Annotated in this window: 53 protein-coding genes and 1 tRNA gene (1 of these 54 running past the window's edge); 46 read left to right on the top strand and 8 right to left on the bottom strand. The window is 71.6% G+C overall.

The window, feature by feature from the left end; translation table 11 throughout:
* Both ACFVQ3_RS01635 and ACFVQ3_RS01630 read left to right on the top strand, forming a co-directional pair.
* Positions 1–127: the 3' end of a hemolysin family protein gene (locus ACFVQ3_RS01635; RefSeq protein ID WP_387634240.1), read on the top strand. It extends 989 nt beyond the left edge of the window; 127 of the gene's 1,116 nt are visible here — the last part of the coding sequence; the start codon falls outside the window, past its left edge; the stop codon is at positions 125–127.
* A 249-nt stretch (positions 128–376) separates the two neighbouring features.
* Entirely contained in the window at positions 377–1,168 is a 792-nt protein-coding gene (locus tag ACFVQ3_RS01630; protein WP_387634237.1) for a M15 family metallopeptidase, read from the top strand.
* Positions 1,169–1,177: 9 nt separating this feature from the next.
* On the opposite strand, the gene ACFVQ3_RS01625 is transcribed toward ACFVQ3_RS01630, so the two are convergent.
* Positions 1,178–2,878, bottom strand: a complete 1,701-nt coding sequence (locus ACFVQ3_RS01625) for a cation:proton antiporter (protein ID WP_387634234.1) — start codon at positions 2,876–2,878, stop codon at positions 1,178–1,180.
* 223 nt (positions 2,879–3,101) lie between these two features.
* On the opposite strand from ACFVQ3_RS01625, the gene ACFVQ3_RS01620 reads away from it, so the two are divergent.
* The gene (locus tag ACFVQ3_RS01620; protein ID WP_387634231.1) at positions 3,102–3,761 is read left to right on the top strand and encodes a hypothetical protein; all 660 of its coding nucleotides are present in this window, start codon (positions 3,102–3,104) and stop codon (positions 3,759–3,761) included.
* A 6-nt stretch (positions 3,762–3,767) separates the two neighbouring features.
* Here ACFVQ3_RS01620 and ACFVQ3_RS01615 read toward each other — a convergent pair whose 3' ends face one another.
* The 3 genes from ACFVQ3_RS01615 to ACFVQ3_RS01605 form a co-directional block, all read right to left on the bottom strand.
* The gene (locus ACFVQ3_RS01615) at positions 3,768–4,394 is read right to left on the bottom strand and encodes a CYTH domain-containing protein (RefSeq protein WP_387634228.1); all 627 of its coding nucleotides are present in this window, start codon (positions 4,392–4,394) and stop codon (positions 3,768–3,770) included.
* 22 nt (positions 4,395–4,416) lie between these two features.
* Positions 4,417–5,580, bottom strand: coding sequence for a N(5)-(carboxyethyl)ornithine synthase (locus ACFVQ3_RS01610; RefSeq protein WP_387634226.1), 1,164 nt, complete (start codon positions 5,578–5,580; stop codon positions 4,417–4,419).
* 136 nt (positions 5,581–5,716) lie between these two features.
* Positions 5,717–5,789 (bottom strand) — tRNA-Arg (locus tag ACFVQ3_RS01605).
* 199 nt (positions 5,790–5,988) lie between these two features.
* On the opposite strand from ACFVQ3_RS01605, the gene ACFVQ3_RS01600 reads away from it, so the two are divergent.
* The 37 genes from ACFVQ3_RS01600 (at position 5,989) to nrdF (ending at position 47,917) form a co-directional block, all read left to right on the top strand.
* Entirely contained in the window at positions 5,989–7,323 is a 1,335-nt protein-coding gene (locus tag ACFVQ3_RS01600) for a CynX/NimT family MFS transporter (RefSeq protein ID WP_387634224.1), read from the top strand.
* Between the two features lie 22 nt (positions 7,324–7,345).
* Complete coding sequence (gene argS, locus ACFVQ3_RS01595) at positions 7,346–9,040, top strand: arginine--tRNA ligase (RefSeq protein ID WP_387634221.1); 1,695 nt, start codon at positions 7,346–7,348, stop codon at positions 9,038–9,040.
* Positions 9,037–10,476, top strand: a complete 1,440-nt coding sequence (lysA, locus tag ACFVQ3_RS01590; RefSeq protein WP_387634218.1) for a diaminopimelate decarboxylase — start codon at positions 9,037–9,039, stop codon at positions 10,474–10,476. The genes argS and lysA overlap by 4 nt, the downstream gene beginning before the upstream one ends.
* Positions 10,477–10,723: 247 nt before the next feature.
* On the top strand, positions 10,724–12,088 hold the full coding sequence (locus ACFVQ3_RS01585) for a homoserine dehydrogenase (protein WP_387634215.1): 1,365 nt from the start codon (positions 10,724–10,726) through the stop codon (positions 12,086–12,088).
* Positions 12,088–13,191: a threonine synthase gene (gene thrC / locus ACFVQ3_RS01580; RefSeq protein WP_387634212.1), complete on the top strand. Its 1,104-nt coding sequence runs from the start codon at positions 12,088–12,090 to the stop codon at positions 13,189–13,191. The genes ACFVQ3_RS01585 and thrC overlap by 1 nt, the downstream gene beginning before the upstream one ends.
* A 159-nt stretch (positions 13,192–13,350) precedes the next feature.
* A complete protein-coding gene (thrB, locus tag ACFVQ3_RS01575; protein WP_387634209.1) occupies positions 13,351–14,328 on the top strand; it encodes a homoserine kinase in 978 nt (325 codons plus the stop codon).
* A 326-nt stretch (positions 14,329–14,654) separates the two neighbouring features.
* On the top strand, positions 14,655–16,712 hold the full coding sequence (gene rho / locus ACFVQ3_RS01570; RefSeq protein ID WP_387634207.1) for a transcription termination factor Rho: 2,058 nt from the start codon (positions 14,655–14,657) through the stop codon (positions 16,710–16,712).
* 149 nt (positions 16,713–16,861) lie between these two features.
* Positions 16,862–17,080, top strand: coding sequence for a 50S ribosomal protein L31 (gene rpmE, locus ACFVQ3_RS01565; RefSeq protein ID WP_138823520.1), 219 nt, complete (start codon positions 16,862–16,864; stop codon positions 17,078–17,080).
* Positions 17,081–17,272: 192 nt separating this feature from the next.
* Entirely contained in the window at positions 17,273–18,358 is a 1,086-nt protein-coding gene (gene prfA / locus ACFVQ3_RS01560; RefSeq protein WP_387634204.1) for a peptide chain release factor 1, read from the top strand.
* 41 nt (positions 18,359–18,399) lie between these two features.
* Positions 18,400–19,446 carry a peptide chain release factor N(5)-glutamine methyltransferase gene (prmC, locus tag ACFVQ3_RS01555; protein ID WP_387634647.1) on the top strand — a complete coding sequence of 349 codons (1,047 nt, stop codon included), beginning with the start codon at positions 18,400–18,402 and terminating at the stop codon, positions 19,444–19,446.
* A 5-nt stretch (positions 19,447–19,451) separates the two neighbouring features.
* Positions 19,452–20,264, top strand: a complete 813-nt coding sequence (locus ACFVQ3_RS01550; RefSeq protein WP_387634201.1) for an L-threonylcarbamoyladenylate synthase — start codon at positions 19,452–19,454, stop codon at positions 20,262–20,264.
* Positions 20,261–21,520, top strand: a complete 1,260-nt coding sequence (locus tag ACFVQ3_RS01545; RefSeq protein WP_387634198.1) for an MraY family glycosyltransferase — start codon at positions 20,261–20,263, stop codon at positions 21,518–21,520. The genes ACFVQ3_RS01550 and ACFVQ3_RS01545 overlap by 4 nt, the downstream gene beginning before the upstream one ends.
* The gene (locus ACFVQ3_RS01540; RefSeq protein ID WP_387634195.1) at positions 21,517–22,032 is read left to right on the top strand and encodes a hypothetical protein; all 516 of its coding nucleotides are present in this window, start codon (positions 21,517–21,519) and stop codon (positions 22,030–22,032) included. Before ACFVQ3_RS01545 ends, ACFVQ3_RS01540 begins: the two co-directional genes overlap by 4 nt.
* Before the next feature lie 357 nt (positions 22,033–22,389).
* Entirely contained in the window at positions 22,390–23,208 is an 819-nt protein-coding gene (atpB, locus tag ACFVQ3_RS01535; protein ID WP_138823526.1) for a F0F1 ATP synthase subunit A, read from the top strand.
* 116 nt (positions 23,209–23,324) lie between these two features.
* Positions 23,325–23,552 (top strand): ATP synthase F0 subunit C, encoded by a 228-nt coding sequence (gene atpE / locus ACFVQ3_RS01530; protein ID WP_030149959.1) that lies wholly within the window; start codon positions 23,325–23,327, stop codon positions 23,550–23,552.
* Positions 23,552–24,145 (top strand): F0F1 ATP synthase subunit B, encoded by a 594-nt coding sequence (locus ACFVQ3_RS01525; RefSeq protein ID WP_387634193.1) that lies wholly within the window; start codon positions 23,552–23,554, stop codon positions 24,143–24,145. The genes atpE and ACFVQ3_RS01525 overlap by 1 nt, the downstream gene beginning before the upstream one ends.
* Positions 24,145–24,960 (top strand): F0F1 ATP synthase subunit delta, encoded by an 816-nt coding sequence (locus tag ACFVQ3_RS01520; RefSeq protein ID WP_387634191.1) that lies wholly within the window; start codon positions 24,145–24,147, stop codon positions 24,958–24,960. Before ACFVQ3_RS01525 ends, ACFVQ3_RS01520 begins: the two co-directional genes overlap by 1 nt.
* A 134-nt stretch (positions 24,961–25,094) precedes the next feature.
* The gene (atpA, locus tag ACFVQ3_RS01515) at positions 25,095–26,726 is read left to right on the top strand and encodes a F0F1 ATP synthase subunit alpha (RefSeq protein ID WP_138823532.1); all 1,632 of its coding nucleotides are present in this window, start codon (positions 25,095–25,097) and stop codon (positions 26,724–26,726) included.
* Position 26,727: 1 nt separating this feature from the next.
* The gene (locus ACFVQ3_RS01510) at positions 26,728–27,624 is read left to right on the top strand and encodes a F0F1 ATP synthase subunit gamma (protein ID WP_030149955.1); all 897 of its coding nucleotides are present in this window, start codon (positions 26,728–26,730) and stop codon (positions 27,622–27,624) included.
* 85 nt (positions 27,625–27,709) lie between these two features.
* On the top strand, positions 27,710–29,191 hold the full coding sequence (gene atpD / locus ACFVQ3_RS01505; protein WP_138823534.1) for a F0F1 ATP synthase subunit beta: 1,482 nt from the start codon (positions 27,710–27,712) through the stop codon (positions 29,189–29,191).
* Positions 29,192–29,279: 88 nt separating this feature from the next.
* Positions 29,280–29,564 carry a F0F1 ATP synthase subunit epsilon gene (locus ACFVQ3_RS01500; protein WP_030149953.1) on the top strand — a complete coding sequence of 95 codons (285 nt, stop codon included), beginning with the start codon at positions 29,280–29,282 and terminating at the stop codon, positions 29,562–29,564.
* 18 nt (positions 29,565–29,582) lie between these two features.
* Positions 29,583–29,996: a DUF2550 domain-containing protein gene (locus ACFVQ3_RS01495; RefSeq protein ID WP_387634187.1), complete on the top strand. Its 414-nt coding sequence runs from the start codon at positions 29,583–29,585 to the stop codon at positions 29,994–29,996.
* A 129-nt stretch (positions 29,997–30,125) separates the two neighbouring features.
* Entirely contained in the window at positions 30,126–30,821 is a 696-nt protein-coding gene (nucS, locus tag ACFVQ3_RS01490; protein ID WP_030149951.1) for an endonuclease NucS, read from the top strand.
* A 214-nt stretch (positions 30,822–31,035) separates the two neighbouring features.
* Positions 31,036–31,728 (top strand): TetR family transcriptional regulator, encoded by a 693-nt coding sequence (locus tag ACFVQ3_RS01485; protein ID WP_387634185.1) that lies wholly within the window; start codon positions 31,036–31,038, stop codon positions 31,726–31,728.
* Between the two features lies 1 nt (position 31,729).
* Positions 31,730–32,671, top strand: a complete 942-nt coding sequence (locus tag ACFVQ3_RS01480) for a YndJ family transporter (RefSeq protein WP_387634183.1) — start codon at positions 31,730–31,732, stop codon at positions 32,669–32,671.
* Complete coding sequence (locus ACFVQ3_RS01475; protein ID WP_387634181.1) at positions 32,668–33,192, top strand: DUF1990 family protein; 525 nt, start codon at positions 32,668–32,670, stop codon at positions 33,190–33,192. Before ACFVQ3_RS01480 ends, ACFVQ3_RS01475 begins: the two co-directional genes overlap by 4 nt.
* Positions 33,193–33,278: 86 nt before the next feature.
* Positions 33,279–34,601 carry an N-acetylglucosamine-6-phosphate deacetylase gene (locus ACFVQ3_RS01470; RefSeq protein ID WP_387634179.1) on the top strand — a complete coding sequence of 441 codons (1,323 nt, stop codon included), beginning with the start codon at positions 33,279–33,281 and terminating at the stop codon, positions 34,599–34,601.
* A gap of 218 nt (positions 34,602–34,819) precedes the next feature.
* Positions 34,820–35,845, top strand: coding sequence for a LacI family DNA-binding transcriptional regulator (locus ACFVQ3_RS01465; protein ID WP_387634177.1), 1,026 nt, complete (start codon positions 34,820–34,822; stop codon positions 35,843–35,845).
* A gap of 170 nt (positions 35,846–36,015) precedes the next feature.
* Positions 36,016–37,317 (top strand): ABC transporter substrate-binding protein, encoded by a 1,302-nt coding sequence (locus tag ACFVQ3_RS01460; RefSeq protein WP_387634175.1) that lies wholly within the window; start codon positions 36,016–36,018, stop codon positions 37,315–37,317.
* 77 nt (positions 37,318–37,394) lie between these two features.
* Positions 37,395–38,360 (top strand): carbohydrate ABC transporter permease, encoded by a 966-nt coding sequence (locus tag ACFVQ3_RS01455; protein WP_387634173.1) that lies wholly within the window; start codon positions 37,395–37,397, stop codon positions 38,358–38,360.
* A complete protein-coding gene (locus ACFVQ3_RS01450) occupies positions 38,360–39,265 on the top strand; it encodes a carbohydrate ABC transporter permease (protein ID WP_387634171.1) in 906 nt (301 codons plus the stop codon). Before ACFVQ3_RS01455 ends, ACFVQ3_RS01450 begins: the two co-directional genes overlap by 1 nt.
* A gap of 31 nt (positions 39,266–39,296) precedes the next feature.
* Complete coding sequence (yicI, locus tag ACFVQ3_RS01445; protein ID WP_387634169.1) at positions 39,297–41,576, top strand: alpha-xylosidase; 2,280 nt, start codon at positions 39,297–39,299, stop codon at positions 41,574–41,576.
* 200 nt (positions 41,577–41,776) lie between these two features.
* Positions 41,777–43,246 carry a GH1 family beta-glucosidase gene (locus tag ACFVQ3_RS01440; protein ID WP_387634167.1) on the top strand — a complete coding sequence of 490 codons (1,470 nt, stop codon included), beginning with the start codon at positions 41,777–41,779 and terminating at the stop codon, positions 43,244–43,246.
* 676 nt (positions 43,247–43,922) lie between these two features.
* Positions 43,923–44,165, top strand: a complete 243-nt coding sequence (nrdH, locus tag ACFVQ3_RS01435; protein WP_030149940.1) for a glutaredoxin-like protein NrdH — start codon at positions 43,923–43,925, stop codon at positions 44,163–44,165.
* 37 nt (positions 44,166–44,202) lie between these two features.
* Positions 44,203–44,634, top strand: coding sequence for a class Ib ribonucleoside-diphosphate reductase assembly flavoprotein NrdI (gene nrdI, locus ACFVQ3_RS01430; RefSeq protein WP_387634165.1), 432 nt, complete (start codon positions 44,203–44,205; stop codon positions 44,632–44,634).
* Positions 44,604–46,763, top strand: coding sequence for a class 1b ribonucleoside-diphosphate reductase subunit alpha (gene nrdE / locus ACFVQ3_RS01425; RefSeq protein ID WP_275588982.1), 2,160 nt, complete (start codon positions 44,604–44,606; stop codon positions 46,761–46,763). The genes nrdI and nrdE overlap by 31 nt, the downstream gene beginning before the upstream one ends.
* Positions 46,764–46,936: 173 nt before the next feature.
* Positions 46,937–47,917, top strand: coding sequence for a class 1b ribonucleoside-diphosphate reductase subunit beta (gene nrdF / locus ACFVQ3_RS01420; RefSeq protein WP_030149937.1), 981 nt, complete (start codon positions 46,937–46,939; stop codon positions 47,915–47,917).
* A gap of 135 nt (positions 47,918–48,052) precedes the next feature.
* Here the strand turns inward: nrdF and ACFVQ3_RS01415 are convergent, their stop codons facing one another.
* Together ACFVQ3_RS01415 and ACFVQ3_RS01410 are read right to left on the bottom strand one after the other, a co-directional pair.
* Positions 48,053–48,547, bottom strand: coding sequence for a phosphoribosyltransferase (locus tag ACFVQ3_RS01415; protein WP_387634162.1), 495 nt, complete (start codon positions 48,545–48,547; stop codon positions 48,053–48,055).
* Positions 48,548–48,676: 129 nt separating this feature from the next.
* Positions 48,677–49,639: an FKBP-type peptidyl-prolyl cis-trans isomerase gene (locus tag ACFVQ3_RS01410; RefSeq protein ID WP_387634160.1), complete on the bottom strand. Its 963-nt coding sequence runs from the start codon at positions 49,637–49,639 to the stop codon at positions 48,677–48,679.
* A 147-nt stretch (positions 49,640–49,786) separates the two neighbouring features.
* Here ACFVQ3_RS01410 and ACFVQ3_RS01405 point away from each other — a divergent pair, with 147 nt between their 5' ends.
* From ACFVQ3_RS01405 to ACFVQ3_RS01395, 3 genes are all read left to right on the top strand, one after another.
* On the top strand, positions 49,787–50,086 hold the full coding sequence (locus ACFVQ3_RS01405; protein WP_387634158.1) for a hypothetical protein: 300 nt from the start codon (positions 49,787–49,789) through the stop codon (positions 50,084–50,086).
* Positions 50,087–50,409: 323 nt separating this feature from the next.
* Positions 50,410–51,213: an alpha/beta hydrolase gene (locus tag ACFVQ3_RS01400; protein WP_307822697.1), complete on the top strand. Its 804-nt coding sequence runs from the start codon at positions 50,410–50,412 to the stop codon at positions 51,211–51,213.
* Positions 51,210–52,004 (top strand): alpha/beta fold hydrolase, encoded by a 795-nt coding sequence (locus ACFVQ3_RS01395; protein WP_387634156.1) that lies wholly within the window; start codon positions 51,210–51,212, stop codon positions 52,002–52,004. The genes ACFVQ3_RS01400 and ACFVQ3_RS01395 overlap by 4 nt, the downstream gene beginning before the upstream one ends.
* A 46-nt stretch (positions 52,005–52,050) precedes the next feature.
* Here the strand turns inward: ACFVQ3_RS01395 and ACFVQ3_RS01390 are convergent, their stop codons facing one another.
* Positions 52,051–52,590, bottom strand: a complete 540-nt coding sequence (locus ACFVQ3_RS01390) for a hypothetical protein (RefSeq protein WP_387634154.1) — start codon at positions 52,588–52,590, stop codon at positions 52,051–52,053.
* A gap of 4 nt (positions 52,591–52,594) precedes the next feature.
* Complete coding sequence (locus ACFVQ3_RS01385) at positions 52,595–53,992, bottom strand: hypothetical protein (protein ID WP_387634152.1); 1,398 nt, start codon at positions 53,990–53,992, stop codon at positions 52,595–52,597.
* A gap of 261 nt (positions 53,993–54,253) precedes the next feature.
* Here ACFVQ3_RS01385 and ACFVQ3_RS01380 point away from each other — a divergent pair, with 261 nt between their 5' ends.
* The 3 genes from ACFVQ3_RS01380 to ACFVQ3_RS01370 all read left to right on the top strand — a co-directional run bounded on the left by ACFVQ3_RS01380 (position 54,254) and on the right by ACFVQ3_RS01370 (position 57,541).
* On the top strand, positions 54,254–55,465 hold the full coding sequence (locus tag ACFVQ3_RS01380) for a hypothetical protein (RefSeq protein ID WP_387634150.1): 1,212 nt from the start codon (positions 54,254–54,256) through the stop codon (positions 55,463–55,465).
* Positions 55,462–56,481 carry a hypothetical protein gene (locus tag ACFVQ3_RS01375; RefSeq protein WP_387634148.1) on the top strand — a complete coding sequence of 340 codons (1,020 nt, stop codon included), beginning with the start codon at positions 55,462–55,464 and terminating at the stop codon, positions 56,479–56,481. Before ACFVQ3_RS01380 ends, ACFVQ3_RS01375 begins: the two co-directional genes overlap by 4 nt.
* Positions 56,482–56,590: 109 nt before the next feature.
* On the top strand, positions 56,591–57,541 hold the full coding sequence (locus tag ACFVQ3_RS01370; RefSeq protein ID WP_387634146.1) for a co-chaperone YbbN: 951 nt from the start codon (positions 56,591–56,593) through the stop codon (positions 57,539–57,541).
* Positions 57,542–57,671: the final 130 nt, after the last annotated feature.

Raw genomic sequence — 57,671 nt, 5'->3', positions numbered from 1 at the left:
CGCCGCGCTGCCCGACGGCGTCGCACCGGTCGGCGCGCAGGGCGCCCTGGGCGTCGTCTTCCTCGAGGACATCCTGGAGGAGCTCGTGGGCGAGGTGCGGGACGCGATGCAGCGCCGGGTGCGCTGATCCTGGCCGGACCGGGGTGCCCCGTCGGTGCGCCCCGGTGCGCCGCGGGTGGCCCCGCAGCCCGTTGAACAGGGGACTTGGCTTCCCCGGCGCCCCCGGATATCGTGTCCGGTGCTTCGACTCGCACGGTTCCTCCCCTACAGGAGGGTCGTCCTTTCTGCGAGGTGGAGCGCGTTTCTTGTCGTCTGTGCCGCTCCGGCCACCGCCAGGTGTCCGGACGGTTCTTCGAGCGGAGGTCCGGTGGAGTCGGTGTCGACGTCCCAGTCCTCCGACTCCCGTCGCGCCCGACGTGAGGCGGAGACCGGGCACAAGGGGCGCCGTCGGGCGGAGATCCCCTCGCACCAGCGCTGGGCCCCTCGCATGGCGGTCCTCGGGACGCTCGCCGTCGCGACGATCGCGATGCCGCTGTCAGCCGGTGCGCAGGACGGTCCGGCTGCCCCCTTCGGGCCGGACGGACGCCCGACCGGGCCGAGCGCGCTCGACCTCGTCAACAACCCGACCGCGGCCGAGCCCACGTCCGAGTACGTGGCAGCAGCCCCGAAGATCGACGGTCGGGCGCAGGCCGCGAGCCGGTCCGTCGAGCGCGCCCCGCTGCCGGACTGCGACCCGACGGTCAAGCCGACGAGCGCCAACGGCAGGCTCACGGGCCACGAGCTGTGCGACCTGTGGCAGCCGGGGGAGTCGTTGCGTCCTGACGCGGCGGTCGCCTTGTCTGCCATGAACGAGGCCTTCCGGTCGACGTTCGGGCGGGACATGTGCCTGGTCTCGAGCTACCGCACGATCGCGTCGCAGGTCTCCCTCAAGGGGTCGCGCGGCGCGTTCGCGGCCAAGCCGGGGACGTCGTTCCACGGCTGGGGCCTGGCGATCGACCTGTGCTCGAGCGAGACGGGCAACCGCGAGGTCTACTCGTGGATCAACAAGAACGGCGGCGTCTACGGCTGGGCCAACCCGTCGTGGGCCAAGCGCGGCGGTGGCGGCGCCTACGAGCCGTGGCACTTCGAGTTCACCGAGGGCGTTGTGGAGCTCGGCGGTCCCACCTGACGGACCCCGTCAGATCCGGTTGACCCAGGACTCGGCCAGCGCCTCGGCCTCGATGTCCAGCTCGCGCAGGATCCTGCGCATCACGGCCTCGTTGAGGCGTCCGGCGTCGCGCTCGTCGACCAGCACCTGGCGCTGGGCCCTGTTCATGTCGGTGCGCAGCGCGTTGAGCCTGCGCAGGTCCTCGGACCGGTCGCCGGGCCTGGCCACGGGAAAGGCCCGACCGCCCGTGGGCCGCGCACGGACGGGAGCCTGCTCGACGGGTTCCTCGGCCGCCGACTCGGGCGAGAGCAGGCGCGCCGCGGCCTGGGCGCGTCCGACGATCGCGGCGGACATGGCGGCGCGCGTCGCCTCGGCCTTCTCCTCGCCGATCACGGGTGCCCACTGCCGGGTGGCGTGCGCGATGGCCTCGGCCTGGGCGTCGGCCATGAGCCGTCGCACGCGGGCTTCCTCGGCGGCGTCGCTCGCGGCCTCGTCCTCGCCCCCGACCTCGAGGCGCCGGATGACCCACGGCAGCGTCACGCCCTGCAGCAGGAGCGTCCCGATCGCGACCGTGAAGGCCGCGAGCTGGATGGTCGCGCGGCCGGGGAACTCGGCCCCGCCGAGCGTCGCGGGGATGGCCGCGGCGGCGGCGAGCGTCACGACGCCTCGCATGCCGGCCGAGGAGACCACGAGGGACTCGCGCCAGTCGAGCCGGTCGGCTCGCGAGCGTTTCGAGCCGGGCAGGTGGACGCGGTCGAGCCACGACGTGGCGAAGATGTACAGCGGACGGACGGCCATGGTCACGACGAGGGCGGCGAGGGACACCCAGATCGCGGTCCGCAGCCCTTCGTCGGACTCCACGACGGTCTCCACGACGAACTTGAGCTGGAGGCCGATCAGCGCGAACGTGATGGCCTCGAGGAGCAGGTCGAGGCTGTCCCACAGGGGTTCCTCGACGAGGCGCGTCTCGTAGCCGGCGGTCGGGGCGGTGTGGCCCAGGTAGAGGCCTGCGGCGACGACGGCCAGCACGCCCGAGCCGCTGAGCTCCTCCGCGATCCAGTAGGCCGCGAACGGCAGGATGATCCCGGCGACGCTCGTCAGGAGCGGGTCGGCGAGCCGCAGGCGCGCGGCGTGCATCCCGATGCCCATGACGAGGCCGACGCCCACGCCGACGACGACGGCGAGCGTGAAGACGCTGATGCCCTCGGTCCACACCCACGCGCCCGTGGCGACGCCGGCGAGGGCGACCTTGTAGAGGGTGAGCGACGTCGCGTCGTTGATGAGGCTCTCGCCGCCCAGGAGCGTCATGACCCGTCGCGGCAGCCCGAGGCGGCGTCCGACCGCGGCGGCGGAGACGGCGTCGGGCGGTGCGACGACGGCGCCCAGGACGAGGGCGGCGGCGAAGGGCAGGTCGGGCAGCAGGAGGGTCACGACCCACGCCACGGCGAGCGCCGTGACGATCACGAGCCCGACCCCGAGGCGAACGATCGCGTGCAGCGACGACCGGAAGTCCTGGTAGGAGCTGCCGTTGGCGGCCGAGAAGAGCAGGGGCGGCAGGATGACGCCGAGGAGCACCTCGGGTGCGAGCTCGATGTGGGGGACCACGGGGATCAGCGAGACGCCGAGGCCCACGGTCACGAGCACGAGGGGAGCGGGCAGGTCCCAGTGCCGGGCGGCGGCCGTGACGGCCAGCGCGCCGGTGATGACCAGGAGTACGACGGCCTCGTCCATGTCCTGCATTCTCCGTCGGGTCGGCCGGGAAGTCGCGGGAGAGATGCCCGACGGCGCGTCGCGCCCTGTCGTCCCGGGTGGCGCAGCGACTTGGGCCGACCTGTGTCAACCGCCTCTTGACAGGAGATTGGCTGTCAAGCGACAGTTGACACATGGTGACCAGGTGGAGAGACGACCGCCCGACCGACGCTCCGGCGTCGGGCATCGACGAGGGGTACGAACCGTGAGCGACGCACCCGCCTGGGGGAGCCTCGAACCCCGCGGCGGCGCCCGGACGCTCGACGACCTGCTCGCCGAGGCGGTGACCGCTGCCGACCCCGGCATCGGCGACCGCATCACGACCGATCCCGGCGCGCACCTCGAGCTCGTCGCGCTCACGGCACGGGCCCACCGCGCGACGGAGGAGCTGCTCGCGACGGCCGTGTCGTCGGCGCGCTCGGCAGGGCACAGCTGGGAGGCGATCGGGACGACCCTCGGCATCTCGCGGCAGGCCGCGCAGCAGCGTTTCGGCCGGCCGGCCGGGCCGGGGATGCCGGGTACGGTCCAGGACCTCGTCGGGGGCGCGGAGGTCGGCGACACCCGGATCCTGGCGCCCGTCACGGCCGTGACCGAGATGGCCGCGCTCGAGGCCTACGGGCGCAAGGGGTGGCGTTCGACCGGGTTCGGGGCGGGCTTCCACCGGCTCGTGAGGACCACCACGCAGTGGGAGCACCGGCGCGTGTACGTCCTGGGGGCGAGCCGGTTCGGGCTCGAGGCCGACGGGTGGGAACGGATCGGGACGTGGTTCCCGTGGGTCTACTACGCGCGCAGCCTGCGGATCGCCCCTGTCGGGGAGGACGGTGCGCCCGCGGCCGGCCGGGCGATCACGGACGACGTGCCCTGAACCGGGCTACTCGCCGGGCAGGTGCGCGTTGTGCCCGAAGTCCTGGCGGAACCGCGGCCCGGAGACCGCGAGCTCCGCGGCGAACGACCCGGCCCACGCCGAGTACGGGGTGTGCGAGAGAGAGTCGTTGGAGAAGCGACGGTCGTCGGTGATCTCGGTGACGCAGAACGCCGGGATCTGGAGGTCCACGACCGGGCCCGACCGCTCGCACTCCGCGATGACGAGCGGGTGGTTCGCGCCACCGAACTCGTCGATGACCCAGCCGTCCGCCCCGAGCCACGCCGAGTAGCGGGTCTTGACGATGCGGCCGCCCCCGCGGCGGATCATCTCGACCCCGACGTTGACGTCGATCTCGCGCTCGGCCTCGTAGCGGGTGCCGCCCACCTGCGGGCCCTTGACCGTGAGCGCGCAGAAGTCGAACGCGTACCGGTCCAGGACGCTCAGGGGAGAGGTGGCGGCGGTGAGGTCGCCGGCGGTCGCGCTCGCCTGGGCCCGCAGGCGCAGCGCGTAGCCGTCCTCGGCCAGGAAGTAGCTCTGCACGATGAGCGCGGGCGCGTCGAGCAGGTCGACCGGGACGTCCTCCACGAGGAAGCGACGCTCGAACTCGAAGTCTCCGTTACCACCGTCCGTCATAGGACATACCGTACGCGGTCGCTCAGGGCAGGGCCGGGAGGGGCCGGTGCGGGTACGCGGCCTCGCGGCGCTGGAACTCGAGCACCGCGGGGTTGAGGACCACCCCGTCGCGGACCTCGATCGCACGGCGGACCGTCTCGTTCGCGTCCCACCCTGCCGGGCCGGCCATGACGGCCGGGAGGAACGGCAGGACCGCCGAGCTGATCTCCCACGTCGCCGAGTTCCACAGGTACGAGGGGCTGTGGTCCACGGCGTAGTAGTTGATGTTCTCGCCGACCGTGACCAGGGGCTCGGCGAACGTGGTCGAGCGCGCCCAGTCGAACGCCATGCCCTCGTCGCACGACACGTCGACGATGAGGCTGCCCGGCCGGAACGCCCCCAGGTCCGAGGTGCGCAGGTACAGCAGGGGCGCGTTGGGGTCCTGGAGCGTGCAGTTGACGACGATGTCGCTCTCGGCGAGGAACGGGGCGAGCGGGAGGCGGCCCTCGTCGGTGATGACCTCGCTGAGGTAGGGCTCGTCGTCGTGGTCGAACTGGACGATCTGCGCCGAGTGGATGGGCGCGGCGACCGCGGCGACGCGGCGGTTGGTGAGCACGCGCACGTCGTGGACACCGTGCGCGTTCAGGGCCGTGACGGCTCCGCGCGCGGTGGCACCGAAGCCGATGACGACGGCGGTCAGACGCCGACCGTAGTCGCCCGTCGAGCCGCACAGCTCGAGCGCGTGCAGCACCGAGCAGTAGCCGGCCATCTCGTTGTTCTTGTGGAAGACGTGCAGGCCGAACCCGCCGTCGGACGCCCAGTGGTGCATGGCCTCGAACGCGACGAGCGTGAGCCGCTTGTCGATCGCGACCTGGGTCAGCTCGCCGTCCTGGACGCAGTGCGGCCAGCCCCACAGGGTCTGGCCGGGGCGCAGGTCGTGCAGGTCCGCGACCTGGGGCTTGGGCAGCAGGACCACGTCGGCCGCCTCGACCACCTCGGCCCGGGTGCCCAGGGAACGCACCCAGGGGGCGATCTGCTCGTCGCTCACCCCGAAGCGCTCGCCGTAGCCCTGCTCGACGACGATCCGCGCCCGGAGCTCGGGGGCGATGCGTTCGAGGTGGTCGGGGTGGAGGGGGAGTCGGCGCTCGTCGGGCTTCCCCGACCTCCCGAGGAGTCCGAGGATGGTGTCGTTCGATGCTGTTGTCACGCTTGTCCCGTCAACGAGACCACGGTGGCCCAGTAGTGCGGACGCTACACGGGTGCGGGGGAGGCCCGGACCACCTCGAGGGGTCCCGGGCACGACGAAGCCCCCGGACCCGAGGGTCCAGGGGCTTGGTCTGCGGTGCCCTCGATAGGACTCGAACCTACGACCTTCTGCTCCGGAGGCAGACGCTCTATCCACTGAGCTACGAGGGCAGCATGCGTTCGCTCTGACGAGCATCCGGCACGGTGCACGAGACTACCAGTCTCCAGCGGGTTCGTGCTCCCACCTGGACGGATCGGCGCGGATCAGCGCGGGTGGGCCCCGGGTCGGCCGGCAGGGGTGACCGGACTCACCAGCCCGGAACCCGCTCCAGGACGGGTGCCCCGGGAAACGGATGCGTACCCTCCTGGAGTGGATCGCCAGGACTCGAGCTCGACCCCCGACAGCACCCCCGACAGCACCCTCCGCCCGTGGCGCGGGCGGTTCGTCGTCCTTGCCGGGATCGTCCTCGCGGCGTTCAACCTGCGGATCGCCGTCGCCTCGGTCTCCCCGATCCTGGACGTGGTCCGGACCGACATCGACCTGAGCGACCAGGTCGCGGGCCTGCTGGGTACCGTCCCCGTCATCGCGTTCGCGGTCTTCGGCTCCCTCGTCCCGGTCCTGTCGCGACGCTTCGGGCTCGAGCCGACGCTCGTCGCCGCGCTGGTCGTGAGCTCGGTCGGGGAGATCCTGCGGTCGCTGTCGAGCACGGCCCCGTCCTTCCTGCTGTGGACCGCGGTGGCGCTCGCGGGCATGGGCATGGGCAACGTGCTGCTCCCGCCCCTGGTCAAGCGGTACTTCCCCGACAGGATCGGGGCCGTGACCGCGGCCTACACCGTGACGCTCTCCCTGAGCACCGCGATCCCGCCCCTGCTCGTGGTGGGTATCGCCTCCTCGCTGGGCTGGCGGCCCGCCCTGGGGGGCTGGGCGCTCGTGGGGCTGCTCGCGGCCGTGCCGTGGACCGTCGTGATCGCCCGCTCGGCGCGCGCCCGCGCCGAGCTCGCGTCGGTGCTCGAGCACTCGCCCGAGCACACCGCAGGCCTCGACGGGCGGCACCGCCACGAGGGGCGTGCGTGGCGCAGCCCGCTCGCGTGGGGCATCGCGGGGATGTTCGGTCTCAACTCGCTCAACACCTACGTGATGTTCGCGTGGCTGCCGCACGTCCTGATCGACGCGGGGATGCCGGAGCCCACCGCGGCGACCGCGCTCGCGCTGTACGCGTTCGTCGGCATGCCCATGTCGATCGTGACGCCGCTGCTCGCGGCCCGCATGCGCAACCCGTACCCGCTCGTGGTGGTCTTCGTCGCGATGCTCGCGGTCGGGTACGGCGGGCTCATGGGTGGCCAGGCGGGTCCTGCCACGTGGGTGTGGGTCGTCCTCGCGGGGCTGGGCGCCTCGACGTTCCCGCTGGGGCTCGCGCTCATCAACCTGCGCAGCCGCACCTCGGCCGGGGCCGTCGCGCTGTCCGGGTTCGTGCAGGGCGTCGGGTACCTCCTCGCGGGGGCCGGACCGCTGACGGCGGGAATCCTCTACGGGCGCAGCGGGACGTGGGACAGCACGTTCGTCGTCCTGTTCGGCACGCTCGTCGTGATCCTGGTCGCCGCGGTCGCGGGCTGCCGCCCGGTCATGATCGAGGACACGTGGGCTCCGCGTGCTCGGCGAGGCCGACCCCCGGTACCGCCGGCGGACGTCGGCACGAACCCCTAGCGTCCCTCGCTAGAATCGTCGGGTGACCCCGAACGAGCTCTCCCAAGCGCTCAGCGCTGCCCTGGCCTCCGCCGTCGCCGACGGCACCCTCGCCCTGCCCGCCGACGCGGTCCCTGCGTCGGTCCACGTCGAGCGACCCCGCCAGCGCGAGCACGGCGACTGGGCCACGAACGTCGCCCTGCAGCTCGCGAAGAAGGCCGGCGTCGCGCCGCGCGTCCTGGCGGAGGACCTCGCGCAGCGCCTCGCCGCGCACCCGGGGATCAAGTCCGTGGACATCGCCGGGCCGGGCTTCCTGAACATCACGCTCGACGCGGCGGCCGCGGGCGAGCTCGCCCGCACGATCCTCGCCCAGGGCGCGACCTACGGGAACAACGACTCCGAGGCCGGCACGCGCATCAACCTGGAGTTCGTCTCGGCGAACCCGACGGGCCCCATCCACATCGGTGGCGTGCGCTGGGCCGCGGTCGGCGACTCGCTGGCCCGCGTGCTCCAGGCGTCGGGTGCGGAGGTCACGCGCGAGTACTACTTCAACGACCACGGTGCGCAGATCGACCGCTTCGCGCGCTCGCTGCTGGCACGCGCCAAGGGCGAGCCCGCACCCGAGGACGGCTACGGCGGCCAGTACATCTCCGACATCGCGGAGGCCGTCATCGCCGACGCGATCGCGGCGGGCGACCCGGACCCGCGCTCGCTGCCCGACGACGAGGCCCAGGAGGTCTTCCGGGCGCGCGGCGTCGAGCGCATGTTCGCCGAGATCCGTTCCGCGCTCCACGACTTCGGTGTCGACTTCGACGTGTACTTCCACGAGGACTCGCTGCACGAGTCCGGCGCGGTCGAGCGCGCGGTCCAGCGCCTGCGCGAGAGCGGGCACGTGTTCGAGGCGGACGGCGCGACGTGGCTGCGCACGACCGACTTCGGCGACGACAAGGATCGCGTCATCGTCAAGTCGGACGGGGAGGCCGCGTACATCGCGGGTGACATCGCCTACTACCTCGACAAGCGTGAGCGCGGGTTCGACGACGTCATCATGATGCTCGGCGCGGACCACCACGGGTACGTCGCGCGCCTCATGGCGGTCTGCGCGGCGTTCGGCGACGTGCCGGGCAAGAACCTGCAGATCCTCATCGGCCAGATGGTCAACCTGGTCAAGGACGGCCAGCCGGTCCGCATGTCCAAGCGTGCCGGGACGGTCGTGACCCTCGAAGACCTGGTCGACGCCGTGGGCGTGGACGCCGCGCGCTACTCGCTCGCCCGTTCCTCGACCGACTCGAGCATCGACCTGGACCTCGACCTGCTGACCAAGGCGGGCAACGAGAACCCCGTCTACTACGTGCAGTACGCGCACGCCCGGACGGCGAACGTCGACCGAAACGCTGCGTCGCACGGGATCTCGCGCTTCCGCGCGGACGGGACCGACGCGTTCGACCCGGCGCTGCTCACGCACGAGACCGAGTCGGTCCTGCTCGGTGCGCTCACCGAGTTCCCGCGCGTGGTCGCCCAGGCGGCCGAGCTGCGCGAGCCGCACCGCGTCGCGCGCTACCTCGAGGCGCTCGCGGGCGACTACCACTCCTGGTACCACGAGTGCCGTGTGACGCCGCTGGGCGACGAGGAGGTCACGGACGTGCACCGCACGCGCCTGTGGCTCAACGACGCGACGCGTCAGGTCCTCGCCAACGGTCTCGGGCTGCTCGGCGTGTCCGCGCCGGAGCGCATGTGAGCGCGTCGGCAGGCCCGACGCCGCCGCCCGCCTTCTCGCCGACCGGCACCTTCGTGCCGGGCGAGCCGTGGTCGAGCGGCGTGCGCCGCGGGGCCGACGGCGCGCTGAGCGTCGCGGGGGTCGACGTGCGCGAGCTCGCGGTCGGCCAGGGCACACCGGCGTACGTGCTCGACGAGGCCGACCTGCGCGAGCGGGCGCGGGCCTACCGTCGAGCGTTCGAGGCCGCGTTCGCCGAGGTGGGTGCGGGCGTCGACGTGTACTACGCGGGCAAGGCGTTCCTGTCGGTCGCCGTGGCCCGGTGGGTCCACGCCGAGGGGCTGCGCGTCGACACCGCGACGGGTGGTGAGCTCGCGGTCGCGCTGCGTGCGGGCGTGCCCGGCGAGCACATCGGTCTGCACGGCAACAACAAGTCGGACGCGGAGATCGCGCGGGCGCTCGAGGCGGGCGTGGGCCGGATCATCGTCGACTCGCTCGTCGAGGTCGAGCGCGTGGCCGCTGCCTCCCGGGCGCGGGGCGGGGCCCCGGCCCCGGTCATGATCCGGGTGACCACGGGCGTGCACGCGGGCGGGCACGAGTACATCTCGACCGCGCACGAGGACCAGAAGTTCGGGCTGTCGCTCGCGACGGCCCCGGGTGCGGAGGCCGAGGACAGCCCGGCCATGACCGCGCTCCTCGCGGTGCTCGCGCACCCCGAGCTCGAGCTGCTGGGCATCCACTCGCACATCGGCTCGCAGATCCTCGACCCCTCGGGCTTCGAGGTCGCGGCACGCAAGGTCCTCGAGCTGCGGGCCGCGCTCGCGGAGCGCACCGGCCACCTCGTCCCGGAGGTCGACCTGGGTGGCGGGTACGGCATCGCGTACCTGCCCGGTGAGGCCGCGCTCGACCCGGACCGCATCGCGAAGGACGTCGCGGCGTCGGTCGCGGCCTCGTCGGCGGACCTCGGCACGCCGCTTCCGCGCTTCTCGATCGAGCCTGGCCGCGCGATCGTCGGGCCCGCGGGCCTGACCCTCTACACGGTCGGTACGGTCAAGCCCGTGCGGGTCGCCGGGTCGGCCGGGGAGGACGAGAGCACGATCGTGCGCACCTACGTCTCGGTCGACGGCGGCATGAGCGACAACATCCGTCCGGCGCTGTACGGCGCGGGCTACCACGCCGAGCTCGCGAACCGGCTCTCCGACGCCGAGCCCGTGCTCGCGCGCGTGGTCGGCAAGCACTGCGAGAGCGGTGACGTCGTGGTCCACGACGTGCTGCTGCCGGGTGACGTACGGGCCGGCGACCTGCTGGCCGTCGCGGCGACGGGGGCCTACGGGCGGTCGATGGCCTCGAACTACAACCACGTGCCCCGCCCCCCGGTCGTGGCCGTGACCGACGGTGCGACCAGGGTCCTGGTCCGGCGCGAGACCGAGGACGACCTGCTCGCGCTCGACCTGGGCTGACGCCCGCCGGGAGCCGGGCGTGGCGCCTCGTGGACCGGTGCCCGTGCACCCGTATCCTGAGACGAGCGCCCAGGATCCGGGCAACCGGGCGAGGATCGACATGCTCAGGATCGACCGGTCGGGACGTGCGGCCCAGCGTGCCGCGCCCGCCCGGACCGACGGGCCCCGGGACGTGATCGCGTCCGACAGGGCCAGGAGAACGACGGCACCGCTGACCGTGCGGGCCGGGTGATGGAGGAGGAGCTTCGTGGGAGCCAGCCAGCAGGAGCAAGGTCCGCTGCGCGTCGCGCTGCTCGGGTGCGGCGTCGTCGGGTCCGAGGTGGCTCGGCTGCTGACGCAGCAGAGCGCCGACCTGGCCTCGCGCGTCGGGGCGCCGCTCGAGCTCGTGGGCATCGCGGTGCGTGACGCGTCGGCCCCGCGGCCACTGGCCGGGTCGGTCGACCGGTCGCTCCTGACGGAGGACGCCGAGGGTCTCGTCTCGCGCGCCGACATCGTCATCGAGGTCATGGGCGGCATCGAGCCTGCCCGCACGCTGCTGCTGCGCGCGATCGAGGCGGGCGCCGCCGTCGTGACGGCGAACAAGGCTCTTCTCGCCGAGGACGGCCCCACGCTGTACAAGGCCGCGGACACCGCGGGCGTCGACATCTACTTCGAGGCCGCGGTCGCGGGCGCGATCCCGATCGTCCGCCCGGTCCGCGAGTCCCTCGCGGGCGACCACGTCCGTCGCATCCTGGGCATCGTCAACGGCACCACGAACTACGTCCTGGACCAGATGGCGAGCACGGGCATGTCGTTCGACGACGCCGTGCGCCAGGCCCAGGACCTCGGCTACGCCGAGGCCGACCCGACCGCCGACGTCGAGGGCTTCGACGCCGCGGCCAAGGCCGCGATCCTCGCGAGCCTCGCGTTCCACACGCGCGTCTCGCTCGAGGACGTGGCGCGCGAGGGCATCACGAGGATCACCGCCGACGACGTCACGTGGGCCGCGCAGACGGGGCACGTCATCAAGCTGCTCGCCATCGCGGAGTCCGTGACGGCCGACGACGGCTCGCACGGTGTCTCGGTGCGCGTGCACCCCGCGCTCGTGCCCGTCGCGCACCCGCTCGCCGGCGTACGCGGGGCCTTCAACGCCGTCTTCGTCGAGGCCGACGCGGCGGGCGAGCTCATGTTCTACGGCCGTGGTGCAGGTGGAGCGCCCACGGCGTCGGCCGTGCTGGGCGACGTCGTGTCCGCCGCACGCCACCGCGTGCTCGGCGGCAAGGGCCCCGAGGAGTCCATCTACGCGGCCCTGCCGATCCTGCCGGCGAGCACCGCGATCACGCGCTACCAGGTCCGGCTCGCGGTCGACGACCGCCCCGGGGTCCTGGCGCAGGTCGCCCAGGTCCTGGCGTCGAAGGGCGTCTCGATCGAGGCCGTGCGCCAGCCCTCGGAGGCCGCCGCGCCCGGGGCCGACGACACGCAGGGTGCGGACGACGGGTCGACCGGCGTCGCCCACCTCGTCATCACGACCCACGCCGCAGCGGAGGCCGCGCTCGCCGCGACGGTCGACGCGATCGCGGTGCTCGAACCCGTCCGAGAGATCACGTCCGTCCTGAGAGTCGAGGGAGCCTGATGGCCCACCAGTGGCGAGGCATCATCGCCGAGTACGCCGACCGCATGCCCGCCCACGTCACCGAGCGCATCGTGACGCTCGGCGAGGGGGGGACGCCGCTCGTCGAGGCGCCCGCGCTCTCGGCCCGCACGGGGGCGCAGGTCTTCCTCAAGGTCGAGGGCATGAACCCGACCGCGTCGTTCAAGGACCGCGGCATGACCGCGGCGATCTCCTCGGCCGCGGGCAGAGGGGCGAAGGCCGTGGTGTGCGCCTCGACGGGCAACACGTCGGCCTCGGCCGCCGCGTACGCGACCAAGGCCGGCATGGTGTGCGCCGTCCTGGTCCCGGACGGCAAGATCGCGATGGGCAAGCTGAGCCAGGCGATCGCGCACGGCGCCAAGCTGCTCCAGGTCGACGGCAACTTCGACGACTGCCTCGTCGCGGCCCGCAAGCTCGCCGAGGCCTACCCGGTCGAGCTCGTGAACTCCGTCAACCCGGACCGTATCGAGGGGCAGAAGACCGGCGCCTTCGAGATCGTCGACGCGCTGGGTGACGCCCCGGACATCCACGCCCTGCCCGTGGGCAACGCGGGCAACATCACCGCGTACTGGAAGGGCTTCCGCGAGTACGCGGGTCTCGGCGACCCCGACGCCCCGGGAGCGCACCTTCCAGCGGTCTCGACGAGGACCCCGATCATGTGGGGCTTCCAGGCTGCCGGCGCCGCCCCGATCGTCGCGGGCCACCCCATCACGCACCCCGAGACCATCGCGACCGCGATCCGCATCGGCAACCCGGCCTCCTGGGCGCAGGCCGAGGCCGCGCGCGACGAGTCGGGCGGCGTCATCGAGGCCGTGACCGACGAGCAGATCCTCGCGGCGCACCGCATCCTGTCGGCCGAGGCCGGCGTGTTCGTCGAGCCCGGCTCGGCGGCCGGTGTCGCGGGCATCCTCTCGCGGGCCGAGCGCGGTCTCGTACCCGCCGGTGCGCGCATCGTCGTCACGGTCACGGGCCACGGGCTCAAGGACCCGCAGTGGGCGCTCAAGACGCTCGACGGTGCCGACGTGACCCCCGTCCGGGTCAGCGCCGACGTGGTCTCGATCGCCGACGCGCTCCAGCTCGGCTGAACCCCTCCGCGTCCGTCCCCTCCTCCGTCCTCCGGGCGGGGAAGGGGTGGACGCGCCGCACGGGGCGCGGCCCCGTCGCCGTCGTCCCCTCGCGGGCTCCCCGGTGAGCCCACCGTCGTCCCCCAGTCCCCGTAGCTCCCCGAAGAGAGGTCCCGCGAGATGCAGCTCGGAGCCGACCATGTGCGCGTGCGTGTGCCCGCGACGAGCGCGAACCTCGGCCCGGGCTTCGACGCCATGGGGCTGGCCCTCGCGCACTACGACGTGCTCGAGGTGCGTGCGCTCGGCAACGGAGACGTCGTCGTCGACGTCGAGGGGGAAGGGGCCGGCGAGGTTCCCGGCGACGAGCGCCACCTGGTCGTGCGCGCCCTGCGCGCCGCCCTCGACCTGGTGGGCGCACCGCAGACGGGGCTGCACCTGACGGCGACCAACGCGATCCCGCACGGCCGGGGCCTCGGCTCCTCGGCTGCCGCGGTGGTGGCGGGGATCGTCGCCGCACGCGCTCTGGTCGCGGACCCCGCGGCCCTGGACGACGCGACGGTGCTGCGGCTCGCTACCGAGTTCGAGGGGCACCCCGACAACGCCGCTCCCGCGATCTACGGGGGTGCGACGATCGCGTGGACGAGCACGGTCGAGGGGGACGAGGGGGCGCACGCGGTCCGGCTCGACGTCCACCCGGACATCGAGGCGACCGTCCTGGTCCCCACCGTCCGGCTCGCGACGAGCCGTGCTCGCGGCGTCCTGCCGGAGACCGTGCCGCACGCCGACGCCGCGCTCAACGCCGGACGTGCCGCCCTGCTCGTCGAGGCGCTGACCCGTTCGCCCCGGCACCTGTTCGACGCGACCGAGGACCGGCTCCACCAGGAGTATCGCGCGGGGGTCATGTCCGCGTCGTGGGAGCTCGTGCGTGCCCTGCGGGCGGACGGCCTGGCTGCGACCATCTCGGGGGCCGGTCCCACCGTCCTGCTGCTCGGGACCGCCGAGGACCGGGACCGGGCCGACGGCGTGCTGCGCGAGCTCCTGCACGGGTCGGACCAGTGGCGTGCGTACCGTCCGGGCATCGACCAGGGAGGCGTGCGCTCGGAGCGCGTCCTGGGCTCGACGGGCCTCCCGGAGCCGTCCCCGCGCCAGGTGCGCTGACCGGACGCCGATCCTGGGCGCAGCCCCTGGGGGGACTGGTCTTCCGGGGGGCTACGGATGGTAGAATCCATTGAGCCTTCGCAGGTTCGTGATGATGCCTCGGTGATTCCTCGACGAATCTCCGCCGAGTCCCCGGGCATCGGCAGAGCAACCACTGACTGCGCCTCATACCCCGCGAGAAGGCAATCCAGCCCACGTCAGCTGACGTCGTCGTACCACTGACGCGTGGTTCCACTGCGTTCCGGCCGTCACGTGCCGAGCGTCGATCACCCGCGGCCCACCCCTCGCACAGAGCAAGTGGGCGCAAACGAGGGGAAGGGTCCTTCGTGACAGACACCACCGACACCGCCCGTGCAGGCGCGCTCTCGACGCTGCGCCTCCCCGAGCTGCAGGCACTCGCCTCGCAGCTCGGTGTGAAGGGCACGTCCAAGATGCGCAAGAGCGATCTTGTCGACGTCATCCGTTCCACCTCCGGCGAGAAGAGCGCTCCCGAGCGCACCGCCGGGGCGTCCGCCGGTGCGCGTCGCGCGCCGGAGAAGGACACCCAGACCGAGAAGGTCGTCGTGCAGCCGGCCGTCGAGGTCCCCGTGCGCACGGCGACCGAGAACGTCGAGCGCTCCGAGCGGCCTCGCCGCGAGCGGGGCCAGCGTTCCGCGCGCGCCGACCAGGCCGCCGACATCGTCGCGCCGCTCCTGGAGCAGGGCAGCCGCGCGGCTCGCGTCGACGCCGACCGTGCCGCCGGGGGAGAGACCCCGGACGAGCGCGCCGCTCGCGCGGCCGCAGCCGTCGGCCTGGTGACGGGCACGGCCCCCGAGCGTGGTTCGCGCCGCGCCGGGCGGGGCGCAGGTGCCCCGCGCGGCGGCGAGGGCGAGGCGGCTCGCGAGTCGGCCCCCGAGGCCGGTGCGACCGGCCGTCAGGACCGTCAGCGCGACCAGCAGGGCCAGGGCGAGCGCCAGAACGGCCAGCAGGAGCGCCAGGGCGGCCAGCGCCAGCAGGGCCAGGGCAACCAGCAGGGCGGCCAGGGCGGCCAGCGCGACCCGCAGGGTCAGGGCAACCGTCAGGCCGACGAGTACGACGAGCGCGGCGGACGCCGCCGTCGTGGGCGTGACCGCAACCGGGACCGCGACCGCAAGCGCGGCCGCACCCGTGGCGGGAACATCGACGTCGTGGGCCTCGACGAGATCGAGGTGTCCGAGGACGACGTGCTGCTGCCCGTGGCCGGCATCCTCGACGTGCTCGACCAGTACGCGTTCGTGCGGACCAGCGGCTACCTGCCCGGCCCGAACGACGTCTACGTCTCGCTCGGCCAGGTCAAGAAGTCGGGCCTTCGTCGCGGTGACGCGATCGTCGGCGCAGTACGTCAGCCCCGCGACGGGGAGTCGTTCCAGCAGACCGGACCGCGCAACCAGAAGTTCAACGCGCTGGTCCGGCTCGACTCGGTCAACGGCATGTCCCCCGAGGCAGCCCGCAACCGTGCGGAGTTCAACAAGCTGACGCCGCTCTACCCGCAGGAGCGCCTGCGCCTGGAGACGGGCGAGGTCGGTCGTCTCACGCCGCGCGTGATCGACATCGTCGCCCCGATCGGCAAGGGCCAGCGTGGTCTGATCGTCGCTCCGCCCAAGGCGGGCAAGACGATCATCATGCAGCAGATCGCGAACGCGATCACGACGAACAACCCTGAGGTCCACCTGATGGTGGTGCTCGTGGACGAGCGACCTGAAGAGGTCACGGACATGGAGCGCACCGTCAAGGGCGAGGTCATCGCCTCGACGTTCGACCGTCCGGCCTCCGACCACACGATCGTCGCCGAGCTCGCGATCGAGCGCGCCAAGCGTCTTGTGGAGCTGGGCCAGGACGTCGTCGTGCTGCTCGACTCGCTCACGCGACTGTCGCGCGCCTACAACCTCGCGGCCCCGGCCTCCGGGCGCATCCTGTCGGGTGGTGTCGACGCCTCGGCGCTCTACCCGCCCAAGCGCTTCTTCGGTGCGGCGCGCAACATCGAGAACGGCGGGTCGCTCACGATCCTCGCCTCGGCGCTCGTCGAGACCGGCTCCAAGATGGACGAGGTCATCTTCGAGGAGTTCAAGGGCACCGGGAACATGGAGCTCCGGCTCTCCCGCTCGCTCGCGGACAAGCGCATCTTCCCGGCGGTGGACGTCAACGCGTCCGGGACGCGTCGCGAGGAGATCCTCATGCCGCAGGACGAGCTCCGCATCGTCTACAAGCTGCGCCGCGTGATGGGTGCGCTCGACCAGCAGCAGGCCATCGAGCTGCTGCTCGGCAAGCTCAAGGAGACCAAGTCCAACGTCGAGTTCCTGCTCCAGGTGCAGAAGACCACACCTGGTGGCATCCACAACGACGAAGAGGTCGGCCGCGCCGTCTGATCCCCCGTGGGCCGCTCGCCCCGTGCGAGCGGCCCACGAATTTTCCGTGTGCCGGACCCGTCTGGCACAATGTCCTGTTGGTTTCCCCGTCCCCGGTTCACGGCTGCTGTCCGCAGGCGACCCGGGGGCAACCCACTGAGGAGAGTCCTGTGAAGGCTGATATCCACCCCGAGTACGTCCTGACCGAGGTCACCTGCACCTGCGGTTCCACGTTCGTCACGCGCAGCACCGAGAAGTCCGGGCGCATCTCGTCCGACGTCTGCTCGGCCTGCCACCCGTTCTACACGGGCAAGCAGAAGATCCTCGACACCGGTGGCCGCGTGGCCCGCTTCGAGGCTCGTTACGGCAAGAAGGCCGCCGACAAGTAGCGACTCTCCAGCGCCGGTGGTCCGGGCGTCCGTCAACCTCTCCAGGGGCAGGCGGCATGCCCGTTCCACCGGCGCTGTCGTCTTTCCCGGCGCGAGCGCGCCGTACCGCGGCACCGCACCGAGCCGTCACCGGCCGCCACCGGCCGCCACCAGCCGCACAGCCCCAGCCACCCCTCCCGTCAGGACATCCTCGTGACCGAGTCCTTCGCCGCCGTCGATCACCTGCTCGCCGAGCACGCCGAGATCGAGACGCAGCTCGCCGACCCCGCGGTCCACGCGGACGCCGGCCGGGCGCGCACGCTCGGGCGCCGCTACGCCGAGCTCGGTCAGGTCGTCGCGGCCTACCGCGCGTGGCGGGACGCGACCGACGACGCCGAGGCCGCGACGGAGCTCGCCGCGGAGGACAGCTCGTTCGCCGCCGAGCTGCCCGCGCTCCAGGAGGCGGCCGCGGCCGCGACCGAGAAGCTGCGCCGGGTCCTCGTGCCGCGCGACCCCGACGACGGACGCGACGTCATCCTCGAGATCAAGGCGGGCGAGGGCGGCGAGGAGTCGGCCCTGTTCGCGGGCGACCTGCTGCGCATGTACCTGCGCTACGCCGAGCGTCGGGGCTGGAAGACCGAGATCATCGAGGCCACGGACTCCGACCTCGGCGGCTACAAGGACGTCCAGGTCGCCGTGAAGGCTCGGGGTCAGGTGGCCCCTGAGGACGGGGTCTGGGCCAACCTCAAGTACGAGGGCGGCGTGCACCGCGTCCAGCGCGTACCCGTGACCGAGTCCCAGGGCCGCATCCACACCTCGGCCGCGGGCGTGCTCGTGTTCCCCGAGGTCGAGGACGCGGGCGAGATCGAGATCGACCCGAACGAGCTCCGCATCGACGTGTACCGGTCCTCGGGCCCTGGCGGCCAGTCGGTCAACACGACGGACTCCGCGGTCCGCATCACGCACCTGCCCACGGGCATCACGGTCTCGATGCAGAACGAGAAGTCCCAGCTCCAGAACCGCGAGCAGGCCATGCGCGTGCTGCGTGCGCGCCTGCTGGCAGCGCGCCAGGAGGAGGAGGCGGCCGCCGCGAACGACCTGCGCCGCTCCCAGGTGCGCACGGTCGACCGGTCCGAGCGCATCCGGACGTACAACTACCCGGAGAACCGGATCGCGGACCACCGCACGGGGTACAAGGCGTACAACCTGGACCAGGTCCTCGACGGGGACCTCGAGCCCGTCATCCGCTCGGCGATCGACGCCGACGAGGCGGCACGCCTCGCCGCCGCGGCGTCGTGACGTCCCCGGTGGTCCCGTCGTCGTCCGGCGACGGCTCCGCCCTGCCCGACGACGTCTCGCGCCTCGTGCGCGACGCGGCGGCCCGTCTGGGCCGCGCCGGGATCGACACGCCCCGGGTGGACGCCGAGCTGCTGCTCGCGCACGCCGCGGGCGTCCCGCGTGAGCGTGTCGTCTCGGCGGCGGTCATGGGACGTCCCATGTCCTCGTTGCTGCCGACCGTCGCGGGCACGGCGGCCGGTGCGTCCGCCGACGCGGGCCGGACCCTCGACGTCCGGCCGGTGGCCGACGAACTTCCGGTCCGCACCGTGCACGAGGTGCTCGACACGGTCGCTCGTCTGCTCGACGCCCGCGCCGAGCGCGTGCCGCTCCAGCACCTCGTCGGGACCGCCCCCTTCCGGCACCTCGACCTGCTCGTGGGACCGGGCGTCTTCGTGCCGCGCCCCGAGACCGAGCAGGTCGCGCAGGTCGCGATCGACGAGGCGGCCGGGGTCGCCGCCCGGGGCTCCGCGGCACCCGTCGTCGTGGACCTGTGCACGGGGTCGGGCGCGATCGCCCTGGCCGTCGCGACCGAGGTCCCGGGTGCCCGTGTGCACGCGGTCGAGCTCGACCGTGACGCGCACGCGTGGGCCGGGCGCAACGTGACCCGTGCGCACGAGGCGAGCGGCGCCGTCGTGCACCTGGTCCGGGGGGACGCGCGGACCGCGCTCGCCGATCTCGACGGGACGTGCGACGTCGTCGTGTCCAACCCTCCCTACGTACCGCCCGACGCGGTCCCGCGCGACCCCGAGGTCGCCCTGCACGACCCCGAGGTCGCGCTCTACGGGCTCGGCGAGGACGGCCTCGAGGTGCCTCGCGGCGTGACCCGCGCGGCCGCCCGTCTCCTGGCCCCCGGCGGCCTCTACGTCATGGAGCACGCCGAGGTCCAGGCCGAGGCCGCTCGTGGCATGGTCGCCGCCGTCGGCGGGTTCGAGGACATCAGGACGGCCCGCGACCTCACGGGCAGACCACGTATGGTCGTGGCCCGGCGCTCGCGCCCGACGAGCGAGCGAGACCCCGCACCTGCGGACCCTTCGGACATGGAAGACTGAGAAGCGTGAGCTCTGTGCACCCCGTCACTGACCCGAACACCTGGGGACCGTCGATCGACGAGGCGGTGAACGCCGTCTCGCGAGGCGGCCTCGTGGTCCTGCCGACCGACACCGTCTACGGGATCGGGGCCGACGCGTTCGACGCCGACGCCGTCTCGGCCCTCCTGGCCGCGAAGGGACGCGGGCGGCAGATGCCGCCGCCCGTCCTCGTCCCCGACCTGCGCACGCTCGACGGGCTCGCGACGGACGTGCCCGACGACGCACGCGCCCTCGTCGAGGCGTTCTGGCCCGGAGGCTTCACCATCATCCTGACCGCCCAGCCCTCGCTCGCGTGGGACCTGGGCGAGACGCACGGGACCGTCGCGCTGCGCATGCCCGACCACCCGGCCGCGCTCGCCCTGCTGCGCCGCACCGGACCGCTCGCGGTCTCGAGCGCCAACTCCACGGGCCTGCCCGCCGCGCTCGAGGTCGCCGACGCGCAGGTGCAGCTCCGGGAGTCCGTCGCGGTCTACCTCGACGGCGGCACCGCGCCCGGGGGAGTGGCCTCGACCATCGTCGACGCGACGGGGCCGCACCTGCGCGTCGTGCGCGAGGGAGCCGTCTCGCTCGAGCGCCTCCGTGAGGTCGCGCCCGTCCTGGGGGTCGGCGAGGAGCCTGCTGCCGACGAGCCTGCCGACGAGCCTGCTGACGAGGTGGCCGGTGACGGGGTGGGCGAGACCACCGGCGAGGTGGCCGGGAACGGCGGCCTGCCGACGGACGAGGGCACGACCTCCGAGGAGACCGCGTCGACGAGCGGCCCGGAGGCGAACGGCGGGTGAGGGTCTATCTGCTCGTCCTGCTGATCGCAGCGGCGGTGACCTACCTCCTCACGCCGCTCGCGTACTGGGTGGCTGCGAGGACCGGGGCCATCACCGCGGTGCGCGACCGTGACGTGCACACCATCCCCACGGCACGCCTCGGCGGGCTCGCGATGACCGCGGGGCTGGTCGTCGCGGTGACGTTCGCCTCGCAGATGCCCTTCCTCGACGGGATCTTCGCGATCGACGACCGGGCGTGGGCGATCGTCGGTGGTGCGCTCATCGTCTGCCTCCTCGGTGTCGCGGACGACATCTGGGACCTGGACTGGATGACCAAGCTCGCCGGCCAGGTCCTCGCGGCGCTGTTCGTCGCGTGGCAGGGGGTCCAGCTCGTGACGTTCCCCATCAACGGGCTCGTCATCGGCTCGTCCCGGCTCTCGCTCATCGTGACGGTGCTCGTCATCGTGGTCGCGATGAACGCCGTCAACTTCGTGGACGGGCTCGACGGCCTCGCCGCCGGACTCATCGCGATCGGCGGCAGCGCCTACTTCGTCTACACCTACAGCCTGACCGTCGCCGCGAGCCCCACCGACTACTCGAACCTCGCGACCCTGGTCATGGCGGCCCTCGTCGGCATCTGTCTCGGGTTCCTGCCGCACAACTTCCATCCCGCCCGGATCTTCATGGGCGACTCCGGCTCCATGGTGCTCGGGCTCGTGCTCGCGTCCGCGGTGATCGTGGTCACCGGCAGCATCGACACCGGCATGGCCTCGGACCCGAGCCGCCAGCGCGAGCTCATCCCCATCCTGCTGCCGCTCGCGGTCATCCTGCTCCCGCTGCTCGACATGGTCCTCGCCGTGGTCCGCCGGGTCGGGACGGGCAAGTCGCCCTTCCACCCGGACCGGCTCCACCTGCACCACCGGCTCCTCGCGCTCGGCCACTCGCACCGGCGCGCGGTCATCATCATGTACGTGTGGACCGCGGTCTTCGCGTTCGGTGCGGTCGCCCTCGTGCGCTGGCCCGCGGAGAACGTCGCGATCGGGCTGGTCGTGGCCGTCGTCGTGGCGGCGATCCTCACGCTCGGCCCGCTGCGCACCCGTGGCAGGTTCCTCGACGACGACGCGGTCACCGCGCCCGAGGGGATCCCGACCGCACCCCCGCCCCGACGCGTGTCGGCGGCGAGCGGGGCCTCGCCGGTCGCCCCCGCGGCGACGCCGACGGCCCCTCAACCTCCGACCGATCCGTTCCGCGCCCACCCCGAAGGACACTCCCGATGACGACCCCCGCACCGCAGACTCCCGACGAGCCGACGAGCGACCAGGCGCCGAGCGGGGTGGAGCCCACCGACGCGAGCCCCGCGCAGGTCTCGGCGGACGCCGTGGGGGACGCGGTCAGTGCCGTCTTCCGGACCGCGCTGCGCGACACCCTGCTGCTGCTCGGTGGTCTCCTGGTCCTGGGCGTGGGACTGGGGGCGCTCCTGGCAGGCACCGCAGGCGTCTGGGGTGCGCTCATGGGCGTCGCGATCGCGCTGGTGTTCTCGGGCACGACGATCGTCGCGATGGCACGCACCGCGCGTTCGACCCCCACGACGACGGCGGCGGTCGTGCTGGGCAGCTGGCTCGTCAAGATCGTCCTGCTCGGGATCGTGCTGGCCGTCCTGCGCAACTACGAGTTCTACGACCGCGTCGTCTTCGCCGTGGTGCTGCTCGTCGGGGTCATCGGCTCGGCGCTGCTCGACTACCGGGCGGTCGACCGCGGCCGTATCCCGTACGTCACGCCGAAGGCCTGACGGACCCGGCACTCGCTCTCGTCCCGCTGGACGGGCAGGGGCGGGCGGGGCGGGCGGGGCACGGCGGGCCCCTGCCCGGCCGTGCCCGCCCGCCCGACCCGGCCGTGCCCGGATGGCGCCGTCGGGCCTGCGAGGGGCTCTCGGCACGTGGCCGCAGCGCGCTGTCGTGCGTGGCCCCGCAGGGGCTCGGCGGCCCGCGGGGGCACGGCGTCTGCCGGGCCGGCGGCCCGGACGGACCCGTGATCTGTGGAGGGTCGAACATGCGTTAGGCTATCGGCGAATCCATGAAGGCCTGGTCCGACGGCGTGCCCATCGAGCGCACGGCCCCGGCAAACCGACGAACACCGGGAGTCCACCCTGTTCACGCTCGCGACCCCCTCTCCCTTCGTTGCCGCAGCAGAAGGCGAAGGCGGCTTCCACGCGCCGACGATCGGTGAGTTCTTCCCCGACGCCATCTTCTTCGCAGGCACGCCCTTCGAGTTCAACCGGCTGCAGCTGATCCGCGTGATCGCCACGATCGTGATCCTGACGATCTTCGTGATCGCGGCCCGCCGCGCCAAGCTCGTGCCCGGACGGTTCCAGAACGGCGTCGAGATGGTCCTCGACTTCGCTCGCGTGAACATCGTCGAGGAGATCATGGGGACCGAGCGGGCTCGCCGCTACGTGCCCATGATCACGACGATCTTCGTGACGATCCTCGCGTTCAACCTGACGGGTGTGGTGCCAGGGCTCAACCTCGCGGGCACCTCGGTCGCCGGCGTCGCGATCCTCCTGGCGCTGTGGGTCTTCGTGGCCTACTGGGCCGCGGGCATCAGGCAGCACGGCCTGTGGGGCTACATCAGGGCGAACCTGTTCCCCCCGGGAGTCCCGTTCCCGATCTACTTCATCCTGGCGCCGATCGAGCTGCTCCAGCTCCTGATCATCCGCCCGGCCTCGCTGGTCATCCGACTCACGGCGAACATGGTCGCGGGCCACATCATGCTGGTCCTGTGCTTCGCCGCCACGAACTTCCTGCTCCTCGAGGCAGCGCCGGCCCTCAAGGCGATCAGTGCGCTGACCCTCGCGGGCGGCATCGCGATCACGCTCTTCGAGGTGTTCGTCGCGGGCCTGCAGGCGTACATCTTCGCGCTCCTCGCCACGGTCTACATCAACATGTCGATCGAGGAAGAGCACTGACCCGCACGACAGACCTGGTCCTGGGCCCTCGGTCCCGGAACCGACCCTGAGCTCCACCTGACGCATCGCACCTGACGCCCGTTCGCACGACCGGGCGCCCAACGGAAGGAAACACCGTGGACGTCACCACCCTCGCCGCTGTCGAAGGCAGCATCAACACCATCGGCTACGGCATCGCCGCGATCGGCCCGGGCATCGGCCTCGGCATCCTGATCGGCAAGACGGTCGAGGGCATGGCCCGCCAGCCCGAGGTCGCCGGCCAGCTCCGCGGCACCATGTTCATCGGTCTTGCCTTCGTCGAGATCCTCGCTCTGCTCGGCTTCGTCGCTGGCTTCATCTTCTGATGTCGACCATCGGCCCCCAGGCGGTCCTCGCCGCAGAGTCTGGCGAGGTCGACCCCATCAAGCTGTTCCTCCCGCCGTTCTACGACCTCTTCTGGTCGGCGGTCGTCCTGATCATCATCGCGTTCGTCTTCTACAAGATGGTGCTCCCCAAGTTCCAGGCGGTGCTCGACGAGCGCACGGCCAAGATCGAGGGTGGCCTGGCCAAGGCCGAGTCCGCCCAGGCCGAGGCCGCTGCGGCACTCGCTGAGTACCACCAGCAGCTGCAGGAGGCACGCACCGAGGCCGCGAAGATCCGTGAGGACGCTCGCGCCGAGGGAACGGCCATCGTCGCCGACCAGAAGGTCAAGGCCGGCGAGGAGGCCGCTCGCATCGTCGAGACGGCGCACCGTCAGATCGAGGCCGAGCGTCAGCAGGCGTCGGTCTCGCTGCGCAACGACGTCGGGACGCTCGCGACCCAGCTCGCCTCGAAGATCGTCGGCGAGTCCCTCGAGGACTCCGCACGTCAGTCGCGTGTCGTGGACCGCTTCCTCGACGAGCTCGAGGCAGCGGGAGCCGGGGCTGCCAGCGCGGCGGCCAACGGCAAGGAGGGCTGATGCGCGGGACGAGCGGAGCCTCCCTCGCGCAGGCCCAGGACCGCTTCGAGCCGGTCCTGCGTGCCGCGGGCGAGGGGGCCTTCACCCTGGGCGAGGAGCTCCTCACCGTGGCCGCGGCGCTCGACGGCTCCGTGCCGCTGCGCCGTGCCCTCGCCGACCCGTCGCGGTCCGGCGAGGACAAGGCGGCCCTCGCGGCCGACCTGCTGCGCGAGGGCTTCGACGGCCGTGTCGTGGACCTGGTCTCCGGGCTCGCCCGGGACCGTTGGGCGCACGACGGGGACATCGCCGACGCCGTCGAGCACCTCGGCGTCGACGCGGTCCTGGCCTCGGCCGAGGCCCGCGGTGCGCTCGAGCGCGTCGAGGACGAGCTGTTCCGCATCACGCGGTCGCTCGTCGGGGAGCGTGAGGCCCGTCGCGTGCTGACGGAGACCTCGACGGACCCCGCTCGTCGCAAGGCGTTCGTGGACGCGCTGCTCGCGGGCAAGGTCGACCCGGTCACCCAGTTCCTCGCGGAGCGGGCGACCGTGGCGCCTCGTGGTCGTCGTTTCGTGGCCACCCTCGTGTGGCTCGGGGACGTCGCCGCACGTCGTCGCCGTCGCCTCGTCGCCTCGGTGACGTCGGGCACGGTGCTCAGCCAGGCACAGCAGGACCGTCTGTCCGCGCTCCTCGAGCGCGCGTACGGCCGGGCAGTCCAGCTGAACGTCACCGTGGACCCCGAGGTCCTCGGCGGCATGCGCATCCAGGTCGGGGCGGACGTCGTCGACTCGACGGTCCTCTCGCGCCTGGTCGACGCACGCAGACGACTGGTCAGCTGACCTGTTCGCCCGAACACTGAGGTCCTTGCGGCCCCCGGTGTCGTCGACACCCCGCCGGCTCCCGAGCCGGCGAACTGACAAGAACGTTCGACCGCTCCCGCACACCGCGGGGTGGCCACGACAGGAGAAGAGCAATGGCTGAGCTGACGATCCGGCCCGACGAGATTCGGGCCGCGCTGGACAGCTTCGTGAAGTCCTACGAGCCCGGGGGCGCGGTGACCGAGGAAGTCGGTCGCGTCACCCTCGCCGCTGACGGCATCGCCCAGGTGGAAGGCCTTCCGGGCGCAATGGCCAACGAGCTGCTGCGCTTCGAGGACGGCACCCTCGGCCTTGCCCTGAACTTGGACGTTCGCCAGATCGGTGTCGTCGTCCTGGGTGAGTTCACCGGCATCGAGGAGGGCCAGGAGGTCCGCCGGACCGGAGAGGTCCTCTCCGTCCCCGTCGGTGACGGCTACCTGGGTCGCGTCGTCGACCCGCTGGGTCAGCCGATCGACGGCCTCGGTGAGATCGAGACCGAGGGCCGCCGCGCGCTCGAGCTGCAGGCCCCCGGCGTCATGGACCGCAAGTCGGTCCACGAGCCGCTGCAGACCGGTCTCAAGGCGATCGACTCGATGATCCCGGTGGGCCGTGGTCAGCGTCAGCTGATCATCGGTGACCGCCAGACGGGCAAGACGGCGATCGCGACCGACACGATCATCAACCAGAAGGCGAACTGGGAGACCGGCGACCCGACCAAGCAGGTCCGCTGCATCTACGTCGCGATCGGCCAGAAGGGCTCGACCATCGCCGCCGTCCGCGGCGCGCTGGAAGAGGCCGGTGCCCTGGAGTACACGACGATCGTCGCGGCGCCCGCGTCGGACCCGGCCGGCTTCAAGTACCTCGCCCCCTACACCGGCTCGGCCATCGGCCAGCACTGGATGTACGGCGGCAAGCACGTCCTCATCGTGTTCGACGACCTGTCGAAGCAGGCCGAGGCCTACCGTGCCGTGTCGCTGCTCCTCCGTCGCCCGCCGGGCCGCGAGGCGTACCCCGGTGACGTCTTCTACCTGCACTCCCGTCTGCTCGAGCGTTGTGCCAAGCTCTCGGACGAGCTGGGCGCCGGGTCGATGACGGGCCTGCCGGTCATCGAGACCAAGGCGAACGACGTGTCGGCGTACATCCCGACCAACGTCATCTCGATCACCGACGGCCAGATCTTCCTCCAGTCGGACCTCTTCAACGCCGACCAGCGCCCCGCGGTGGACGTCGGTATCTCCGTGTCCCGTGTCGGTGGTGCCGCACAGGTCAAGGCCATGAAGCAGGTCTCCGGCACGCTCAAGCTCGAGCTCGCCCAGTACCGCTCGCTCGAGGCCTTCGCGATGTTCGCCTCGGACCTCGACGCGGCCTCGCGCGGCCAGCTGACCCGTGGGGCTCGCCTCATGGAGCTGCTCAAGCAGGGCCAGTACTCGCCGTACCCGGTCGAGGACCAGGTCGCCTCGATCTGGGCCGGGACCAAGGGCAAGCTCGACGACGTGCCTCTCGAGGACGTGCGCCGCTTCGAGAGCGAGCTGCTCGACCACCTGCGCCGCAACACCGACGTGCTCAGCACGATCGCTGACACCGGCAAGCTGTCTGACGAGACCGAGGCCGCGCTGGCCCAGGGCGTCGACGACTTCCGCAACGGCTTCCTCACGGCTGACGGCACCCCCCTCGTCGGTGGCGAGTCGGACGAGGAAGAGGCCGTCGTGGTCGAGCAGGAGCAGATCGTCCGGCAGAAGAAGGCCTGACATGGCCGGATCCCAGCGCGTCTACAAGCAGCGGATCAAGTCGACGCAGTCCCTCAAGAAGATGTTCCGCGCGCAGGAGCTCATCGCTGCGTCGAGGATCGGCCGGGCTCGCGCCCGGTCGTCCGAGGCGGGCCCCTACGCCCAGGCGATCACCACGGCGGTGTCGGCCGTCGCGACGCACTCGACGACCCAGCACCCGCTGACGTCGGAGCGCACCGACACCAACCGGGTCGCGGTGCTCGTCGTCGCCTCGGACCGTGGCATGGCCGGCGCCTACTCGGCGTCGATCATCCGCGAGACCGAGCGTCTGGTGGAGCGCCTCACGCACGAGGGCAAGGAGGTCGCGCTCTTCGCCGCCGGGCGTCGCGCGGTGACCTACTACACCTTCCGTCACCGTGAGCTCGCCGGTTCATGGACCGGTGGCTCGGACTCGCCGTCGTCGGACGTCGCCGGCGAGATCGCCGACACCCTGCTGAACGCCTTCCTCGCCCCCGCGGACGAGGGCGGCGTCGGTGAGCTGCACATCGTGTACACGCAGTTCGTGAACATGGTGACGCAGCGTCCCCGCGTCGTCCGGATGCTGCCTCTCGAGGTCGTCGAAGGGGTCGCGCCGGTCGGACAGAACGACGTCCTTCCGTTGTACGACTTCGAGCCGTCGCCCGAGGCCGTTCTCGACGCACTGCTGCCGCGCTACGTGCGCAGCCGCATCTACAGCTGCCTCCTGCAGGCGGCCGCGTCGGAGCTGGCTGCCCGCCAGCGCGCGATGCACACCGCGACGGACAACGCCGAGGACCTGATCCGCATGTACACGCGACTTGCGAACCAGGCACGACAGGCCGACATCACCCAGGAGATCAGCGAGATCGTCTCCGGTGCCGACGCCCTCGCGGCTTCGTGAGGCACCGCATGACGAACACGACGATCTCCATCACCTGCACCGAACCTGCCGGAGCTGTCTCCGGCCCTGCGAAGCGAGGCCAGTAATGACCGCCACCACCGTGGAAGCCCAGGTCGAGCACCAGAGCGGACCCGGCGTGGGCCGTGTCGCCCGCGTGATCGGCCCCGTCGTCGACATCGAGTTCCCGTCGGACGCGATCCCCGAGATCTACAACGCGCTGACCGTCGACATCGACCTGTCCGGACAGGGCGAGGGCGAGAAGTCCTTCCGCCTGACCCTGGAGGTCGCGCAGCACCTGGGCGACTCGCTCATCCGTGCGATCGCCCTCAAGCCGACCGACGGCCTGGTCCGCGGCGCCGTCGTCACCGACACGGGTTCGCCGATCAGCGTCCCCGTGGGCGACGTGACCAAGGGCCACGTGTTCAACGTGACCGGTGACGTCCTCAACCTCCAGGAGGGCGAGAAGCTCGAGATCACCGAGCGCTGGCCCATCCACCGCAAGCCCCCGGCGTTCGACCAGCTCGAGTCGAAGACCACGATGTTCGAGACGGGCATCAAGTCGATCGACCTCCTGACGCCGTACGTGCTCGGCGGGAAGATCGGCCTCTTCGGTGGTGCGGGCGTCGGCAAGACGGTCCTCATCCAGGAGATGATCCAGCGTGTGGCGCAGAACCACGGCGGTGTCTCGGTGTTCGCCGGTGTCGGCGAGCGCACCCGTGAGGGCAACGACCTGATCGTCGAGATGGAGGAGGCGGGCGTCTTCGACAAGACGGCACTCGTCTTCGGCCAGATGGACGAGCCGCCGGGCACGCGTCTCCGCGTCGCGCTCTCCGCGCTCACCATGGCGGAGTACTTCCGTGACGTGCAGAAGCAGGACGTGCTGCTCTTCATCGACAACATCTTCCGCTTCACGCAGGCTGGTTCCGAGGTCTCCACGCTGCTCGGGCGCATGCCCTCCGCGGTGGGCTACCAGCCGAACCTGGCCGACGAGATGGGTCTGCTCCAGGAGCGCATCACCTCGACGCGTGGTCACTCGATCACGTCGCTCCAGGCGATCTACGTCCCTGCCGACGACTACACCGACCCGGCGCCTGCGACGACGTTCGCCCACCTGGACGCGACGACGGAGCTCTCGCGCGAGATCGCCTCGAAGGGTCTGTACCCGGCGATCGACCCGCTGACCTCGTCCTCGCGCATCCTCGACCCGCGCTACGTGGGCCAGGAGCACTACGACGTCGCGACGCGTGTGAAGTCCATCCTCCAGCGCAACAAGGAGCTGCAGGACATCATCGCGATCCTCGGTGTGGACGAGCTCTCGGAGGAGGACAAGACGGTCGTGGCGCGTGCTCGCCGCATCCAGCAGTTCCTCTCGCAGAACACGTACATGGCCGAGAAGTTCACGGGTGTCGTGGGTTCGACGGTTCCGCTGACGGAGACCATCGAGGCCTTCAAGAAGATCGCGGACGGCGAGTTCGACCACGTCGCCGAGCAGGCGTTCTTCAACATCGGTGGCCTCGAGGACCTCGAGCGCAACTGGGCCCGTATCCAGAAGGAGTACGGCGTCTGACATGACGTGAGCGCGCCGCGCGCCGGACCTTCGGGTCGGGCACGCGGCGCGCTTCGTCAGACCCGTGCACCGACATGAAGGAGTTGAAGTGGCACAGCTGAACGTCGACCTCGTGGCGGCGGACCGCAAGATCTGGTCGGGGGACGCGCGCGCCGTGAGTGCGCCCGCCGCCGACGGTGAGATCGGTATCCTCGTGAACCACTCGCCCCTCCTGTCCGTCCTCGGTGAGGGCACCGTCCGGATCACCGGCTCGAACGGCGAGAAGGTCGCCGTGAAGGTCACCGGTGGTTTCCTCTCGGTGGACTCCAACCAGGTCATGCTCGTGGTGGACGACGCAGAGGTGCTCGACGGCGCCGGCGTCTCCGGGCACTGACGGGCTCAGGTATCACACGTGACGCTCCCCGCCTGGATCGCGATCGGACTGCTTCTCGCAGTCGCGCTCGTGGTCGGGCTGGGAGCGTTGCGTCTTCGGGCCATCTCCCACCGGGTGGGGTCCTTCGAGTGCAGCGCTCGTCCCGCCGGGGACGCGCAGGCGTCCTGGTCGCTGGGCATCGCGCACTACGGCGTGGGACGCATCGACTGGTGGCGCTGCTGGTCCCTGTCGTTGCGCCCGTCCCGCTCGTGGCGGCGTCAGGATCTCGTGATCGTCTCGCGCCGCCCTCTCGACGGGGACCGTGACCTCTTCCTCGTGGAGTGCTCGTACGAGGACGTCCGGTTCGAGCTGACGATGTCGAGCGGCGCGTACGCGGGTCTGGCGTCGTGGCTCGAGGCCGCACCCCCCGGCCGTCGCGGCGTGGTGGTCTGAGACCGTCTGCGGTGCGTGGACGGGTGCTACCGTCGCCCGTGGACGTCGTCCAGGCTCGGGGCTCTCGGCGGCGAGGGGCTGTCCCTGCGGTCCTGCCGACACCTTCTTTCCCTGTCTGAGGAGTTCTTCGTGCGTCTCGTGGTTGCCCAGTGCTCGGCTCACTACACCGGCCGGCTCTCGGCCCACCTCCCGCTCGCGACCCGCGTGCTGCTCGTCAAGGCTGACGGCAGCGTGCTGCTGCACTCGGACGGCGGCTCGTACAAGCCCCTCAACTGGATGAGCCCGCCGTGCTCGATGGCGGTCTCGGAGCCTGACGAGTCGGCGCGCGAGCGTGGCGTGACCCAGGTCTGGGCGGTCCAGCACGCGAAGAGCGACGACCGGCTCGAGATCGAGCTGTACGAGGTCCTGCACGACTCGGCCCATGATCTCGGCGTGGACCCGGGCCTGATCAAGGACGGGGTCGAGGCGCACCTGCAGGAGATGCTCGCGGCGCAGATCCAGCTCCTGGGGACGGGGCACACCCTGATCCGCCGTGAGTACCCGACGGCGATCGGCCCGGTCGACATCCTGGCCCGGGACAAGGACGGCGCGACGGTCGCGGTCGAGATCAAGCGTCGCGGCGACATCGACGGCGTCGAGCAGCTCACGCGCTACCTGGACCTGCTGAACAGGGACCCGCTCCTCGCGCCGGTGCGTGGTGTGTTCGCGGCGCAGGAGATCAAGCCGCAGGCGCGCGTCCTGGCGACGGACCGGGGGATCGGCTGCCTGGTCCTGGACTACGACGCGATGCGCGGGGTCGATGACGTGGACTCCCGCCTCTTCTAGGTCGCGCCGCGCCGCTGCCGTGTCGTAGCGCCGCGGCCGCTGCCGCGTCGCCGCGCCGCGCGTTCGTCCGGCCGTGGTCGCGCCGCTCTGGCCCCTGGGGCTTGCGACGAGCCCACCGAGAGAGGTGCCCGTCCGGCTGTCGTCGCCGGACGGGCTCTTCTCGTGCTAGGTTTTTGAACATGTTCAAAACAGCGCACGAGCAGGAGCGGACAAGGTGACCACGGCCGCGCCGACGCCGGTCCGCCCTGCCCCCACGCCCAAGTCCGCGCAGACCCGCGCCAAGGTCCTCGACGCGGCGCTCGGGATGCTGCGCGAGCAGGGGTACGAGGCGACGACCATGCGCGCGATCGCCACCCGTGCCGGGGTGAGCACCGGCAACGCCTACTACTACTTCCCGTCCAAGGACCACCTGGTCCAGGAGCTCTACGTCGACGTCCAGCGGGCGCACCGGGCCGCCGCGGACTCGGCGCTCGCGCAGGGCGGGACGCTCGCCGAGCGCCTGCGCCGCGTGCTCGACGCGGGGATCGACGTGTTCACGCCCTACCACTCGTTCGGCGCCGAGTTCGTCTCGGTCGCGATCCGCCCAGGCGCTGCGGCCAACCCCTTCAGCGAGGCCTCGCGCGAGGCACGCGAGCTCTCGCTCGCGATCTTCGAGGACGTCGTCGCGGGGGCCTCGCCCGCGGTGCCTGCCGCGCTGCGTGCACAGCTCCCCGAGCTGCTGTGGCTCGCGCACCTCGGGGTGACGCTCTTCTGGGTCCAGGACACGTCGGCGGGCACGGCGCGGACGCGGCGCCTCGTCGCGGGGGCGAGCCCGATCGTGGGCACGCTCGTCCGGCTCTCCCGTCTCCCGGTGGCGCGCACGGTCGTCGACGACGTCCTGCGTCTGACCGCTTCGCTCAGGACCTGACGTGAGCCCCGCGACCACGGTCCTCGTGGACCTCGTCGTCGCCTTCGGGCTCGTGGTGGTGCTCCCGCTCGGGTTGTCCCTTCTCGGGCCGCGCACGGTCCCGGGGGCGGGCGGCGTGTGGTGGCCCGTGGCGGGGGCCGTCACCGCCGCGGGAGCCTGGCTCCCGCGCGGGTCGCTCGCGCAGGCGGCGACGGTCCCCTTCCTGGTCGCATCGGCGGTCCTGGTCGGCGCGGCGGTCCGCGTCGCCCTCCCCGGCCCGACGGCGCCACGACCGCCCGAGGTGCGGCTCGCGGTCGGCGTCGCTCTCGTCATGCCGGGGGTCGGCGCGGCGGCGATGCTCGCTGACCGTGGGGGATGGGGGCTGCTCGGCTTCTCGGGGACGTACCTGACCCTGACCGTGCCGCACATGCTCTTCGCGGGATTCGCGGCGGCGCTCGTCGCCGGTCTGACGGTCGGGCTCGGTCACCGGAGCGCCGGGGCGGGAGGGGCGGTTCGCGCGACCGCCGCGCGTACCGGTGCGGCCGGGGTGCCGCTGGGGACCGGGCTGGTCCTCGTCGGGTACTTCGTCGGGAACGTCGCCGAGCTGGTCGGGGCTCTCGTGCTCACGGGCGCGCTGTGGTGCACCGCCTGGGCGGTCCTCGGCATCCCGGCGCGGAGGGGAGCGCGGGCGCTCCTCGTGGCGGGCTCCGGCGCGGTCGCGGCCTCGATGCTGCTCGCCGTCTGGTGGGCCGTCGGTGAGGCCACGGGCGTCCCGCACCCGAGCATCGGGCAGATGGCGGCGACGCACGGCGTCGCGAACGCGCTCGGCTTCGCCCTGTGCACGATGCTCGGCCTACGGCTCGCCCGGGTCGGGGCGGGATCGGCCGGCGTCGCCCCGGTGCTGCAAGAAGACGACCGCTCGGCACACAGACCCAGCAGGAGCCCAGGACGGAGACAGGCATGACGCAGCCACGCACGACCTACCCCGAGGTGGGAGCCACCCGGTCCGCGGAGCTGCCGGCGGGCTATGCCCACCTGCGCCTGCGCCACCGGATCTCGGAGAGGCCCTACTCGGTCGCCGAGCTCGGTCGCCTGGGCGAGATGCTGCTGACCTGGCAGGTGCACGCCCGGGCGCGCGTGCAGCTCGTGACCTCGGCGCCCGTCGCCGAGCCGGGCGGCCTCGTGACGACGCGCCTGGGCCTGGGGCCCGTACGGCTCAGCGAGCCGTGCGAGGTCGTGTGGGTCGAGCGGGAGGAGCAGCGGATCGGTTTCGGCTACGGCACCCTGCCGGGGCACGTGTTCGTGGGGGAGGAGTCGTTCGTGCTCGAACGTGACGCGGCGGGGGACGTCTGGTTCGTCGTCGACGTCTTCAGCAACCCCGCGGCCCGGTGGGTCCGGGCGCTGCGACCGGTCGTCCCGGTCTTCCAGCGGCTGTACATCGCGCACCTCGCGCGGGCCGCGCGCGGCCTCCTGCGCGACCTCTGAGGGCGGCGTCTCAGCACTCGGCCCACCTCGCGGGGTCCCCGCGACCATTCGTGCGTCGTCCGAACGAAGTGCGCAACAATGAGGCCATGACGTCGAACCCCGCCCCGCTGTCATCCACCGCCACGTCCGCATCGTCCCCGGGGGAGGCGTCGCCCGCGGGGCGGACCGCCCTGCGGGGCCGGGTCGTGACCCCGCAGGAGGTGATCGAGGACGGCGTCGTGGTCCTCGACGGCCCGCTGATCGCGTGGGTCGGTGAGCGCCGTGACGCCGCTGCGGCGGGGTACGCGGCAGAGGTCGAGGCCGCGGCCGAGCCCGCCGAGGGCCAGGTCGTCCTGCCGGGCCTCGTCGAGGTGCACAACCACGGTGGTGGCGGCGCGAGCTTCCCCGACGCGCAGGACGCGCAGGAGGCCCTCGTCGCGGTCCGCGAGCACCGCCGCCACGGGACGACGAGCCTCGTCGCGTCGCTCGTGACCGCCGAGCGCGAGACCCTGCTGCGCCGGGTCGCGACCCTGGCCGACCTGGGGGACGCGGGCGAGATCGCGGGCATCCACCTGGAGGGTCCCTTCCTGTCCGAGGTGCGGTGCGGTGCGCAGAACCCGCACGACATGCTCGCGGGCGACGCCGAGCTGGTGCGCGCGATCGCCGAGGCCGGACGCGGGCACGTCCGCACCATGACCTTCGCCCCCGAGGTCCCGGGCAACACGGGGCCCGGCGGAGTCGTCGAGACGCTGGTCGAGGTCGGGGCGGTTCCGTCCGTCGGGCACACCGACGCGTCGTCGGAGCAGACGGATGCCGCGATCGCCGAGGGGGTCGCGGCGCTCGCCGCCCGTCGGGCAGCGCTGGTCGCCGCGGGGGAGCCGGTCGGTCCGGCGCCCCGCGTGACCGCGACGCACCTCTTCAACGGCATGCGCCCGCTGCACCACCGTGCCCCCGGTCCCGTCGCGGCGTGCCTCGCGGCCGCAGCTCGGGGCGACCTCGTGGTCGAGCTCGTCGCGGACGGCACCCACCTCGCGGCCGGGACGGTCCGCAGCGTGTTCGAGCTGGTCGGGCCGGACGCGATCGTCCTCGTCACGGACGCGATGGCGGCCGCGGGCATGGCGGACGGCACGTACCAGCTCGGTCCCATGGCGGTCACGGTGGCCGACGGCGTCGCGCGCCTCGACGACGGGACGCCCGAGGGGTCGATCGCGGGCGGGACGTTCCACCTGCTCGACGTGGTGCGCGCCACGGTCGGCTTCGGCATCCCGCTGGTCGACGCCGTCAAGGCGGCGTCGCTGACGCCGGCGGGCGTGCTCGGACGCGCGGACATCGGCGCGCTGGAGGCCGGCCGTCGGGCGGACGTCGTCGTGACCGACGTGGAGCTTCGCCCGGTCGGTGTGTGGCGTGGCGGTGCGCTGGTGACCGACTGACGACCGAGTGATCCCGGTCGACGTCGCCTGACCTGCGACGACACCCGGACGACGGCCCGGCCCCGAGCGAGAGCTCGGTGCCGGGCCGTCGTCGTCCACGGGCAGGGGTTGACGGATCGCAATAGTTCAGTCAATACTCGTATTCATTCGAAGCGCTTCGACGAAGCGCTTCGACACTTGGATCCCCGAGGACGGGGCGACCACGAGGAGGTGGCGAGATGGTGACCATGCAGGACGTGGCCGCGCGAGCGAACGTGTCGCTCAGCACGGTGTCGTACGCGCTCAACGGGACGCGCAAGATCTCCGACGAGACGCGCGCCCGGATCGAGACGGCCATGACGGACCTCGGGTACCACCGCAACGCCATGGCACGGGGGCTCGCCTCGCGCCGGAGCCATGTCCTCGCCCTGATCTTCCCCGCGACCGAGACCGGGATCGGCGGGACCGTCTCGGAGTTCGTCACGAGCGCCGCCGCTGCCGCCCGCGAGGCGGGGTACCACCTGGTGCTGTGGCCCTTCGCGGCGCACGAGGCGACCGAGATCCGCGACCTGACGCAGCAGGGCATGGCCGACGGGGTCCTGCTCATGGAGGTCCGGCTCGACGACCCGCGCGTCGAGGTGCTCCACGAGGCCGGCGTGCCCTACACGATGATCGGGCGCACGCGGGAGCTCGAGGGGCGTCCGTACGTCGACATCGACTTCGCCGCGACGACCGAGGCTGCGGTGGAGCACCTTTCCGCCCTGGGGCACCGGCGGATCGCGTTCATCAACCACTCGGCCGAGAGTGCCGCGGCGGGCTACGGCCCGACCCTGCGCGCGGACGAGGGGTTCGCGGCGGCCATGGAGCGGCGCGGGCTCGTGGGGCGCAGCCTCCTGTGCGACGAGACGGCGGAGGCCGGACGGACCGCGGTCGGCGAGCTGCTCGAGCAGGACCCGTCGCTCACCGCGTTCGTCACGATGAACGAGATCGCGACGTTCGGGGTCATGTCGGGGCTGCAGGCCCGCGGGCTCACGGTCCCGGGCGACGTCTCGGTGCTCGGCATCGTCAGCTCGCCCGGCGTCGGCGCGATGAGCGCACCCCCCCTGACCACCATGCACGCACCAGGCGCCGAGCTCGGGCGGCTCGGTGTGCAGTCCCTGGTCGCACGGATCGACGACGCGGGCAGGGCGCACGCGCCCGTCCTCGTCACGTGCGACCTCGAGGCCGGCGCGAGCGTCGGCCCGGCCCCCGTCCGGGACTCCTGACCCCGGGTGATCGACCCTGACCGCGGCCTCGATCCCGAGGCGCCGTGGTCACGACCGCCGGCCCTGCCGGTGCAGGACCGCCGGCCCTGCCGGTGCACGACCGCCGGCCCTGCCGGTGCAGGACCAGACGATCGGCGCTGGCGCCGACGCTCAATGATGAGGAGAGAGTCATGTTGCGTACACGGAAGCCTCTTGTCGCTGCTCTGGTAGCGCTCCCACTCGCCCTGGCGGGCTGTGCGGGAGGAGGGAGCGGCGGAGGGGACTCCGACGACCAGACCCTCACGATCTGGCACTACGAGTCGGAGACGTCGGCCATGGGCCAGGCCTGGGCCAAGGCGATCGAGATCTTCGAGGACGAGAACCCCGACGTCACGGTCGACGTCCAGAAGCAGACGTTCGAGCAGATCCAGAAGAACGCGAAGATCGTGCTGACGGGCGACGACGTGCCCGACGTCATGGAGTACAACAAGGGCAACGCGACCGCGGGGCAGCTCGCCTCGCAGGGCCTCCTCACGCCGCTGACGGACGCGGCCAAGGAGCGCGGCTGGGACACCAAGCTCAGCGGGTCGCTCCAGACCACCGCGACGTACGACGAGAACGGCCTCATGGGGTCGGGCGAGTGGTACGGCGTGCCGAACTACGGCGAGTTCGTGGGCGTCTACTTCAACAAGGACATGTTCGCGCAGTACGGCGTGCAGGTCCCGACGACGCTCGCCGAGCTCGAGACCGCGATGGCGACCTTCCAGGCCGCCGGCGTCACCCCGCTCGCCGAGGCAGGCGCCGAGTACCCGCTCGGGCAGCTCTGGTACGAGCTCGTCCTCGCGAACGCCGACCAGGACTTCGTCGACGCCTACCAGCTGTTCGACGGCGACGTCGACTTCCAGGGCCCTGAGATGACGAAGGCCACCGAGACCCTCGCCGACTGGATCGACAAGGGCTACATCGCCTCCGACTCCGCCGCCCTCACGGCCGAGGACATGGGCGTCTCGTTCATCAACGGCACCTACCCGATGATGGTCTCCGGCTCGTGGTGGTTCGGTCGCATCGTCGACGAGATGGACGCCGACTGGGGCCAGTTCAACTTCCCGGGCAACACGCTGCAGGTGGGGTCGTCGGGCAACCTGTGGGTCGTCCCGACCAACGCCGACTCGAAGTCCCTCGCCGAGGAGTTCATCGACATCACGCTGCGTCCCGAGGTGCAGAACATCCTGGGCGAGGCCGGCGGGCTCCCCGTCGCGGGTGACGTCTCGGCCATCACGGACGAGCGCACCAAGGCCCTGACGCAGAACTTCAACGACATCCTGGCCGCCGACGGCCTCGCGTTCTACCCCGACTGGCCCGTCGCGGGCTACTACGACGTGCTCGTGAGCCAGCTCCAGTCGCTCGTCAACAAGTCCAAGACCCCTGCCGAGGTCCTCGACGGCCTGTCCGGCCCGTACGAGGAGGGCAAGGCGGACCTGCTCGAGGGCTGATCCGCAGCGCAGTGGTCCCGGTGGGCGGGCGACCGCCCGCCCACCGGGACCGAGGACACCGACGACGAGGAAAGACCATGAGCACTGTCAAGACGCCGACCCCCGCGGTCGAGCGAGCACGAGCCGCGCGCTCGCGGCGCAGCAGACCCCGCTGGGTGGGGTACCTGCCGTACCTGATCCCGGGAGCGGTCGCCTTCACGGTGGTCATCCTGATCCCGTTCGCCACGAACGTGTACTACAGCCTCTTCAAGTGGAAGGGCGGCATGGCCCCGAAGAAGTTCGTGGGGCTCGACAACTACACCGCTCTCCTGGCCGACGAGCAGTTCTGGACCTCGTTCCGGAACTCGGTCGCGATGATCCTCGCGATGGTCGTGGTCCCGACGCTCATCGGGCTCGTGCTGGCGGCCGTCCTGTTCGACTACCTCGGTCGCCGGTTCGGCGGTGGCGTCGCGGCCTTCCTGCGCGCCACGTACTACCTGCCGCAGATCCTGCCGGTCGCGGTCGCGGGCGTGCTGTGGAACTGGATCCTCAACTCCCAGACCGGTGCGCTCAACGTGGTCCTGCGCTCGATCGGGTTCGAGAACCCGCCCAACTGGCTCGGGTCCACGACCACGGCGCTGCCCACGGTCATGGCCGTCCTGGTGTGGGTCCAGATCGGCTACCCGGTCGTGATCTTCATGTCGGCGCTCCAGCGGGTCGACCCCGAGCTGTACGAGGCTGCCGAGCTCGACGGCGCCGGGTGGTGGCGCAGGTTCGGCGCGATCACGATGCCGCAGATCCGCCCCGAGACGTTCGTGGTGGTCCTGACCTGCACGGTCGCGGCGCTCAAGGTCTTCGGCCCGATCTACGTGCTGACCCGCGGCGGCCCCGAGAGCTCGACGCTCGTGCCCAGCTACTACTCGTACCTCAACTTCTTCGACAAGTCGAAGGTCGGATACGGCGCCGCCGTGGCGACCGTCCTGACGCTGGTGATCGTCCTGGTCGCTCTCGTCATCCTCGCCCTGCAGGCCCGCGCCGAGCGCCGTGAAGAAGGAGGCCGCTGATGGCCACCGACACGTTGTCCCCGTCCGTCGACGAGTCCACGGGGGACCAGGTCCTCCGGTCCACCCGACCCGACCAGCGTCACCGTCGGGGGATCGGCCGCTGGTTCGTGCTCGCGGCGGCCGCGCTGTTCGCCCTGCTGATGCTCGCACCGTTCGTGATCATGCTCCTCAACGCGTTCAAGTCACCCGCGGAGTACTCGCAGGACGGTCCGCTGAGCTGGCCCTCGCACCTGTACCTCGACGGTGTCGTGGCGTTCTGGGAGCGGGTCGACTTCCCGCAGAAGCTGCTCAACTCGATCTGGATCTCGAGCGCCGTGGCGATCGGCGGCACGCTGCTCTCGCTGCTGAACGCCTACGCGATCGGCGTCGGGAAGGTCAAGGGACGCCTGTGGATCATCATGCTGTTCCTCCTCGCGAACATGCTGCCGCAGGAGGCCCTGGTCTACCCGCTGTTCACCATGGCGCAGCAGGTCGGCCTGTCGAACTCCCAGTGGTCCGTGATCATCATCTTCACGGTCATCCAGTCGGCGTTCGGCACGTACCTCCTGTCGTCGGTGCTGGGTACGTTCCCGCCCGCCCTGCTGGAGGCCGCGGCGCTCGACGGTGCCACGCGCTGGCAGATCCTGTGGAAGATCGTCTTCCCGGTCGTGCGCCCGACGCTCTCGGTCCTGATGATCTTCTTCTTCATCTGGACCTGGAACGAGTTCTTCATCCCGCTGGTCATGCTGACGACCAACGCGACGCAGACGATCCCGATCGCGCTGGCCTCGCTCCAGGGCGACCGGATGATGGACGCCACGACGACCAACGCGGGCGCGCTGGTCTCGCTCGTCCCCGCCGTCATCTTCTTCCTGATCTTCCAGCGCACCCTGACGCGAGGCGTCACGGCCGGCGCCGTGAAGTGATCGCACCTACCTTCGAAGGAACCGAGCACCCATGAAGTTCACCGACGGCTACTGGCAGGTCCGCGACGGCTTCTCGCCGCTCCACCCGGCCCAGGTCGACGACGTCCGCGCGGACCCTGCGGCGGGCACGATGACGGTGTACGCACCGACCGCCGTGATCCGGCGTCGTGGCGACACGCTCAACCGGCCGCTCCTGACGGTCACGTACTCGTCGCCCGCCCCGGGCGTGATCGGCGTGCGGATCGAGCACCTGAGCGGCGCGGCGCGGCGGGGCCCGCACTTCGAGCTCCACCGCGAGGAGGGCTTCCGGCCCGAGATCTCGGTCGACGAGGCCGCGGGCGTGCTGCGTTCGGGGCCGCTCGCGGTGCGGGTGCACCGGGACGGCGGCTGGCGCGTCGACGTCGAGCAGGACGGGCAGGTCGTGACGTCGAGCCTGCACAAGGCCGTGGGTGCGGTCCAGGCCGACGCCGCGCACGGGGGAGCGCACTTCGTGCACGAGCAGCTGAGCCTCGCGCCGGGCGAGCAGCTGTACGGGCTGGGGGAGCGGTTCGGGCCGTTCGTCAAGAACGGGCAGGCGGTCGACATCTGGAACGCCGACGGCGGGACGTCGAGCGAGCAGGCGTACAAGAACGTGCCGTTCTACGTGAGCAGCCGCGGGTACGGCGTGTTCGTCGACCACCCCGAGCTCGTGTCGTTCGAGGTCGCCTCCGAGATCAACACCCGGGCGCAGTTCTCGGTCGAGGGGCAGTCGCTCCAGTACTACCTGGTCGCCGGGCCCACGCCCAAGGAGGTCCTGACGCGCTACACCGCGCTGACGGGTCGCCCTGCGCGTGTCCCGGGCTGGTCGTTCGGGCTGTGGCTCACGACGTCCTTCACGACGAGCTACGACGAGCAGACCGTGAGCGGGTTCATCGACGGCATGGCCGAGCGGGACCTGCCGCTGTCGGTCTTCCACTTCGACTGCTTCTGGATGCGCGAGTACCAGTGGGTCGACTTCGAGTGGGACCCGCGCACGTTCCCGGACCCCGAGGGCATGCTGGGCCGGCTGAAGGACAAGGGCCTCAAGATCTGCGTGTGGATCAACCCGTACGTCGCGCAGCGGTCGCCGCTGTTCGAGGAGGCCCGGGAGGCGGGGTACCTGCTCCGCACGACCGACGGCGGCGTCTGGCAGTGGGACAAGTGGCAGGCGGGCATGGGCCTGGTCGACTTCACGAACCCCGACGCGACCGAGTGGTACCTGGGCAAGCTCAAGGGTCTGCTCGACCAGGGGGTCGACTGCTTCAAGACCGACTTCGGCGAGCGCATCCCGGTGGACGACGTCGTGTGGTCGGACGGTTCGGACCCCGCGAAGATGCACAACTACTACGCGCAGCTCTACAACGAGGCCGTCTTCCGGCTCCTCGAGCGTGAGCGGGGCGAGGGGGACGCGGTCCTGTTCGCACGGTCGGCGACCGCGGGCGGCCAGCAGCTGCCCGTCCACTGGGGTGGCGACTGCGACTCGACGTACGCGTCGATGGCCGAGTCGCTCCGTGGCGGGCTCTCGCTCGCGATGTCCGGCTTCGGGTACTGGAGCCATGACATCGGTGGCTTCGAGGGGGTCCCGGACCCGGGGGTCTTCAAGCGGTGGCTCGCGTTCGGTCTGCTGTCCTCGCACAGCCGTTTGCACGGCTCGGACTCGGTGCGCGTGCCGTGGGCGTTCGACGAGGAGGCGGTCGACGTCACGCGGCGGTTCACGCGTCTCAAGCTCTCGCTCATGCCGTACCTGGCGGGGGCCGCGGAGGTGGCGCACCGGGACGGGATCTCGATGATGCGGCCCATGGTGCTCGAGTTCCCCGAGGACCGTGGCGGATTCGGCGTCGACACCCAGTACATGCTGGGCGGCTCGTTGCTCGTCGCGCCGGTCTTCACGGCCGAGGGCGACGTCGAGTACTACGTCCCGGAGGGGCGCTGGACGAACCTGCTCGACGGGCGCTCCGTCTCGGGTCCGGGCTGGGTGACGGAGCGCCACGGCTTCGACTCGCTGCCGCTCCTGGTCCGCCCGGGCACGGTGCTGCCGGTCGGTGCGCGCACCGACCGTCCGGACTACGAGTGGGCGGACGGCGTGACCCTGCGCCTGTTCGAGCTGGAAGACGGCCACGACTCGACGACCACGGTCCCGTCCGAGGCGGGAGCGGCCACGACGTTCCGCACGGTCCGTGAGGGATCGCGGGTCACGGTCACCTCGGACGACGCCCGCGCACCGTGGGCCGTGCAGCTCGGTGACCAGATGGTCGGGGCGCAGGGCGCGGGCAGCGTCGAGCTGTCCGTCTGAGGCCTGTCCCGCGCCACGCGGCGGGGGAGCGCGAGGGGGTGGTGAGCGGCGTCGTCGGGCGGGGAGATCTCCCTGCCCGACGACGCAGCCCACCACTCGCCCTCGACGTCACCCGGCCGCGTGGGTACGCTGATCGAATCGATACGTGAGAGCGCTTCCATGCGGAGGGCTCGACCACCCGAGAACACCGAAGGAACACCGTGAGCACCGTCGCCACCCATGCCGACCCCGCGCAGGCCCCCGCGCCCCGCACCTTCCCGACCGACTTCCTCTGGGGGTCTGCCACCGCCGCCTACCAGATCGAGGGTGCCGCCACCGAGGGCGGACGCGGCCCCTCCATCTGGGACACCTACTCGCACACCCCCGGCCGCACCCTCAACGGTGACACCGGCGACGTCGCCGACGACCACTACCACCGGTGGGCCGAGGACGTGCAGCACATCAAGGACCTCGGGCTCGGCGCCTACCGCTTCTCCATCTCCTGGTCGCGCGTCCAGCCCGGCGGGACGGGGGAGTTCAACCCCGAGGGCATCGCGTTCTACTCGCGGCTCGTCGACGCGCTCCTCGAGGCCGGGGTCAAGCCCGTCGTGACGCTCTACCACTGGGACCTCCCGCAGGAGCTCGAGGACCGCGGCGGCTGGGCCGACCGCGAGACCGCCCACGCGTTCGCGGAGTACGCGCGCCGCATGGCCCGCGAGCTCGGCGACCGCATCGACGTGTGGACCACGCTCAACGAGCCCTGGTGCTCCGCCTACCTCGGCTACGGCTCGGGCGTGCACGCGCCCGGCCGCACCGAGCCCGTCGCGGCGCTCGCGGCCGTGCACCACCTCAACCTCGCCCACGGGCTCGCGTGCCGTGCGATCCGCGACGAGCTGGGAGAGGACGCCAAGACCTCGGTGACCCTCAACCTGCACGTCATCCGGCCCGACGACCCCACCTCGGACGCCGACCTCGACGCCGTGCGGAAGATCGACGCGCTCGCCAACCGGGCCTTCCTCGGCCCGCTGCTCGACGGCGCCTACCCCGCGGACCTGCTCGCCGACACCGCGCACGTCACCGACTGGTCGTTCGTCCAGGACGGCGACCTCGAGCTCGTGCACCAGCCGTTGTCGATCCTCGGCGTCAACTACTACTCGACCGTGCGCGTCCGGCACTTCTCCGGCGACGGCGAGCGCTCGGAGAGCGACGGCCACGGCGCCTCGAGCCACAGCCCGTGGATCGGGGTCGACGACGTCGAGTTCGTCCAGCAGCCCGGCCCCTACACCGCGATGGGCTGGAACATCGAGCCCGCCGGCATGACCGAGCTGCTGCTCGCGGTGCACCAGGCCTACCCCGACCAGCCGCTCATGGTCACCGAGAACGGCGCGGCCTTCGACGACGAGGTGAGCGTCGACGCCGACGGGACCGCCCGGGTCCACGACGACCGCCGCGTGGCGTACCTGCGCGACCACGTCGACGCTGTCGGGGCCGCGATCGACGCCGGCGCCGACGTGCGCGGGTACTTCGCGTGGTCGCTGCTCGACAACTTCGAGTGGGGCTACGGCTACGACCGCCGCTTCGGGATCATCCGGGTCGACTACGACACGCTCGCCCGGACCTGGAAGGACTCGGCCCACTGGTACCGCCGGCTCGCGACGACGTCGGTGCTGCCCGGGGTCGACGAGGTCTGACACCGTCGCCGCGTCCCGACCACGACGTCCGGGCCTTCCTGAGGGAGGGAGGCCCGGACGTCGCGCTGTGCGCCCCAGGAACGCCTCGGCGCGTCTGGGCCCGTCGGCGCCCCGGGGTGCTGACAGGGCACCGGTGATCTTTGTCGCAGCCCGACCGGTTCCGCGCGACACGCCGAGCGGACACGACACACCTGAGAATTTTCTGCCCGGCTTGTCCGCTTCGCGGCGTCCTCCTCGGCGCGTGCCGGGGGCCTTCGTCGAGCCTCGAGACCCGACCGCGAGGCCTGCCCGACTCCCCACAGCGTGTGGACGACGATCCTCCACAGCCTGTGGAGAAGTCGCCGGGGCCGCGAGAGCGTGCGGATCGCGGTGCGCGCGGGCGGTGGACGACGGCGTCACGCAGGTCCTGTCAGTGCCTCCTGGGAGGATGGATCCGTGCTTGTAGCACACTCCGGAAGGCCCCGAGGATGAGGCGACAGGAATCACCCGACCACGACATCTAGTGCCGAGCGCGGAGCCCGCCCACTAGGTATAGTGGTCAGCACCAGGGAGCGCACATCTCCTCGGGCACATCACACGATCGTAGTTCCACCAGTGTTCTTCGAGGTCAGGACCCTTCGCGGAGTCGACCTGAGACCCGTGGAAGACCGATCCCCTACACGAGGAGACTGACCAGATGAGCATCACGGTCTACAGCAAGCCGGCTTGCGTTCAGTGCGACGCGACCTACCGCGCCCTCGACAAGAAGGGCATCGAGTACTCGGTCGTCGACATCAGCCAGGACGCCGAGGCGCTCGAGCTGGTCCGCGGCCTCGGCTACCTGCAGGCACCCGTCGTCATCGCGGGCGACGACCACTGGTCGGGCTTCCGCCCCGACCAGATCAACGCTCTCGCGGCGAAGGTCGCTCCCGTCGCCTGAGCAGCTCGTCCCACCGGTCCCCGCTGCGAGGTGTGACATGGGATCGCTCGTCTACTTCTCCAGCATCTCGGACACCACGCACCGGTTCGTCCAGAGGCTGGGCCTCGAGGACCGCGGCCAGTCGGTCCACCGCATCCCGCTGCGAGCCAAGGACGAGCTCCTGCGGGTCGACGAGCCGTACGTCCTGATGATCCCGACGTACGGCGGCGGCAACGAGGGCGGGGCAGTGCCCCGCCAGGTCATCAAGTTCTTGAACGACGCACACAACCGGTCGTTGATCCGCGGCGTGATCGCCGCGGGCAACACCAACTTCGGCGCTGCCTACTGCATCGCCGGCGACATCATCTCCTCGAAGTGCCAGGTGCCCTACCTGTACGCCTTCGAGCTTCTTGGAACAGCCGAGGACGTCGAGCGCGTCCGCGACGGATTGGGACGATTTTGGCAACGACAGTCACGGATTCCAGCGTGAGCACGGTGGCTGCGGGGGTCGAGCTCGACTACCACGCACTCAACGCGATGCTCAACCTGTACGGCCCCGACGGCGAGATCCAGTTCGACAAGGACCGCCAGGCTGCGCGCCAGTACTTCCTGCAGCACGTGAACCAGAACACGGTCTTCTTCCACAGCCTCGAGGAGAAGCTCGACTACCTGGTCGAGAACAAGTACTACGACCCCGCGGTCCTCGCGAAGTACGACCGCGCCTTCGTCAAGTCGCTCTTCGAGTTCGCCTACTCCAAGAAGTTCCGCTTCGACACGTTCCTCGGCGCGTTCAAGTACTACACCTCGTACACGCTCAAGACGTTCGACGGCAAGCGGTACCTCGAGCGCTTCGAGGACCGCGTGTCCATGGTCGCGCTCGGCCTCGCGGACGGCAACGAGCAGACGGCGCTCGACATCGTCGAGGAGATCGTCGCAGGCCGCTTCCAGCCCGCGACCCCGACGTTCCTCAACATCGGCAAGGCGCAGCGCGGCGAGCCCGTGTCCTGCTTCCTGCTGCGCATCGAGGACAACATGGAGTCCATCGCGCGCGGCATCAACTCCGCGCTGCAGCTCTCCAAGCGTGGCGGCGGCGTCGCCCTGCTCCTGAGCAACATCCGTGAGCACGGCGCCCCGATCAAGCACATCGAGAACCAGTCGTCGGGCGTCATCCCCGTGATGAAGCTCCTCGAGGACTCCTTCTCCTACGCGAACCAGCTCGGGGCCCGCCAGGGTGCCGGTGCCGTCTACCTGCACGCGCACCACCCCGACATCATGCGGTTCCTCGACACCAAGCGTGAGAACGCCGACGAGAAGATCCGCATCAAGACGCTGTCGCTGGGCGTCGTCATCCCCGACATCACGTTCGACCTGGCGAAGAAGAACGAGGACATGTACCTCTTCTCGCCGTACGACGTCGAGCGCGTCTACGGCAAGCCCTTCGCCGACATCTCGGTCTCCGAGAAGTACGACGAGATGGTCGACGACGCACGCATCCGCAAGACGAAGATCAAGGCGCGCGAGTTCTTCCAGACCCTCGCCGAGCTCCAGTTCGAGTCCGGCTACCCGTACGTCATGTTCGAGGACACGGTGAACAAGGCGAACCCCATCAAGGGACGCATCACCCACTCGAACCTGTGCTCCGAGATCCTCCAGGTCTCGACGCCCTCGACGTACAACGAGGACCTGTCGTACGACCACGTCGGCCGCGACATCTCGTGCAACCTGGGCTCGCTCAACATCGCCAAGACGATGGACTCGCCCGACTTCGCCAAGACCATCGACACCGCGATCCGTGCCCTGACGGCCGTGTCCGACCAGACGAGCATCGAGTCCGTCCCGTCGATCAAGCGCGCCAACGAGTCCGGCCACGCGATCGGCCTCGGGCAGATGAACCTGCACGGCTACCTCGCACGTGAGCGCGTGTTCTACGGCTCCGAAGAGGGCATCGACTTCACGAACATCTACTTCTACACCGTGGCCTACCACGCGATCGCCGCGAGCAACCGCCTCGCGATCGAGCGTGGCCGCGCGTTCGGCGGGTTCGAGGACTCGACGTACGCCTCGGGCGAGTACTTCGAGAAGTACACGAACCAGGTGTGGGAACCCGCGACGCCCCGCGTCAAGGAGCTGTTCGAGACCGCCGGCGTGCACATCCCCACGCAGGAGGACTGGAAGGCGCTCGCCGCGTCCGTCAAGGAGCACGGCATCTACAACCAGAACCTCCAGGCCGTCCCGCCGACCGGTTCGATCTCCTACATCAACAACTCGACGTCGTCGATCCACCCGGTCGCCGCGAAGATCGAGATCCGCAAGGAGGGCAAGATCGGGCGCGTCTACTACCCGGCGCCCTACCTGACGAACGACAACCTGGAGTACTACCAGGACGCGTACGAGATCGGCTACGAGAAGATCATCGACACGTACGCCGCGGCGACGCAGCACGTGGACCAGGGGCTGAGCCTCACGCTGTTCTTCAAGGACACCGCGACGACGCGCGACGTCAACCGTGCGCAGATCTACGCATGGCGCAAGGGCATCAAGACCCTGTACTACATCCGCCTGCGTCAGCTCGCGCTCGAGGGGACCGAGGTCGAGGGTTGCGTCTCCTGCATGCTGTGATCGTCCTCGTCGCCTGACGGCGACGTCCACGGGAGGGGCGCCGGTCTACCCGGACCGCTCGTGCCTCGCGGCCCCCGCCAGGCCCGACCACGACCGGCGCCCCTCCCGCTCCCGCCGCCCGCAGGACCTCTCGTCTCGTCGCTGGCACCGTGCTGAGAAAGAAGAAGAACGACATGTCACCCACTGGGAAGCTCAAGCTCATCGATCGCGTGTCCGCGATCAACTGGAACCGTCTCGAGGACGACAAGGACGCCGAGGTCTGGGACCGGCTCGTCGGGAACTTCTGGCTCCCCGAGAAGGTCCCGGTCTCGAACGACATCCAGAGCTGGGCCACGCTCACCGAGGAGGAGAAGACGCTCACGATGCGCGTCTTCACCGGCCTCACGCTCCTGGACACCATCCAGGGCACCGTGGGGGCCGTGTCGCTCATCCCGGACGCGATCACCCCGCACGAGGAGGCCGTGTACACCAACATCGCCTTCATGGAGTCCGTGCACGCCAAGAGCTACTCGTCGATCTTCTCGACGCTGTGCTCGACGCGCGAGATCGACGAGGCGTTCCGCTGGTCGGAGGAGAACCCCAACCTCCAGCGCAAGGCCGAGATCGTCATGGAGTACTACAAGGGCGACTCGCCGCTCAAGCGCAAGGTCGCGAGCACGCTCCTCGAGTCCTTCCTGTTCTACTCGGGCTTCTACCTCCCGATGTACTGGTCGAGCCGGGCCAAGCTCACGAACACCGCTGACCTGATCCGCCTCATCATCCGCGACGAGGCCGTGCACGGGTACTACATCGGCTACAAGTTCCAGAAGGGGCTCGAGAAGCTCAGCCCCGAGGAGCGCGACGAGATGAAGGCCTACACGTACGAGCTCCTCTTCGAGCTCTACGAGAACGAGGTCCAGTACACCGCCGACCTCTACGACGGCGTCGGCCTGACCGAGGACGTCAAGAAGTTCCTGCGCTACAACGCCAACAAGGCCCTCATGAACCTGGGCTACGAGGCGCTGTTCCCCAAGGACGAGACCGACGTCAACCCGGCGATCCTGTCCGCGCTGTCTCCGAACGCCGACGAGAACCACGACTTCTTCTCCGGCTCGGGCTCGTCCTACGTGATCGGCAAGGCCGTGAACACCGAGGACGACGACTGGGACTTCTGACCCCGGCGACCTGACCGTCGGGTCAGCGCTCGCGTGAGCCCGCGCTGACACCGCCACGGCATCCCTCGAAACGACCGACGCCCCGCTGCTCCTCGAAGGAGCGGCGGGGCGTCGGTCGTGCGTCCGGGGAGGATCTCAGTCGTTGGGCCTCGACATCGCGCCCTCGACCGGGGGCTCGGCCGACCACGGGAACGTGATCCACAGGTCGGTCTCCTTCCAGGCGAAGTCCGGCTGGATGATCGTGCGCGGCTTGGTGTAGAGCACCGCGGAGCGTGCCTCGGTGCCGTGCTCGGCGAGCATGCCCATGACCAGGGCGAGGGTGCGGCCCGAGTCCGCGACGTCGTCGACCACGAGGACCTTCGACCCCGGGAGCTCGGACGTGTCCATGAGCGGGGGCAGGACGCGAGGGTCGGCGAGCGTCTGGCCGATGTCCGTGTAGAACTCGACGTTGAGCGTCCCCACGCCCTTGGTCCCCAGGGCGTACGCCACGGCCCCACCGGGCAGGAGACCGCCGCGGGCGATCGCGATCACGACGTCGGGCAGGAAGCCGCCGGCCACCACCTGCTCGGCCAGCTCTCGGGACGCGGTGCCGAACAGGTCCCACGTCATGACTTCGCGCTCTGTGCTCATGCGCAGAGCCTAGGTGCTGAACCTGGGGGTCGGCCCGCCGAGCGTCGGCCGCAGGACGGCACGGTCCAGCACACGAGAAGGGCCGCCCCCCGTGAACGGGAGACGGCCCTTCGGTGAGGCTCAGGAGGCTCAGTACGCCGCGAGGATGTCCACGACGAAGACGAGGGTCTCGTTCTGCAGCTCGTGGCCCTCAGAGGCGCCGTAGCCGAGCGACGGCGGGATGACGAGCAGCACCTGGCTGCCGACGGTCTGGCCGGCGAGTCCCTGCGTCCAGCCGGCGATCACGCCGGTCAGGGGGAAGGTGGCCGGCGTGCCGCGGTCCCACGAGGAGTCGAACTGCGTGCCGTCGAGCTTCCACCCGGTGTAGTTCGCGATGATCGTCTGGTCAGCGGTCACCTCCGGGCCGGTGCCCTTGATGAGGGGCTGGACGACGAGGTCGGTCGGCGCCGTGTAGCCCTCGGGGACCGTGATGCTCGGCTTGCCCGTGTCGTCGAGCGTGACGACGGGGAGCCCGTCGGCCGGGGTCACGGCCTCGCCCTCGGCGCGGGTCGGCACGTCGGCCGGGTCCGGCACGTCCTTGGTCTCGACGACCTCGGCGACGGTCACGAGCGTGCCCGAGCCGTCGTTCATGGGGGCGGCGAAGAGGAAGCGCGTCCCGACCTTCTTGCCGACGAGGACGTCGAGCAGCTGCGGGTACAGGTTGTCGTCCAGGACGAGCTGCTCGGGGCTGTTCGAGTCCCAGGTCGACATCGCCTTGCTGCCGTCGGTCCCGAGGAAGGCCGCGGACTGCATCGAGATCTGCTGACCCTTGGCGATGGGGTCACCGTCGCCCTCGTCGATCGACCGCGCGGTCGCCGCCGAGACCGTGAACGGCGTCGTGAACTCCACGGTGGGCTCGGCGCCCGCGTCTCCGGTGACCTTGACGGCCTCGAGCGCCGCGATGTCCTCTGCGGAGGGCGTCGGAATGTCGGTGGCGGCGGCGTCGGAGGGCGACGGGCTGGCGCCGCCGTCGTTGCCGCTCGCGCAGCCGGAGAGGACCAGGGCGGTCCCCAGGGCGATCGCGACGAGGCCGCGGGAGGTACGGAGCTTCACAGGGATCCTTCGTTCGGGGGTGTCCGCGCACGACCGGTGGCGAGCACGTCGCCGAGCACGGGTTGCAGGCCCCGTAACTCTAGCGGCACTCTCTGGGAGGCCGCTGGGAGGGGAGCCCCGTAGGCCTCGAGCAGGGACAATGGACGGATGCCGTCGAAGCGTCCCTCCCGTCGCCGCCCCTGGGGGGCAGAACCCGCCCCGCTCGACCTGGGCCGTGCCCTCGGCGGGCTGCGCTCGGAGTCGGGGGCCGACGGCGAGTGGTCGGTCCGCACGGTGCGCTCGGGTGACAAGGCCTACGTGTGCCCGGGGTGCAGGCAGACCATCCCGGCGGGCACGAGCCACGTCGTCGCGTGGGCGAACGACTCGATGTTCGGTGCGGCCTCGGCCCTCGAGGATCGTCGGCACTGGCACTCGGGCTGCTGGTCGGCCCGCGAACGTCGCCGCTGACGCGTGCACGAGACGGGTGGTCCGGTACGAGACGGGTGCCCCCGTCACCGGCGCGGGCACCCGTCTCGTACCGGACCGCCCGTCTCGCGCGGCACGGCCCGCCAGCTAGGCTCGGCGTGATGAACGCGCACCGCCCCACCCCCGCGACCGACCACCCCGACGAGCCCGCCGCCCCGGTCGCAGACCAGGCCGCAGTCCAGTCCGCAGCGCAGGCCGCGGACCAGCCCGCGGACCAGTCCGCCGCCCCGGCCGTCGCCGCGCCCGGTCCGCAGGCGCCCGTTCCCACGGCCCCCGAGGGCAAGCCCGCCGAGCACGGCGCCCCGATCCGTTCGCTCACGGTCCTGCCGGCCCGCCGCGAGGACGTCGAGCTGCACACCGCTGACGGCCTGACCCTCGTGGGCGAGCTCGCGCTCCCGGCGCACGCGGCGCCGTCGGGCACCTTGATCACGCTGCACCCGCTGCCCACGCACGGCGGCTACATGGACTCCCACGTCTACCGCAAGGCCGCCTGGCGCCTCCCGGCGCTCGCCGACCTCGCGGTGCTGCGCTTCAACACCCGGGGGACGTCGTCCCCGCGCGGGACGAGCGAGGGCGCGTTCGACGGCGGCGAGGCCGAACGCTTCGACGTCGCCGCCGCGATCGAGCTCGCCGAGTTCCACGACCTGCCGAACCGGTGGCTCGTGGGGTGGTCGTTCGGGACCGAGATCGCGCTCAAGCACGGCACAGACCCGGGCATCGAGGGCGCGATCCTGCTCTCCCCGCCCCTGCACCGCGCGACCGACGACGACCTGGACCGCTGGGCGGCGTTCGGCAAGCCGCTCGTGGTGCTCGTGCCCGAGCTCGACGACTACCTGCGCCCCGACGAGGCGCGCCGCCGGTTCGCGCGCGTGCCCCAGGCCGAGGTCATCGCGGTCGAGGGCGCCAAGCACCTGTGGGTCGGGGAGCCGTCGGTCCGGCGCGTGCTCGACGAGATCGTCGCGCACGTCCTGCCCGGGTTCCCGGTGCCGCTGCCCACGACGTGGGACGCGGCGACCGAGACCGGGACCGACACCGAGGCCACCGACCAGGCCACCTACGACGCCAGCAGAACGCACGTCCAGCCATCGACGACGGGACAGGAACCATGACCACGACCGACCGAGACCTCGCCCTCCACACGCTGCGCCACGGGCACGGCCTGCCCGTGCTGCTCGTGCACGGCTTCCCGTTCGACCACCGCATGTGGCTCGACGTCGCCGCCGCCCTGCCGAACGGTGCCACGGTCCTCGCGGTCGACCTCCCCGGTGCGGGGCAGAGCCCGCTCGGCGCCGAGCCCGCGTCGATCGAGTCCGCGGCGGACGGCGTGGTGGCCGCGGCACGCGCCGCGGGGGTCGAGCGGGCCGTCGTCGTCGGGATGTCGATGGGCGGCTACGTCGCGCTCGCGGCCGCCGAGAGGCACCCCGACTTCACCGTCGCCCTGGGCCTCGTCGACACCAAGTCCACGGCCGACACGGACGAGGCGCGGGCCAACCGACTCCGCATCGCCGAGGCCGTCACGAGCAGCGCGACGGTGGACGCCGTGCTCGGCATGCCGGGCGCGCTCCTCGGGGCGACGAGCAAGGTCGCGCGCCCCGCGCTGACGGCTCGCCTCGAGGAGTGGATCCGTTCCCAGCGGCCCGACGGCGTCGCGTGGGCCCAGCGCGCCATGGCCGCCCGCCCGGACCGCACCGAGGTCCTGGCCGGCTTCGCGGGCCCGGTCACCGTGGTCGTGGGCGAGGAGGACACCCTCACACCCGTCGAGGCGGCCGAGCACATGGTCGCGGCCGCCCGCGGCACCTCGCTCGTCCTGGTGCAGTCCGCCGGTCACATGAGTGCCGTCGAGGAGCCGGCAGCGGTCGCGAACGCCCTCGGGGACCTCTGGGCCACCGCCAAGGGGTGACGCCGACCGGCGACGCGGCTCAGCCGCGCTCGAGGACCAGCGCGGCTCAGCCGCGTTCGAGGACCAGCGCGATGGCGTCGGCGAGCGAGATCGACTCGCCGTCGCGGCCGCCCTTGCCGAGCACGATCGGCGGGTCCGAGGGCGTGAGGACGGCGCCGCGCAGCCGCGCCGAGAGCCCGCCCGGGACACTCAGGACGTAGAACGCGCCGTCCGTGCCGACCGCGAGCGTCCGGTTCTTGCGCAGGTACCAGCCGAGCGTGCGCGTCCGGTACGTGGCGTCGCCGGCGTACGAGCGCGCCTGCAGCGGCACGGGTGCGATGCCGCGGCGCCCGGCCTCGGCGACGAACTCGCGCAGCAGGACCGCCGCCTCGGCGGACTCCTGGGCACGGCGCCGCTCGAGCTCGGCCGCCTGGTGCGCCGCCGCCTCGGTGCGCTGAGCGCGCCAGGCGGCGACGTCGTCGGGCTGGTCGGTCCCGCGGACGGACGGCGCGCCGGGACCGCCCCCCGTGCCCCCTGGCACCTCCGGACGCGGCGACGGCGACGACCCGGGAGCCGTGCGTCCCGTGCCGTCGCCGTCGGTCGTCATCTCGTCAGCCCTTGGTCCGGGCCGGAGCCTCGGGCTCGTCGGCCGTGCGGGCCGACTCGGCGTCGGGCTCCGCGGCCTCGACCTGCGGGAACTCGGCGGTCATGAGGTTGGCGGCGCGTGCCCGCTGCGCGGGAGTGCCCGCGATCGCGGCCGGAGCCGCGGCCTTCGCCTTGGCCGCTCCTGCGTCGCTGTCGCCCAGGAGCCCACGCAGCTCGTCGAGGTAGGTGTTGATCGACTCGTGCTGGCGCGTGAGGTCCTCGAGCTGGCGCTGGGCGGCAGCACGCTGCTGCTCGGCCTCCGCCTTGGCGTCCCCGACCGTCTGCTCGGCGAACTCGCGGGCCTCGGCGACCACGCGGTCCGCGTTGTGGCGCGCGGTCGCGATGACCTCCTTGACGTACTCGTCGGACTCGGTGCGGACCTTCTCGGCCTGCTCGAGCGCGGCGACCACGCGGGCCTCGGCGTCGGACGCGTGCGACTCGGCGGTCGTGACGAGCTTCTCGGTCTCCTCCTTGGCGACCTGGTGACGCGCAGCGCTCTCGAGCTCGGCCTCCTCGCGGCGGCGGGCGATGTCGAGCTCGGCCTCGGCGAGGGCGGTCCGCGCCTTCTCGCGCAGCTCCTCCATCTCCGACGTCACGGCGTTCGCGGCCTCGGACGCGGCGCGCTTGGCCTCGGCGACCTGGCGCTCGGCCTCGCGGCGCGTCGTCTCGCGCAGCTCGGTCGTCTCACGCTCGGCAGCCTCACGCATCGCCGCGGTCTCGGCAGAGACCCGGGCGCGGAGCTCCGCGGTCTCGCGCTCGGTCGCGACGCGCAGCTCGGTCGTCTCGCGCTCGGTCTGGGCGCGCAGCGTGCCGAGCTCGCGCTCGAGGCTCGAGCGACGCTCGCTCTCCTCGGTGTTCAGCGCGCTCTGGATGCGGGCGGCCTCGCGCTCGGCCGAGCCGACGAACTCCTCGGCGCGGCGCTGGGCGCCCACCAGGGTGCTCTCGGTCTCCGCGGCGGCGGTCGACCGGATCTCCTCGGCCTCGCGGCGCGCGTTCGAGAGGAGCTCCGCGACCTCGTTCTCGGCACGCGAGCGGATCTGGCCGCCGGCGACCTTGGCGCGGGACATGATGTCGACGGCCTGCGCGTTGGCCTGGGCCAGGATGTCCGCGGACTGCTCCTCGGCCGAACGGAGGAGCTGCTCGATGCGTGACCCCAGCCCGGCGTACGACGGACGGTCGGTCTCGCGCAGCTGGCGCTGCGCGTCCTGGAGGTCCGACGTGAGCTGCACGGCCCGTGCGTCAGCGGCCTCCGCTCGGTGCCGGGAGTCCTCGAGGTCCTTCTCGAGCTTGGCCAGCTGGCCTTCCACCATGATGCGGTCGTATCCGCGCATGGTGATGGGGAACAGTGTGCGTTCGTCGGACACGGGTCGACCTTCCGCCTTGGGCTGGTCCACGCCAGCATGGGTGTCGGGGGATGAGTGCCGGCGCGTCACCGGCAGCCCGACCTGTGGATCGTCCACCAGGATACGTGGCCCGGCTGTGTCCTGAATACCCGGAATGGGTACCGTCAGGGTGACGCGAGGGGTTCGTGAAGAGTCTGCGGCGATCGTCGCCATCCGGCGAACTTTCGAATCCGGCGCTCGTTCGCCTCTATTGTGGATTGTCCATGACGAAGGGAAAACTCGGTGCTTCAACGAATCCTGGCCGCCGGCCTGATCGTGCTCGGCCTGGTGGGGATCGGCACGGGGGTCGCCTCGGCGACGATCTGGCGAGAGAGCGAGACGGTGGTCGCCACGACCCCCGCCGACGGCTCCTCGCCCCTCGTCGTCTCCGAGCCTGGCGTCCTCGACATGGTCGCGGGTGACGTGACCGTCACGGCGAAGACCTCGGACGACAAGCCCGTCACGCTCGTGATCGGTCGTGACGTCGACGTCGAGGGATGGGTCGGTGCGGACGCCCACACGGTCGTCACCGGGCTCACGGACTGGGAGACGCTCTCGACCAGGTCGGTCGCCGCGCCGCCTCCGGCGGAGGAGACCCCGGCCGAGGGCGAGGCTCCCGCGGAGGGCGAGGCTCCCGCGGAGGGCGACGCCGCGACGACCGAAGCCGCTCCGGCGCCGGTCGTCGGCGTGGACCCGGCCGGCTCCGACATGTGGTTCGCCGAGTCGGCGGGTGCGGGCGAGGTCAGCCTGCGATGGTCCGACCGACCGGGCCGCTGGAGCCTGCTCGCCGCAGGCACGGGTGAGGACCCTGCCACGCCCGTCGTGACCCTGACCTGGGCCCGTGAGGTCTCGACCCCGTGGCAGTGGCCGGGGATCGCCGGCGGCACCCTGCTCCTGCTCGCCGGGCTCGCGATCGGCGTCCTCTCGTTCGTGAACCGCAAGAAGGGCGACGACCCCTCCCGGCGCACCCCGAAGCGCTCGGGCGGCACGCGCGACGCACGGAGCACGGACGAGGGCGCGGCTCCGACCGGCGCCGCAGCACCGACCGACCCCGCCGCCGGAGACCGTGGCGCAGGATCGGCGACGCAGGAACCCCCGACGCAGACCGGCGCGACCTCCACGCTCACCCGCCGCGAGCTGCGGGAGCGGGCCGAGAGGGAGCGCATCGAGGCCGAGAACGCAGCCCAGGAGGAAGCGCGCGCGCAGCGCCCCCGCAACCGATGGCTGACAGGGCAGATCCCGGTCGTGCCCGGCAGGCAGAGGAACGCCACCGCCGCCCAGCCCGTCGTCCCCGCCCCGACCGCCGACCCGCAGGCAGGCGCAGACGGCGGCTCGGCAGCCCGCGCCGACGCCTGGCGCCAGGCGTGGGGCTTCGGCCAGACGAAGGCTGCCCCGCCCACGTCGGGCGACGACGACCAGACCCAGACCCCCGACACGACCGGAGGAGACCGATGAGCAAGCGCACACCCCGCCGCTCCGTGACCCGCACGGCCGCCGTAGCAGGTGCCGTCGCAGGGGCGATCCTGCTCGCAGGCTGCGCCTCACCCGTGCCCGCAGCAGACCCGGACCCGACGCCCACCGAGGCGGTCCCCGCACTGACGGCCGACCAGATGGCCGAGGTCCGCACCGCGGTCGGCACCACGCTCGACGAGGCGGCCGCGACCAACGACGCCGCCCCGCTCGGCAGCCGCCTCGCCGGTCCGGCGCTCTCGCTCCGGACGAGCCAGCTCGCGGTCGCCGCGACGCGGGGCGACCAGAACCTGGTCACGAAGCTGCCGACCGACGTCCAGCAGGACATCATCACGACGACGGACACCTGGCCCCGTCAGGCCTACGCCGTGACCGTCCAGCCCGAGGACCTCCAGTCCCCGCGTCTGCTCGCCTACGAGCAGACGGCGGCCCGCGACCCGTACAAGCTGTGGGCCTGGGTCAGGCTGTTCCCGAGCGCGACCCTGCCCGCGTTCGCGGGACCTGCCGTGGGCAGCGAGTCGGTCCCGATGGACGACCCGTCGCTCCTCATGACCCCCGCGGACGCCGTGGCGCAGTACGCGGACGTCCTGACGCTCGGGGCGGGCTCCGCGTACGCCGGGTCGTTCGCCGACGACCCGCTGCGTGCGTGGGTCGCGAACAACGCGACCGTGCAGATGGCCGAGCTGAGCAAGGCAGAGGGTTCGTTGACCATGACGTTCACGCCCACGCCCGACCAGGCGCGCGCGGTGCGCACGGCCGACGGCGGTGCGATGGTCATGGCCGGCCTGACCGCTCTCGAGACGCGGACGATCGAGGAGGGCGGCAAGATCGCCCCCGGGTCGGACACCGAGAAGGCGCTCTTCGGGGCGAGCGAGCCGACGAACAAGCTCAACGTCGGCTACACGACCATGGTCGCGATGTACATCCCGCCCGCGGGTGCGACGACCGGCGTCCAGATGCTCGGCATGGAGAACGTCGCGACGTCCGTCGCGACCTCCTGACCCCCTCGGGGCGCTCCGGATCCCGGGTGCCCCACCGCCCACGTCCCGGCCGCGTACCGCCCGTCGACCGACGCGCGGCACGCGGCCGGATTCTTCATAGGATGTAGCCATGAGCCAACCGAGCCAGCAGCCGAACTTCGACGTGCGCGGCGCCGTCGACCTGTCGTCCCTGAACCGTCCGACGGCCCCTCCGCCCGGCACTCCTGGTGGCGCGCCCGAGGCCGGTGGCTACGTCGTCGACGTGACCGAGGAGTCGTTCCCGCAGCTCGTGCAGGACTCGGCGCAGTACCCCGTCGTGGTCCTGCTGTGGATCCCGACGGACCAGGCGAACGCGCAGCTCGGCACCGAGCTCGGCGCGATCGCCGAGGAGTTCGCCGGGCGCTTCCTCCTGGGCCGGGTCGACGCGCAGACCTACCCGCAGATCGCGGCCGCGTTCCAGGTCGAGAGCGTCCCGACGGTCGTCGCGATCGTCGGGGGCCAGCCGGTCCCGCTGTTCCAGGGCGCGGCCGCGGGCGACCAGGTCCGCGCGGTCCTGCAGCAGGTGCTGCAGATCGCCGAGGGCAACGGCGTCACGGGCCGTGCGCCCGCGCAGGGCGTCCCGGCGGACGCCGACGCGGCCGCCGAGGCCCCGGTTCCCGAGCCCGAGCTGCCGCCGCTGCACCAGGAGGCGTACGACGCGATCGAGCGCGACGACTTCGACGCGGCTGTCGCGGCGTACGAGAAGGCCATCAAGCAGGACCCGCGCGACCACCTCGCGACGGCCGGTCTCGCACAGGTGGGCCTGCTGCGCCGTACTCGCGACCTGGAGCTGCAGGCCACGCGTGACGCCGCGGCGTCCCGGCCCACCGACCTCCAGGCGCAGCTCGACGTCGCGGACCTGGACGTCCTCGGGGGCAAGATCGAGGACGCGTTCGGGCGGCTGCTCGACCTGCTGCCGGGGTCGAGCGCCGAGGACAAGGAGACGCTGCGTCGTCGGCTCGTGGACTACTTCGAGATCCTCGGCCCCACCGACCCCCGGGTCGGCAAGGCGCGCCAGCTCCTGGCGATCAACCTGTACTGACACCCACGAGCCACGCACGACGGCGGGCCGGGCCCCCCCCCGGGGGGGGCCGCCCCCCCCCACCCCCCGCCGGGCGCGGCCCCCCCGGGCGCGCCCCGCGACCGGGTCGAACGACCGCTCGACGCGGGTC

The organism is Oerskovia sp. NPDC057915, from assembly GCF_042887685.1.
Lineage (GTDB): Bacteria > Actinomycetota > Actinomycetes > Actinomycetales > Cellulomonadaceae > Oerskovia.
This window is presented reverse-complemented; position numbering and strand designations above follow the sequence as displayed.

Bases quoted from the DNA above. Each gene is read 5' to 3' on its own strand.
- ACFVQ3_RS01625 (WP_387634234.1), bottom strand. From the start codon at position 2,878: ATGGACGAGGCCGTCGTACTCCTGGTCATCACCGGCGCGCTGGCCGTC.
- ACFVQ3_RS01615 (WP_387634228.1), bottom strand. From the start codon at position 4,394: ATGACGGACGGTGGTAACGGAGACTTCGAGTTCGAGCGTCGCTTCCTC.
- thrC (WP_387634212.1), top strand. From the start codon at position 12,088: ATGGCCCACCAGTGGCGAGGCATCATCGCCGAGTACGCCGACCGCATG.
- thrB (WP_387634209.1), top strand. From the start codon at position 13,351: ATGCAGCTCGGAGCCGACCATGTGCGCGTGCGTGTGCCCGCGACGAGC.
- ACFVQ3_RS01540 (WP_387634195.1), top strand. From the start codon at position 21,517: ATGACGACCCCCGCACCGCAGACTCCCGACGAGCCGACGAGCGACCAG.
- ACFVQ3_RS01525 (WP_387634193.1), top strand. From the start codon at position 23,552: ATGTCGACCATCGGCCCCCAGGCGGTCCTCGCCGCAGAGTCTGGCGAG.
- ACFVQ3_RS01520 (WP_387634191.1), top strand. From the start codon at position 24,145: ATGCGCGGGACGAGCGGAGCCTCCCTCGCGCAGGCCCAGGACCGCTTC.
- atpA (WP_138823532.1), top strand. From the start codon at position 25,095: ATGGCTGAGCTGACGATCCGGCCCGACGAGATTCGGGCCGCGCTGGAC.
- ACFVQ3_RS01510 (WP_030149955.1), top strand. From the start codon at position 26,728: ATGGCCGGATCCCAGCGCGTCTACAAGCAGCGGATCAAGTCGACGCAG.
- atpD (WP_138823534.1), top strand. From the start codon at position 27,710: ATGACCGCCACCACCGTGGAAGCCCAGGTCGAGCACCAGAGCGGACCC.
- ACFVQ3_RS01475 (WP_387634181.1), top strand. From the start codon at position 32,668: ATGACGCAGCCACGCACGACCTACCCCGAGGTGGGAGCCACCCGGTCC.
- ACFVQ3_RS01470 (WP_387634179.1), top strand. From the start codon at position 33,279: ATGACGTCGAACCCCGCCCCGCTGTCATCCACCGCCACGTCCGCATCG.
- ACFVQ3_RS01465 (WP_387634177.1), top strand. From the start codon at position 34,820: ATGGTGACCATGCAGGACGTGGCCGCGCGAGCGAACGTGTCGCTCAGC.
- ACFVQ3_RS01460 (WP_387634175.1), top strand. From the start codon at position 36,016: ATGTTGCGTACACGGAAGCCTCTTGTCGCTGCTCTGGTAGCGCTCCCA.
- ACFVQ3_RS01455 (WP_387634173.1), top strand. From the start codon at position 37,395: ATGAGCACTGTCAAGACGCCGACCCCCGCGGTCGAGCGAGCACGAGCC.
- ACFVQ3_RS01450 (WP_387634171.1), top strand. From the start codon at position 38,360: ATGGCCACCGACACGTTGTCCCCGTCCGTCGACGAGTCCACGGGGGAC.
- yicI (WP_387634169.1), top strand. From the start codon at position 39,297: ATGAAGTTCACCGACGGCTACTGGCAGGTCCGCGACGGCTTCTCGCCG.
- nrdH (WP_030149940.1), top strand. From the start codon at position 43,923: ATGAGCATCACGGTCTACAGCAAGCCGGCTTGCGTTCAGTGCGACGCG.
- nrdI (WP_387634165.1), top strand. From the start codon at position 44,203: ATGGGATCGCTCGTCTACTTCTCCAGCATCTCGGACACCACGCACCGG.
- nrdF (WP_030149937.1), top strand. From the start codon at position 46,937: ATGTCACCCACTGGGAAGCTCAAGCTCATCGATCGCGTGTCCGCGATC.
- ACFVQ3_RS01415 (WP_387634162.1), bottom strand. From the start codon at position 48,547: ATGAGCACAGAGCGCGAAGTCATGACGTGGGACCTGTTCGGCACCGCG.
- ACFVQ3_RS01405 (WP_387634158.1), top strand. From the start codon at position 49,787: ATGCCGTCGAAGCGTCCCTCCCGTCGCCGCCCCTGGGGGGCAGAACCC.
- ACFVQ3_RS01395 (WP_387634156.1), top strand. From the start codon at position 51,210: ATGACCACGACCGACCGAGACCTCGCCCTCCACACGCTGCGCCACGGG.
- ACFVQ3_RS01390 (WP_387634154.1), bottom strand. From the start codon at position 52,590: ATGACGACCGACGGCGACGGCACGGGACGCACGGCTCCCGGGTCGTCG.
- ACFVQ3_RS01375 (WP_387634148.1), top strand. From the start codon at position 55,462: ATGAGCAAGCGCACACCCCGCCGCTCCGTGACCCGCACGGCCGCCGTA.
- ACFVQ3_RS01370 (WP_387634146.1), top strand. From the start codon at position 56,591: ATGAGCCAACCGAGCCAGCAGCCGAACTTCGACGTGCGCGGCGCCGTC.